Consider the following 57,671-nt stretch of genomic DNA (forward strand, 5'->3'; position numbering starts at 1 on the left):
CGTCACGCTCGACCCCACGTCCGAAACGCCAGCGCCGGCACCGGCGGACATTATGGTCACCGGCACGCGCATCACCCGGCCCAATCTGAAGTCGGCGAGCCCGATCACCAGCATCGGTGCCGCGGAGATCAAGGCGCAGGGCGCGGTCAATCTCGAGGAGGTGACGAACCGGCTGGGTCAGGTGCAGCCCGATGCGCAGCAGAATTATCAGCAGAGCAACGGCCAGCAGCGCGGCGTCAAGCTGCGCGGGCTGGATTTCAACCGCACGCTGTCGCTGATCGACGGCCAGCGGATCGCCGGGACCGAATCCGTCGACACCAACCTGATCCCGGTCTCGCTGGTCGAGCGCATCGACCTGCTGACCGGCGGCGCATCCTCGGTCTATGGCTCCGACGCGATCGCGGGCGTCGTAAACTATGTGATCCGTCGCGATTTCGAAGGACTGCAGCTGTCGGGCAATTACAGCTTCTACAATCATGACAACCGCGCCAACGCCTCGACACCCGTCGCCCAGCGTTACGGGATCGCCACGCCGACGGGGCTGACCAACGATGGCGGCCGCGCGGATCTGAGCGCGACCTACGGCCATAACTTCCTCGACGATCGGCTGAATGTCTCGGTCTACGGCACCTACCGGACCGCGGACGGCATCTTCTTCCGTGACCGCGACGCGTCGGGCTGTCAGCTGCGCCGCGACACGGGCAACCCGCTCAGGGTCAACAACCTGATCTGCGGCGTGACCGCGGCGTCGCCCAACGGGACGCTGACGGCGAACGGCGTAAATTATTCGAACGTCACCGGCAGCCCCGGCGTCTTCGCGCCCGCATCGACGATTCCGGGCTATGCGAACCAGGCGGACCGCCTCGCGGCGCGTGGTTATGAGCGCTTCAACGGCGGCGGCTTCATCAACTTCAAGGCGTCGCCCGCGGCCGAGTTTTCGGCGGGCGTGATGTACCTTCGCGATACATCGGAGAACCTGCTCTACGGCCCCTATGTCCAGGGCAGCTACCGGGTGAACTGCGACAATCCGCTGATGTCCGCATCGCAGGCGCAGACGATCTGCGGCGCGAATGCCGGGTCCGGCGCGTCGGCGCCGCTCGGTGTCCAATACGGCTTTCCGGGGCTGGCCGGCGACCGCGACAAGGAAAGCTTCAGGAACACGCAGACGCGCATCAACGCGTCGGTCCGCGGCGAGATCGCCGAGGGCTGGCGGTATGACGTCGGCGGCGTCTACAGCACGAGCCGGCAATTATGGGAGCCCGGCGGCAACCCGGTCGCCGCCAAGGTCAGCCGCGCGCTCGACGTCGTCAACGTGAACGGCGTGCCGACGTGCCGGTCGGTGGTCAACGGCACCGACCCCGCCTGCGTACCGCTCAACGTGTTCACCGCCAACAATCCCGGCAGCGCCGCGCTCAGCGACTATCTGTTCGATGAGGGGCTCGGCGTGCAGGACCTGCGCGCGAAATTCTATGACGTGACCGCCAATCTGACGGCGGATTTCACGCGCTACGGCATCCGGTCGCCATTCGCCGAACAGGGCCTGGCGGTGGCGGTCGGCGGGGAATATCGCCGGCAGGAAGAGCGGACGACGCGCAACACCCGCTTCATCGAAGTCTATGGCGGCGTACCCGACAGCCTGACCACGCAGGACGTCGTCGAGGGCAATGCCGAAGCCCAGCTGCCGCTGGTGCAGAACGTGCCGTTCTTCAAACTGCTGCAGGTCAATGGCGGCTATCGCCTGTCGAAATACAGCACCAATCCCCAGACCTTCAACACATGGAAGATCGAGGCGGTCTATTCGCCGAGCGAGGACGTCACGTTCCGCGTCGGCCGGAACCGGGCCGCGCGCGCGCCCGGCCTGAGGGAGGCCGATCAGGTCGTCGGCTATCAGAATGCAACGATCGTCGACCCCTGTGCCAGCGTCAACGGCGTCGCACCAAGGGCCAGCATCGAGGCGTGTCGCCTGACCGGATTGCCCGACGCGCAATATGGCAATGGTCTGGCCGCGGGTATTCCCGGCAGCCTGCGCTGCGTCGACGATGTCTGCCGCCAGCGCAACAACGGCACGCCGATCGATCCCGAGGACGCGCAGACGCTGACCTATGGCCTGGTGCTGACGCCCCGGTTCCTGCCGCGGTTCAGCTTCTCGGTCGACCGGTACAAGATCCGCGTCGACAATGTGATCAGCTATCTGGGTGCGAGCTTTGCGGTCGATGGCTGCGTGATCACCGGCGACCCCTATTATTGCAGCCGGCTGGTGCGCGATCCGACGACCTATCAGCTGAACGGCACGGGCACCACGGCGGGCTATATCCAGGGCGGCAATCTGAATGCGTACCGGCTCTATGCGAGCGGCTATGATTTCCAGGCGCAATATTCGGCGCGGCTGGGCGGGACGGCGGGCAAGCTCGACTTCCTGATGAACGGCACGCTGACCACCGACCAGGGCGGCCAGGCCGCGCCCGATCAGCCGCGGACCAATTGCGTCGGCTATTTCGGCGGATCCTGCCCGCAGCCGACGCCGCGCTGGATCCATAATGTCCGCACCACCTATTCGAGCGACGACGGGATCTTCAGCGCGTCGGTCGCGTGGCGCTATATCGGTGGCACGACCGCGGGTCAGAATGGCGGCCCGAACTCGACACCGGCGACCGAGGTCTCCGACTTCACGCGGATTCCCGCCTATCATTATTTCGATCTGTCGCTGGGCGTGAACATCGCCAAGCGGATGACGCTGACCGCGGCGGTCAACAATATCTTCGACCGCCAGCAGCCGATCCTGACGAACACCTATGATTACGCGCTGTCGCGCGGGAACACGATCCCCCAGCGTTACGACACGCTGGGACGCCAGATCTCGATTTCGGCAACGACGCGCTTTTGATGCGCGTGGTCCAAGGGGCGGTCCGCCGGCGGCGCATGGCCCTCGTCATCGCGCCGTGCGTTGCCGCGGCGCTGGTTACTGTCTGCCAGCCCGCGGTCGCTGGCCCCTCCCCGCTGCTTCCGCTGCCCGCGCATGCGACAGCGGGTACGGGCAGCGTCCGCATCGACGACGGTGCGCGGATCGTCGTCCCTGCCGGCGACGCGGGCGCTGCCAGTGCGGCGCGGCGCGCGGTCAAGATCGTTGCACGGACGCGCGGCATCACGCTGAGCGTGGCCGACCGCGGAGCGGGGGCGATCAGTTTCGTGCGGCTGCCCGCCGCAAATGGGGGGGCCAGCGAGCGATACCGGCTCGACGTGACGCCCGCAGGGATCCGCATCGCCGCGGCGACCGATGCCGGGCTGTTCTATGGCGCGATGACGCTGGCGCAGATGCTGTCCCCCGATGCGCGGTTCGGGACGGGCGTCGCGGTTCCCGTCGTGGCGATCGATGATGCCCCGCGCTTTGCGTGGCGCGGGGTGATGCTGGACGTCGCGCGCCACATGCAGCCGATCGCGTCGATCGAGCGCGTCATCGACATGATGGCGCAGCACAAGCTGAACCGCCTGCAACTGCATCTGACCGATGACCAGGGCTGGCGGATCGAGATCAAGCGTCATCCCGAGCTGACGCGGATCGGCGCCTGGCGCGCCTCGTCCACGCCCAACGCGGGTGCGCCGGCGGGCCGCTATGGCGGCTTCTACACGCAGGACCAGCTGCGCGCGCTGGTCGCCTATGCCGCGGCCCGCGCGGTGACGATCGTGCCGGAGATCGACCTGCCCGGCCACGCACAGGCAGCGGTCGCCGCCTATCCGCAGATCGGCGTGACGGGAGACCGGCCGCCGGTGTCGGGCGACTGGGGCATCAACCCCTATCTGTTCAACGTCGACGATCGCAGCATCACGTTCGTCAAGCAGGTGCTCGACGAGGTCATGGCGATCTTCCCGTCGACCTATATCCATATCGGCGGCGACGAGGCGCTGAAGGAGCAGTGGCAGGCATCGGCCGCGGTCCAGGCGAAGATGCGCACGCTCGGCATTGCCGATGAAAAGGGCCTGCAGAGCTGGTTCGTCGGTCAGCTCGGCGCGCACCTCGCCAAGCGCGGGCGCCGCCTGATCGGCTGGGACGAAATCCTCGAGGGTGGGCTTCCGCCGACTGCGTCGGTGATGTCATGGCGCGGCGAGGCGGGCGCGATCGAGGCGGCGAACATGGGGCACGACGTCGTGCTGTCGCCCGGCCCGGTCCTGTATCTCGACAATCTGCAAAGCGGGCGCGACGACGAGCCGCCGGGACGCATGGCGGTACAGACGCTCGCTGACGTCTATGCCTATGACCCCCTGCCCGCCGGGATCGCCGCGGCAAAGGCGCATCACGTGCTGGGGCCGCAGGCCAATCTGTGGGCCGAATATATGGTCACCCCCGCGCAGCGCGAACATGCGCTGTTTCCGCGCATCGCGGCGCTGGCGGAGATGGCCTGGTCGCCGCGCGCCGCGCGCGACTGGCCGGGCTTCCTCGTGCGGCTCGATCCCCAGCTCAACCGCTATCAGCGGCAGGGGATCGCCGCCGCGGACAGCGCCTTCGCGGTCGATTACACCGTGGTCGGCGGGGTCGGTCCGGCGGTGCGCGGCAAGACGGTCACGATCGGCATGGCGAACCAGGCCGGCTATGGCACGATCCGCTACACGACCGATGGCGCGGCGCCGTCATCGACTTCGCGCGCCTATGCCCGACCGCTGAGCGTGGCGCCGGACACGGTCGTCCGCGCAGTGACGTTCGCACCCGACGGCCGCGCGCTCGCCGCCGTGCGCAGCTTCGATACCGCACCCGCCGCGCTGTTGACGCGGGCAAGTGCGAGCCTCGAAACCTGTGCCGGCGCGGGGATCCGGCTGCGCCTGCCGCTGACGCCGGATGCGACGGGCGGCGGGCCGGCGTACAGCATGAACATCTATGACGGCTGCTGGCTGTACCGCGCCGCGCCGCTCGGACAGATCCGGGGCATCACGGTCTCGCTCGGCCGGCTGCCGCGCAACTTCGCGCTGCGCCAGCCGCAGCGCCAGATGGTCGCGTGGCGCTACAACCCGACATATTTCGGGACGCTGATGGTGCATGCGCGGACCTGCGACGGGCCCGCGCTGGCGATGGTGCCGCTGCCCGATCCGGCGACCACGCCGAACCGGTTCACGCTGACCGCGCCGCTGGCGGGCGGCACGACCGACACGGACCTGTGCCTGATCGTCGCGCCGCCGGTCGGTGGACCGCTCTACGGCGTCGACACGGTACGCTTTACGCTGAAGGACATTCGATGACCGATCCCCTGCGCCCATCGCGGCGCGACGCAATCGCCTTCACGGCCGGAACGCTTGGCGCAGCGATGGCCTTTCCCGGCGGCACGTTCGCGACGACCATTGGCGCGGCGACCATTGGCGCGGCGCCCACCGGTGCGGCGCTCGTGCCCTTCGGTGCCACGCCGTCGAAGCGGCAACTGGCGTGGCACCGGCTGGAACAGACCGCGTTCGTCCACTTCACGATCAACACCTTCACCGACCGCGAATGGGGCTATGGCGACGAGGATCCCGCGATCTTCGACCCCAGGCAGTTCGATGCCGACCAGATCGTCGCCGCGGCAAAGGCGGCGAACCTGCGCGGCCTGATCGTCACCGCCAAGCACCACGACGGCTTCTGCCTGTGGCCGAGCAAATTCACGAAACACAGCATCGCGAGCAGCCCCTACAAGAACGGCAAGGGCGATATCGTCGGCGAACTGGCCGCCGCATGCCGGCGGCAGGGGCTGAAGTTCGGGATCTACCTGTCGCCCTGGGATCGCAACCATCCGGACTATGGCCGGCCCGAATACATCACCTTCTTCCGCAACCAGCTGCGCGAGCTGCTGACGCAATACGGACCGATCTACGAGGTATTCTTCGACGGCGCGAACGGCGGCGACGGCTATTATGGTGGTGCGCGCGAAGTGCGGAAGATCGACGCGGTCCCCTATTATGACTGGCCGTCGATCATCGCCTTCGTCCACGCGCTGCAACCGATGGCCTGCACCTTCGATCCGGTCGGCGCGGACCTGCGCTGGGTCGGCAACGAGGAGGGCGAGGCCGGCGACCCGTGCTGGGCGACGATGGACGACAAGGGCTTCACCGAGGAAAAGGGCAATGCCGGCGTTCGCGGCGGCGCGATCTGGTGGCCGGCCGAGGCGGATGTCTCGACCCGCTATGGCTGGTTCTGGCACGCCTATGAGGACGGGCAGAGCCGCAGCCCCGCCAATCTGATGAAGATCTATTTCGAGACGGTCGGGCGCAGCGCCGGGCTGTTGCTCAACCTGGCCCCGGATACGCGCGGGCTGGTGACCGACGAGGATGTCGCGAACCTGACCGCGTTCGGCACGGCGATGCGCGCGATGTACGCCACCGACCTGAGCAAGGGTGCGATCGCCTCTGCGAGCAGCGTGCTCGCCGGGCATGACGCATCGCATGTGCTCGACGGCAATCCCGAAAGCTTCTGGGTCAGCGCCGATCGGACGCCGGTCCCGACGCTGACGCTCGACCTGAAACAGCCAAGGCTGTTCGATGTCGTCAGGCTGGCGGAGCATCTGCCGCTCGGGTTGCGCGTCGACCGGTTCGCGATCGACGCGCAGGGCCCGACCGGCTGGACCGAAATCGCCAGCAAGCAGGGCATCGGATCGCAGCGGCTGATCCGGCTCGACGCGCCGATCACCGCGCGGCTGGTCAGGTTGCGGATCACCGCAGCCGCCGCGGCGCCGGCGATCACCGAATTCGGCGTGTATCTCGCGCCCGTGCTGCTCGATCCGCCGCACATCGTCCGCGACCGCGAGGGCGTGGTCACGCTGACCAGCGATTCTCCCGGGCTGGCGATCGCCTACACCACCGACGGCAGCGCGCCGACGATCGCATCGCCGCGCTACACGGCGCCGTTCGCGATGCGCGATGCGGGGATCGTCCAGGCGATCAGCATCCACGCGGCCAAGGGTGCGGTCAGCAGCGTGGGGCGTCGCAACTTCGACATCCGCAAGAGCGACTGGAAGATCCTGCGGGCCAGCGCGCCGCTGGCCGAGCTGCTGATCGACGAGAAGAACCGCACCGACTGGGTCGCGCCGCTGACCGGTGCGGACGGCAAGCCGTGTTCGGTGACGATCGATCTCGGACGCAGCGTCGAGCTGCGCGGGTTCGTGCTGAAACCCGGCTGGCACGCGCCGCAGGGGGCCGGCGACCCCGCCGCCTGGCGCGTACGCATCGGCGACGACCCGAGGCTGGCCGACGCGCCGCAGGAGCAGGGCGAGTTCTCGAACATCGCTGCCAACCAGGCGCCGCAGCGCCTCGCCTTCGCGCGGCCGCACCGTGGACGCTACATCGAGATCGCCTTCACCCGGACCGCCAAGGGCGAGACGCGGCTGGCCATCGCGGAGCTCGGGGTGCTGACGCAGTAGACCGGTCGCGGCGCGGCGTGTGATGGCGAGTAACCAAAAGCTAAGTCTTTGTTGTTTAACATAGCGCAATGTTCATATCGCTTACTGCGCGGATCGTCGCGATCGGCCTCATCGTGGTCCTGGCACTGGGGTCGCTGGCCGGGCTGCTCGCCGACGCCTCGTACCAGGCCAGCCAGAGCTTCCAATGGGCCGCCCATTCCGCGCAGGTCATCGAGACGACCGAGGCGGCGCTGAACGATCTGCGCGAGGCCGAATCGGGCCAGCGCGGGTTCGTCATCACGCGGGATCCGGCCTATGCCCGGTCCTTCGCCAAACGCCTGGACAGCGCCGCCCGGACCATCGCGCGGGTTGCGGGCCAGACCCGCGACAACCCGCGCCAGCATGCCCGTGCGCGGGAAATGGCATTGCTGATGAAGGAGCGGTCCGCCTTTCTGCGCCAGCCGCTCGACCTTGCCCGCCGGGGCAATTTTGCGGGAGCGGTCACGATCATCGCCAGCGGCCGTGGGCGCGACCTGATGGATGCGATCAGCGTGCGCGGGGAGGCGTTTCTCGAAGAGGAACGCGCGTTGCAGACCACGCGGCAGGATGCGGCGGCGCAGCGCCTGCGCCGCGGCAAGCGGCTCGCCATCTTCGGCGCGATCGCCGTCGCGCTGATCGTCATCGGCGGCTTTACCTTGCTGGTGCAAGGTATCCGCCGCCCGCTGGAAACCATGTTGCGCGCGATGACCGCGCTCGGCAGCGGGGACGAGCAGACGCGGATCGATACCGCGATGGGATCGCGCGAGTTCAACCGGCTCGCGATCGGCTATAATGCGATGGCCGACCGGCTGGAGGGCGCGGTTTCCGATCAGGGCGCGAGCGAGCGCCAGCTGCAGGTCGTCAACGCCGAGCTCGAACGCAATACCAAGACGCTGCGCGAACGCGGCGACGTGATCGAGCTGCTCGGCGGCATGGCGCATCGCATGCAGGCCGCGCGCACCGACGACGAGCTGGCCCAGATCATCCGGGTGTTCGTACCGCAGGTCCTGCCCGACATTCCCGGCGCGCTGTACGCGCACAACAACTCGCGCAATTGCCTGGTCCCGGTCGCCAGCTGGGGAGACATCGTCGTGCCGGACGACGGCTTCGCGCCGGAGCGGTGCTGGGCACTGCGCCGCGGCCAGAGCCATTCGGTCGTGGATCCGCGCCGCGACATCGTCTGCGCGCATGTCGCCGAGGGCGAGGTCTATCACTGCGAACCGCTGCTCGCGGGCGGCGAGGTCATCGGCGTGCTCTATCTGCGCGGCCGGATCGAGGCCGAGAACCGCTTTCGGATGAACGTGCTGACCGAGAACATTGCCTCGGCGCTGGTCAACCATCGCCTGCAGCGGTCGCTGCGCGAACAGACGATCCGCGATCCGCTGACCAGCCTGTTCAATCGCCGCTACATGGAGGAGGCGCTCAAGCTGGAGATCGCCCGCGCCTCGCGGTCGGGCAATCCGCTCAGCCTGGTCATGTGCGACGTCGATCACTTCAAGCGGTTCAACGACGAGTTCGGTCACGACGCGGGGGACGCGGTGCTCCAGCAGGTCGCGGCCGAGATGCGCAGCCGGTTCCGCGACGGCGATGTCGTCTGTCGCTTCGGCGGCGAGGAGTTCACCATCATCGCGCCGGGCACGACCGCCGAGGCGCTGGCCAAGCGCGTCGATATCGTCCGGCAGGCGATCGCCGAGATCGCCGTCCGCCACGGCAACCGCGCGCTGGGATCGACCAGCATGTCGTTCGGCATCGCGACCTGGACGGACATCATGGACCGGGAGGGCGCGACGCTGATCCAGGCGGCGGACATGGCGCTGTATCAATCCAAGCGCGACGGCCGCAACCGCGCGACGATCAGCGCGCTCGCGGCCTGATCCGGGCGCTCCGGAGATCGATATCCTCCGCCGTACCGGGCGGTGTCAGAAGAGCTTGCGCAGGCCCAGCCTGACGGACCGGCCGACCGGATCGATATACGCCGCCTGGAACCGGTTCGACGTCCGCCCGAGCCGATCGCGAACCGCGATACGGTCGTTGAGCAGGTTTTCGACCGTCAGCTGCAGCGTCATGTTGCTTGCCCAGGGACGTTTGATGATCTGGTCGACCTTGAGCGAGCTATAGGGCACCAGCCAGGTCCGACCTGAAAAGCGCAGATCCGACGCCGCCAGGTCGCTGCGGATCCGGGTCGGCCCCTGCAGACGGCCGAACACGCCGATGCTCGCAGCCCCGAGCGATCCGCTGAGGTTCAGCTCGGTTTCCCAGCGCGGTCGTCCGCCGGTGCCGGTCAGCGTATCGCCATCGAGGAGATCGAGTGCCGGCCCCCCGCTCCGCAACAACAGGCGATCGTCGAGCCGCCACGTCGTGGTCATCGACATGTTGAGGTGCGGCCGGGGCCGGGGTGGCGCCGGCGGTGGCACATCCTTCGCGGCAATGCCGACGGGCGGCGTCAGCGGCGCAGGCGCACGCCCGATCGGCGTCGACAGGCTGATCGTCGCCTGCACCTTCGTTTCGCGTTCGCGGGCGATGTTGACCGGCCGCAGATCGGCGCTGACGAGCTGTCCTGTTGCATCACGCTGGAACGCCCCGGCAAATGCGGTCTGGAAGGCCGGGGTGGCGCTGCCCAGCGTCGCGGTCTGATTGTCGATGCGCGTCTGGAGATAGTTGAGCGTGAGCCGCAGATCGCGGGCCTTGATCGGCGACACGGCGACACCCAGCGTGACGAGCCGCCGGCGTTCCGGGTCGAGCGCGGGATTCCCGCCGGCGATCGTCGTGACGAGCACGCTGGTGCCGGTGGTGAAATCGAAAAACGGCGTGTTCGGGGTGGTCACCGTCGGGTTGGTCAGCAGCGCGATCGCCGGCGGGGTCTGCGCGGCATTGACCGAGGCGATCAGCTGGACCGGCCGCACCGGCGACCATGTCAGGCCGTAGTTGGAACTGAGCAGCCGGCCGTAATCGGACACGTCCGAGACGCCGATCATGCCGTTGACCGACAGCTGTCCGAGAAACGCGAGAACGTCCTGATTGGCAGAGGCGATCGGCAGATCCGCGTTGACGCTGGCCCCCCCGGTGGTGCGCGTCAAATCGAGCGTCGTGTCGCGCAAGCCCGGCAGGCTGCCCGAACTGCTCGACCGGGCATAATCCCCCGAGAGCGTGATCTGCGCGTCGCCGGCCGGCAACCGGACCAGCGGGCCGTTCGCGACCGCCTTTGTCAGCAATGTGCCGGTAACGGTCCGGCTGCGATCGGCCAGCCGAAGCGCCGCCGCCTCGGGACTTACGCGCGCCAACGGATCGCCCCCCGCATCGATCGCGGCCTGCAGATCGTCGATCGGCACGCCGCGTTCGGACCGCGCCACCCCCTGCACCCGGTCATAGCTGGTCGTGACGTTCCACCCCCAGCGCCGGATACTGCCCTGGACCATGCCAGATCCATGCAGCGTCAGGCTGGTGCTCCGCTGCTGGAGCACCGCATCGGGCAGGTAGCGATAAAGCAGGACATCGTCCGCAAAGGGCAGCGCGCCGCGTCCCCCCGGCACACTCAACAGCGCGGGCGCCAGACCGTTCACGCCGATGTTACGCTGCGCTTCCATCGACAGGTTGAGCGATCCGCTCATCGTCCGCCCGATCGGTGCCGCGAGCGTTCCGTCGACCGAAATCCTGTCGCTGCGCTGCTGGAGCGAGCGATAACGCCCGATATCGGTGACCGCGGGTGCGCCGGCGCCGGCGGCATAGCCCGCCAGAGTGTCGCGCCCCGCCGGGTCGTCCGGCACGGCGGCGATCGTGACCGGGGCCCCGACGAGCGCATCGAGCGCGGGATCGATACTGGCCCCGCCTATTCCCGTAACGGTGCCGCCAAGCGCATAGAGCGTGTCCGGATCGGGCAGGATCGCGCGTTCGCTCTGCAGGATCGGGTTGAGGCGAAGATGCGACAGCGTCAGCGTCGCGCGGCGCGGCCCGTCGATCCGCGCGGCGGTCACCTCGGCATAGCTTGTCTCGCCCCCGCCTTCGGTCGTGACACCCGTGGCCTGCTGGTAGGTGACCGCGCGAAACCGCTTCTTGGTGATGAAGTTCATCACCCGGATGGTGGACGGAAACCCGAAGCGTGCGGCCTCGGACTCGGGCAGGACCTCGATCTTCTCCATCGCCTCCTGCGGCAGGCTGTAGAGTTCGTTCATGCTCGACATGCGTCGACCGTTGAGCAGATAGACCGGATCGCCGCCGCTCGCCGACGTCGTCAGTGGCTTCAGGCGTTCGAGCAGCGTCTTGAGATCGGTCGCACCCAGCGACTGGATCCCGGCCTGATCGAGGGTCGCGGTCGGATCGATCGCCCCGACCGCGCTGCCCGCGCTCCGCTGGCCCGTGATGACGATGTCGTCGCCCGACGCCGATGCCGGCATGGGGATCGCCTGCGTCGATCCGGCCGCGGGACAGACCACGCCGCCCCCAAGGCAGACGAGCATCGACGGGTACAGGCGGACCGGCGCGTGAACCCTCACGAACGGCGGATCGGGATGGCGGGGGGATCGATCATCGTCACACTCTCACGCAGCGGGCGAGATCGAGTGGAGCGGTATTATATGTCGGGAATAGGGCGGCTTGTGAAAGCAGGCAGGGCAGTATGCCTGAAGGCAGCGCGGTCACGCCACGGATCGGGGCGTCGGGACGCGATCCGGCGCATCGCCGGCATGGGATGCCGCAAGACTATTGCCTATCGTCCGGGCCGGATTACGCTTCGTCATCGTAGCGCGAGACTGCGAGTCGGAGATCGATGGTCGCGCGCTGCTGCAGGTCTATCCGAGGTGATCCGCTATGGCCGTCAGGGACAAGGCTTCGATCGATACCCAGCATGCCGTGATCGTCGTGATCCGGGGCGATCCGGTCCCCGACGCCGCGATCCCGACGATCGAACTGGATCTCGCGAAATTTCAGAGCGGTCGCTGGGCGTTGCAGCTCGACGCGGCATTTGCCCGGCGCGAGGAGCCGGCGGTGATCCTGGCGCAGGGGGTCGCCTGTCTGGCCGTCGCGTGGTGGGCGCAATTGTCGCCGCGCAGCTATCTGGAGGCGATCGAGGGCGCGGTCCTGCTGTCGCCGCTGTCAGTCGGTTTCGGTCAGGAGGCGATCGCGGCGGCGGCGCGTCCCGGGCCCGCCACCCGCCTGCCCTTCCCGTCGGTCGTCGCCTGTGCCCCGGGCCCGTTCATCGACCGGGTGCTGGCGCTGGCCGATCGCTGGGGCAGTCATTTCGTCGAGCGCGGATCGATCGCCGCACCGGCGCCGACGACGCGCACCGCCACCCCGACCGAGGACGAGGCCCGGCTGATCGCGCTGCTCCCGCTGCTCGAGCACCGGGTGCCGGGCGAGGCCTTCGCGCCCGGACCCCGCCCCGCGCGGCGCCCGCGCCGACCCGCCGCGATCGACTGAGCGCGCCTGCCGTCGGCGCTGCGCCGCGAGGCCCGCCCCTCCCCACCCCCCGGTCGGCATCGTCGCCACGCTGACGAGCGCGCCGCAAGCGTGCCTCGTCGAGATCGCGCAGGTCGATCCCGCGGATTGATTGAAGCGACGGTCGGCGCCGGCGCCGTTCGCTAAACCCAGGCTTGATCGGGCCAAAGCCGCTATCGATGGCGGTCCGCGCGTCGGCGTGGCAGAGGGCGCGCTCAATTCATCCGAGGCTTCATGACCGATCTCGCCGTCCTTTACGAACATCCCGCCTGGTTCGTGCCGCTGTTCGCGGCGCTCGACGCGCGCGGCGTCGACTTTTCGCGCGCCACGCCCGACGGCTTCTGGAACCCAGCAGACCAGACCGGCCCCGGCCGCGTCGTGTTCAACCGGATCGCGATGTCGAGCTTCCTGCGCAACGACGAGCATCCGATCTTCGACACGATGGCGATGCTCGATCACTGGCGCCGCACCGGTGCGCGCGTGATCAACGGCGCCGACGTGCTCGCGATCGACGCCTCCAAGGCACGGCAATTGTCGCTGATCGCGTCGCTCGGCCTCGCGATCCCCGAGACGCGTATCGTCCACCGCGCCGCCGACGTCGTCGCCGCGGCGCAAACGCTGCGCTTCCCGCTGGTCGTGAAGGCCAATATCGGTGGATCGGGCGCGGGGATCATCCGCTTCGACAGTCTCGACGAACTCCGCGCCGCGGTCACCGACGATGGCCTGCCGAGCAGCGTCGACGGCGTGTTGCTGGTGCAGGAATATGTCCCCGTCCGGGGTGGCGCGATCACCCGGATCGAGACGCTCGACCGCAAGTTCCTCTACGCGATCGAGGTCGCGGGCGGCGGCGCGTTCGATCTCTGCCCTGCGGATGCGTGCGTCGTCCCCGGATCGGGGATCAAGATGGCCGCGGTCGAGCCGTCGCAGGTGCTGAAGGATGCCGCCGAGGCGATCGCGCGCGCGGTCGATCTCGATGTCGGCGGGGTCGAGGTGATGATCGACGACCGCGACGGCGTCGCGCGCTTCTACGACATCAACGCGCTGTCCAATTTCGTCGCCAGGCCGCTCGACGTCCTCGGCTGGGATCCGCATGACCGGCTCGTCGATTACCTGATCGAACAGATTGGGAAGACTCGTTGATGCGCTATGGATACTGGACTCCGGTTTTCGGCGGCTGGCTTCGCAACGTCCCCGACGAGGGGATGGAGGCGAGCTGGGCCTATACCAAGGCGCTGACGCAGAATGCGGAGCGCTGGGGCTATGACCTGACGCTGATCGCCGAGCTGAACCTCAACGACATTAAAGGCGTAGAACAGCCCGCGCTCGATGCGTGGTCGACCGCGGCGGCGCTGGCGGCGGTGACCGACAGCATCGAGCTGATGGTCGCGGTGCGCCCGAACTTCCACCACCCGGCGCTGTTCGCCAAGGCGGCGGCCAATATCGACCGGATCTCGGGCGGACGCCTCGCGCTCAACGTCGTGTCGTCCTGGTGGGCGGACGAGGCGAAGCAATATGGCCTGCAGTTCGACCAGCATGACGATCGCTATGCGCGGACCGACGAATGGCTCTCCGTCGTCGACGGGTTGTGGACGCAGGAGCGGTTCGACTTTGCCGGGCAGTTCTACACCACCGAGCAGGCGATCTGTTCGCCCAAGCCCGTCAAGCGCCCCACCGTCTATGCCGGCGGCGAGAGCGAGAAGGCCAAGGCCATGATCGCCGCGCAGTGCGACGCCTATGTCATGCACGGCGACCCGGCCGACGCGATCGCGCCGAAGATCGCCGACATGGCGGCGCGACGTGCAGCCGCCAATGAAAAAAGGGGGGGCGGCGCACCGATGCAATACGGCATGGCCGCCTATGCGATCGTCCGCGACAGCGAGGCGGAGGCGAAGCGCGAGCTCGAGCGCATCACCAGCGTCACCGAACTGCCCGCGGGCTATGCCAATTTCGACCAGTGGCTGTCGGGCACGCAGCTCGAACGCGAACTGAAGATCCAGGAATATTCGGTCTCCAACCGCGGGCTGCGCCCCAATCTGGTCGGCACGCCCGAACAGCTGAAGGAGCGGATCGCGGAATATGAGGCCGCCGGACTAAACCTGCTGCTGCTCCAGATGAGCCCGCAGGCCGAGGAAATGGAGCGGTTCGCGGTGCAGGTCATGGGGTCCGCATGATCCGCCTGCGCGACGTTTCCAAAACCTACCCGGCAAGCGAAGCGGCGGCGCTCGACGGCGTGTCGCTGGAGATCCCGGCGCGCGGCGTGTTCGGGGTGATCGGTCAATCCGGCGCGGGCAAGTCGACGCTGATCCGGCTGATCAATGCGCTCGAACGGCCGACGTCCGGGCGCGTCGAGGTCGACGGGATCGACGTCGCAGGCCTGTCGGCGGCGGAGCTGCGCGCGCTCCGGCGGCGGATCGGCATGATCTTCCAGAATTTCGGGCTGCTCTCCTCGCGGACGGTCGCGGCGAACGTCGCCTTCCCGCTGGTGCTCGCCGGCGTCGCGAAAGCGACGCGCGAGAGCAAGGTCGCCGCCTTGCTGGACCGAGTCGGCCTGTCCGATCACGCCGCCAAATACCCCGCCCAGCTGTCGGGCGGGCAGAAGCAGCGCGTCGGTATCGCGCGCGCGCTCGCCACCGACCCCGACATCCTGCTGTGCGACGAGGCGACGAGCGCGCTCGACCCCGAAACCACGCGCTCGGTGCTCACGCTGCTCCGCGACCTCAACCACGACCTCGGGCTGACGATCGTCCTGATCACGCACGAGATGGACGTCGTCCGCTACGTCTGCGACCGCGTCGCGGTGCTGGAACGCGGCCGGGTCGTCGAGACCGGCACCGTCACCGACATCTTCGCCAACGCCGCGCATCCGGCGACCCGGCGCATGCTCCAATCCCTCTCTCATCAGGAACGGGACGGCGCCGCGTCTTTTGCGGACGAAGAGCAGATGCGATGATCACAACCAGCCCCGCCCTTCAGGTCCTGAGATCCACCCCAAGCCCGTCATCGCCGCGCAGGCGGGGATCCAGACCCGCAACCTCGGCGATCCGATCGAAGCGTCTGCCAGTCTGGGTTCCCGCCTCCGCGGGAATGACGGCCAGGATGCGTCGTGTCGCGCGCCTGCCGCTCACTGGCCTGCCGATCCCCCCAACAGGTAACGGCTGATGACCTTCTTCGAAAATGTCGACTGGTCCGATATCGGCCAGGCGTGCCTCGACACGCTCATCATGCTCGGCGGGTCGCTGGTGCTGACGATCCTGCTCGGCCTGCCGCTCGGCGTGCTGCTGTATCTGACCGGCAAGGGGCGGCTGATCGAGAACCGGCTTGCCAATGGCGCGCTCGGGATCGCCGTCAACATCCTGCGCTCGGTGCCGTTCATCATCCTGCTGATCGTGATGATCCCGCTGACCGTGCTGCTGGTCGGCACGTCGCTGGGCGTCGCGGGCGCGATCCCGCCGCTCGTCGTGGGGGCCGCGCCCTTCTACGCACGCCTTGTCGAGGGATCGCTGAAGGAGATCGACCGGACGACGATCGAGGCGGTGCAGGCGATGGGCGCGACGACCCGCCAGATCGTCACGCGGGCGCTGATCCCCGAGGCGATGCCGGGGCTGATCTCGGGCGCCACCGTCACCGCGGTCGCGCTCGTCTCGTTCACCGCGATGGCCGGCGTGGTCGGCGCGGGCGGGCTCGGCGATCTCGCGATCCGTTTCGGCTATCAGCGCTTCCAGACCGACGTGATGGTCGTCACCGTTGTCCTGCTGGTCGTCCTCGTCCAGATCATCCAATATGCCGGCGACGCGCTCGCCCGCCACTTTACCCGCCGCTGATCCAACGATTTTGGGAAATGCCATGAACCGCCGCACTCTGCTCGCCTCGCTCTCGCTGCTCGCGCTCGCCGCATGCGGTGGCGCCAAGACGGATGATGGCACGGCGCTGACCGTCGCCGCGACCGCGGTGCCGCATGCCGAAATCCTCGAATCGATCAAGCCCGCCCTCGCCAAGCAGGGCGTCGATCTCAAGATCCGCGTCTTCAACGATTATGTGCAGCCCAATCTGCAGGTCGAGCAGAAGCAGATCGACGTCAGCTATTTCGAGACCAAGCCCTATCTCGACGAGTTCAACGCGTCGCGCGGCACGCATCTGGTTCCCTATGCGGGTGTCCATGTCGAGCCGCTGGGCGCCTATTCGCGCAAGTGGAAGACGATCGCGCAGGTCCCGAACGGCGCGACCGTCGCGATCCCGAACGAGCCGAGCAACGGCGGCCGCGCGCTGCTGCTGCTGCAAAAGGCCGGGCTGATCACGCTGAAGAACCCGACCAACCCGCTGTCGAGCCTCAACGACATCGCGACCAACCCGAAGACCCTCAAGTTCAAGGAGCTGGAGGGCGCGACCCTGCCCCGCACGCTCGGCGAGGTCGATCTGGCGCTGATCAACACAAACTATGCGCTCGACGCGAAGCTCAACCCGGTGCGCGACGCGCTCGCGATCGAGGACAAGAACAGCCCCTATGTCAATTTCGTCGTCGGCCTGCCCGGTGGCGACAAGGATCCGCGCGTCGTCAAGCTGATCGCCGCGCTGCGCAGCCCCGAGACGCGGCGCTTCATCGCGGACCGTTATGCGGGCGCGGTGCTGCCCGCGTTTTGAGCCGCGGTGACGAACGGATCGCTGCACGTCATCCGCCCGGGCGCGTCGACCCGCCCCGAGACGCGGCGCCGATAGGTCGGCGCGGTCGCCGCCGTGATCGTGACGTCGTACCAGCCATGGCTGTTGCGGAGCGGCCAGCGGTAGCGCGCGTCGACCAGCCCAGTCACGAGCGCCGCCGCCCCGACGCGTTCGACCTGCGCGACCAGTCCGTGCGCGCGGTGTCCGGCGGGTAGCACTAACGCCAGCTCGGTCGGTGTCATGCGCCAGACGAGCTGCGATACCAACGCGGCATCGTCACGATGCCCCGTGAAATGCCGGTGAAACCCGTTGGGGCCGAGCACCCAGAGATCATAGCGACCCTCCGCGTCGAATCCCCATTGCCCGTCCAGCGTGCGCCCGGGCTCGACCGTGAAGCGGCGGGGCGGCTGGTCCAGGCCCCTACGGTCATAGACGTGGAACACCGCGGCCTGCGTACCGTCGGTGGTGAAGTCCAGCCGGATCGCGTCACCCGTGATCGTCTCGCCGACGCGCAGCGCATAGGGCAACGGGCGGGACCGGCGGATGCCGGGTTCCTGCCACGGGAGTGACGCGTCGATTGGTGCCTGCGGGCTCGGCTGCCGGGGGATCGCCGCGGCGCGTGCGGCATCGGCGCGGGGATCGGGCATCGCGGCGAAGGGCGCGACGTCGGCGGCGGTGAAGTCGAACGCCGAGGTCAGGTCGCCGCAGACCGCGCGGCGCCACGGCGCGATGTTGGGCTCGTGAAAATCGAACCGCCGTTCAAGGAAGCGGATCACCGAACTGTGGTCGAACACCTGCGAATTGACCCACCCGCCCCGGCTCCACGGCGAGACGACGTACATCGGCACGCGCGGCCCCAGGCCATAGGCGCGGCCGCGATAGGCGGGGAGGTCGAGCGCCGCATCGCCCTTGCTCGGGTGGCGGTGATAGCTGCCGGTCAGATCGACCGTTGATCCGCCGAGCAGCGTGCCGTCGGCAGCGCGCGACGGCGGCGCGGGCGGCGGGACATGATCGAAAAAGCCGTCATTCTCGTCGAACATGACGAACAAGGCGGTCCGCGCCCAGATCTTCGGGTCTGCGGTGAGCGCGTCGAGAACCTCGGCGGTATAGGCCGCACCCTGTGCCGGGCTCGACGGGCCGGGATGCTCGGATCCCTTCGCGGTGGCGATGACGTACGACACCTGCGGAAGTCGCCCGGCCAGCACGTCGGCGCGCAGCGCGTCGAGCCCGCGCGTCGTCAGCGCCCGGTCGCGCAGTTCCGCGTCGCCAGCCGCATGATGCGCCGCGCGGAAGGCGGCGAACCCGACCAGCGGGTTGTCGGTGAAATTGTCCGCCATGTCCTGATAGATGCGCCAGTCGACCCCCTTGGCCTGCAACCGCTCGACCACCGTGGTCCAGCGATAGGGGTCGGGATCGCCGCCATCCGCCGGGAAACTGTCATGCGAATTGCCGATCGCCGGACCGCCCTGCGTGCCGCCGGGATCGTTGGTGCCGCTCCACAGGAACAGCCGGTTCGTGTTGGTCCCCGTCTGCACCGAGCAATGATAGGCGTCGCACAGCGTGAACGCCTCGGCGAGCGCGAACTGGAACGGCAGATCCTCGCGCCGGTAATGGCCCATCGCGCGCTGGCTCTTCGCCTCGGGCCAGTGCGCCATCCGCCCCTCGTCCCAGCCGCGCTGCGCATCGGGCCAGCTGTGCGGCGTCCCCTCCATCCGCATCAGGTCGAAATTGGTGCGGGTGGCGAGATGGAAGGGCAGCACGGTCCGCGCGCCGCCCGGTGCGGTCCGGTCGCGCTGATACCAGACCGGCGCCGCCGCCCCGCCCGCAGACGGTGCGGGCACGGGGATCGGCAACCGGTCGGCAAAGCCGCGGACGCCGCGCAACGTGCCGAAATAATGATCGAACCCGCGATTTTCCTGCATCAGGATGACGACATGCTCGACATCCATGATCGAGCCCGTCTTCACATCGGGCGCGATCGCCGCGGCGCGCGCGATCGCCGCGGGAAACGCGGACAGCGCGGCACCGGTGGCGCCTGCACCGAGCAGTGTACGACGCGAGACATCGGTCATCGGGGCAACCCACAGGAGGAGCGCATGGTCCGCAAACGCCCGCGGACCATGCCCGGTTCAGATCAGACGTCGAGCGACAGCGGCGACGGCGTGTTCATCCAGGATCGCTAAAGCCGACAGGTTGCACGAGCGTGACATGCGATCGTCGACGATGTCCGTAACAGGTCCTCTGCTGGTCAGCGGCCGAAGCCATCGCGGCCCTGTCCGCGCCGACGTCTGCGCGCGGCATGGACGGCGTCGACTGTGTGGCTGTGCCCGCGGCGTTCCGCCCGGACCATCTGCCCGACGCGTTTGCCGTGGATCATCAGCGGCAACCCGAGCAGCGCGAGCGGGAAGAAGAGGAGCATCAGCGGCGATCCGTCGACCGCCATGCACAGCGCACAGGAGACGGCCATCAGCGCGAAGCCGCCCGCTTTCCATTGCAAGTCGCGCCGCGTCATGCCGCCTGCCTCCGCACGCGCGTCGCGACGGGATCGGCGATCACTAGGGTGCCCGCGGCCGCCAGCAGCCGCGCGATGCCGCCGTCCTGGTCGTGGCACAGCACGATGTCGGCGGGGAAATCGGCTTCGCGGGCGAGCGCCTGCGCCAGACCGCCAACCTCGAAGTCGAGCCCGATCGCGGGATCGTGCAGCCGCGCTGCAGCGGCGCGGGCGCGGCCGATCAGCGCCGGCGCATCGGCGACGCCCTGCCCCTCGATCGCGGTGAAGCCGAGCGCGCGGGCGTAACGCACGGTCTCGATCAGCAGCGTCCCGCATGCACAGTCGGCATCGACGATCCGGACCGCGTGGCGATGCCGTTCGCGCAGATCGGCGAGCGCCGCCGCGATATGTGGCCAGCGCGGATCGCGCGTCGCGCGGCGTGCGCAGGCTCGGGTCATGGTGGCGGGCATGTCCGCCTTCGCTTCAGCCGTGGCGCCGAGTGCCGGGGTCACACTCCCGTGGCCCGCCTTGTTCTGGCCGAGAGGAATGACGCGCCCGCGTGCGCGGGGCTCCGGCGTGGGTTCAGACGACATGTTCGCGTTTTTGCCTGTGTGATCGGGCGTCCAGGCGCCCGCAAACCCGAATTACGAACCGCGGCATAGGGATTCGAGAGCGATTCCCCGAAACCCAATAGTGGCGCCATAGTGGCCGCAACAGCTCGTCGCATTTCAGTGCGTGGTCGCTGCCGTGGCGCGGACGCGGGGCCGCCAGCGCTCGCTGACCGCGATACCGTCGAACAGGTGATGCCCGAGTAGCACCATGACACTGCCCGCGCTCGCCCCCAGAAAGCCGATCGCGGCGAGCGCGAAGGCCAACGCACCCGAGCCGTGAGGGGAAAGCGCGAGGGCGGACAGGCGCCACACCGCGATGTACGCCATTGCGCAGAGGAGAAGTCCCACCGCGCGCAGACCAAGATCCGCGCGCCGCGAACGATGCCACGCTGCCATGCCACTCTCCTTGTCGTGGCCCTCCAGCTATCGGCCGCGGCATAGCAATTCGAGAGCGATCCCGGCCTTTTGCGTAGCGGGGGCATAGGGTTGGGCAGTTTTCTCGCATGCGGCGGCCGCCGCGGGGGCCCCGGAAGGGGGTGTCTGCCCGCGCGGTTTGTGCGTAAACCCCCGGCATGAACCGACCCGAAATCCTGATCCCCGCCCCCATGCTGCCGAGCGTCCTCGACGCGCTGGGCGAGCGGTTCGTCGTGCACCGGCTATGGGAGCAGGAAGACCCCGACGCGTTCCTCGCGACGGTGGCGCCGCGCGTCCGCGGGCTTGCGGCGAGTTCGCTCGCGGGGCGGATCGACGCGTCGTGGTACGACCGGCTGTCCGCGCTCGAAATCGTCGCCAATTTCGGCGTGGGCTATGACGGGATCGACGCGGACGCCGCCGCGACGCGCGGGATCGTCGTGACCAATACGCCCGGCGTGCTGGACGAGGAGGTCGCCGATCTGACCATCGGGCTGCTGCTCGCGACGCTGCGCGGGATCCCGCAGGCCGACCGCCATGTCCGCGACGGTGCCTGGGCGGAAAAATCGTTTCCGCTGTCGCCGAGCCTGCGCGGACGGCGGATCGGGATCATGGGGCTCGGCGCGATCGGCAAGGCGGTGGCGCGGCGGCTCGAGGCGTTCGACGTGCCGATCGCCTATCATGGCCGGTCGCGGCAGGCGGATATCGGCTATGACTATCACGACACGCCGGTCGCGCTGGCCGCGGCGTGCGACGTGCTGATCACGATCGTGCCCGGCGGTCAGGGGACGCAGCATCTGGTCGACGCCGCGGTGCTCGAGGCGCTGGGCGCGCAGGGCGTGTTCATCAACGTCGCTCGCGGCAGCGTCGTCGATCAGGACGCGCTGATCGCAGCGTTGCAGCAGGGCACGATCCTCGCCGCCGGGCTCGACGTCTATGAAGACGAGCCCAATGTCCCCGCCAGCCTGCGCGCGCTGCCGAACACGGTGCTGCTGCCGCATATCGGCTCGGCGTCGAAGCGGACGCGCGCGGCGATGGGCGGGCTGGTCGTCGACAATCTGCGCGCGTGGTTCGAGACCGGTCGCGCGCTCACCCCCGTCGCGGAAACGCCCAACCCCGGCTGAGCCCGGTCACCGCCGCACGTCGGCGGGCGCGCCGGTGAAGTCCGCGAGATCGGTCAGCGTCGTCCGGCTGTGATCGCCCGCGGTGCCGTGCTTGAGCGCGGCGAGCGCGAGGCCGCGGCGCGCCGCCGCCTCGCACCCGTCGTCGAGGCAGGAGAGCACGCCCGCGGCGAACGCGTCGCCAGTGCCGATCCGGTCGACGATCTGCGTGACGAGGATCGTCTCGGTCTCGAACGAGTCGTCGCGGCGATCGACGCGCGCGGACAGGGCGTGCGTATCGGCATCGATCACGCGGCGTGCAGTCGAGGCGATGCAGGCGAGCGTCGGAAACCGCGCAAACGCGGCCTCGCATGCGCGACGCCGCGCGTCCGGCGTGTCACCGGCATGGTCCTCGCCGAGCAGCAGCGAGATGTCGCGGTGACTGCCGAACAGCAGGTCCGCACCGTCGACGTGATCGACCAGCACGCCTTGCGGATCGGCGCACCAGCGCGCCCACATGCTCGCGCGGAAATTGCCGTCGAACGAGACCCTGACCCCCGCCGCCCGCGCCGCCGCGATCGCATCGAGCGATAGTTGCGCGGCACCCGGACCGATTGCGGGAATGATCCCCGACAGATGCAGCCAGTCGATGCCGTCCAGCATCGCGGGCCAGTCATAGGCGCTCGACGGGGTGGCGGCGAAGCTGCTGTCGAGGCGGTCGTAGACGATCTGCGCGCCGCGCGCCCCGCTCGGCGGCGACAGGAAATACAGGCCGAGCCGACCGTCCGCGCGCATCACCCGCGAGACGTCGACGCCGGCGGCGCGGACCGAGTCGAGCGCCGCATTGCCGATCAGGCCATGCGGCAGCGTCGTAACGACCGCGGCGGGCACGTCGATCCGCGCGAGCGCGACCGCGACGTTCGCCTCCGCGCCGCCGAAATGCGCGTCGAGCCGGGCGTCCTGGAACAGATGCCCGCGATCGGGCGCGGCGAGCCGCAACAGCATCTCGCCGAAACACACTATCGTACCGGTCATGCGACGGGCTCTCCGATGGCGCCGCGCAGCGCGGCCTCTGGCCCCTGCGCCTGCCACGTTACCACCGCATCGCCCAGCGCCGCGTGGTCGAAATCGGCGGGGAATATGCCGAGTTCGTCGACGAACCGCGCGACGACCTGCCGCGCGTCGCCCGCCGTGTCCGCCCATATCGCGGCGTAGCGATTCCGCAGCGGATCGTCGGCCATGGCGGGCGCGTGGGCGGTGTAGGCGATCCACGCGGCGAGGCTGAGGCGATGCTTCGGGCTGTCGAGCCCCTGCGCCTGCCGCTCGGCGACGGTCGCGATCCAGCGTTGCGGGAGCTTCTGCGATCCGTCCATCGCGATCTGATCGAGCCGGTGGTGAAGATCGGCATTGGCGAAGCGGTCGAGGATCGCGTCGATATATGCCGCGGGATCGAGCCCCGCCGCCGCGGTCAGGCTCGGCACCGCCTCCTCCTGCATCTGCGCGATCACGAACGCGCGCAGTGCCGGGTCGGCGATCGCCTCATGGACAAAGGCGTGGCCCCGTTGCAGTCCGACATAGGCGAGCGTCGAATGGCTGGCGTTCAACAGCCGCAGCTTGGCGAGTTCGAACGGCGCGACGTCGTCGACGATCTGCGCCCCCGCCGCCTCCCAGCGCGGGCGCGGGCCGGCGAAGCGGTCCTCGATCACCCATTGCCGGAACGGTTCGGTGACAAGGGCGGCGGCGTCGTCGACCCCGATCGCGGTCGCGACGCCCGCACGGTCGGCCTCGGTCGAGGCGGGCACGATCCGGTCGACCATCGTGTCGGGCGCGGTCACGTGCGCGCGCACCCAGGCGGCCAGATCCGCGTCGCGGTGCTCGACGAACGCGAGCAGCAGGCGCATCAGCAGCGCGCCATTGCCCGACAGATTGTCGCACGACACCAGCGTCAGCCCGCCTGCCCCCGCGCCGCGCCGCCGATCGAGCGCCGCCGCCAGAAAGCCGAAGATTGTCCGCGGCACGCCGCCGCTCAGATCGTGCGCGATCGCCGGATCGTCGACGAGCAGCGCACCGGTCGCCGGATGCCGGTAATAGCCCTTTTCGGTGACGGTCAGCGTCACGACCTGGGTCGCAGGGTCGGCGAGCGCGGCGATCACCGCCTCGGGATCCTCCGCGGCGACCAGCAGCGTGTCGATCACGTCGATCAGCCGGGTCGCGCTGACGCCGTTCGACCGTTCGGTCACGGTGTAGAGCCCGTCCTGCGGGGCGAGCGTATCGCGCACCTGCGGCGAGCGCAGCGACACGCCGGTGATCCGCCAGCCCGCGTCCGGCGTCGACGCATCCTGCGTATAGACCGCCTGATGCGCGCGGTGGAACGCGCCGATCCCGAGATGGACGATCCGCCCGACGGTGACGGCGGAGGATGCGGGCTGCGTCACGTCGGCGGCGAGCGCGGATCGCGTGGCCCTGGACAGCCTCACAGCCGGTATGCCTTGCGGACAAGATCGCTCGTCAGTTCGCGCGCGAGCTCCGCTGCCTCCCAGTCCTCCAGCCGGTGCTCGGCGACCAGCCGCGCGAGATAGCCGCAGTCGATGCGGCGCGCGACGTCGTGCCGCGCCGGGATCGACAGGAACGCGCGCGTGTCGTCGTTGAAGCCGACGGTGTTGTAGAAGCCCGCAGTCTCGGTGGTCATCTCGCGGAACCGCCACATCCCCTCGGGACTGTCGTGGAACCACCAGGCGGGGCCGAGCTTCAGGCAGGGATAATGCCCCGCTAGCGGTGCCAGCTCGCGCGCATAGACTGTCTCGTCGAGCGTGAAGAGGATGATCGACAGCGCGGTCGAGGTCCCGAACCGATCGAGCAGCGGTTTGAGGGCGTGGACATAGTCGGTGCGTCCGGGAATGTCCGCGCCCTTGTCACGGCCATGACTGGCGAACAGCCCGGCATTGTGGTTGCGCACCGAGCCCGGATGGATCTGCATGACCATGCCGTCCTCGACGCTCATCGCGGCCATCTCGGTCAGCATCTGCGCGCGAAAGAGCTCGGCGTCGGCGGCGGTCCAGTGATCGCCGGTGATACGCGCGAACAGCGCCTCGCATTCGGGCGTCGACAGGTTCGCGGTCGCGGCGGTCGGATGGCCGTGATCGGTCGCGGTGGCGCCCGCCGCGCGGAAATCGGCGCGGCGCTTGCGGTGCGCGGCGAGATAGCCCTGCCAGCCATAGACGTCCTCGCCGGTCAGCTCGCCGAAGCGGCGCAGCGCACCGGCGAATTGCTCGTGCTCGACATCGATCACGCCGTCGGGGCGATAGGTGGTGACGACACGGCCGTTCCAGCCGCTCTCGCGGATCCGGTGATGCGCGTCGAGGCTGTCATGCGCGCCTTCGGTGGTGGCAAGGAAATCGATCCGGAACCGGTCGAACAGCGCGCGCGGGCGGAACGCTGCGGTCGCGAGCTTTTCGCCGATCGTGTCGAAATACAGGTCCGCGGTCGCCGGCTCGAACGCGACGTCGAACCCGAACACCTCGGCGAAGACATGGTCGAGCCACATTCGCGACGGCGTGCCGCGGAACAGCGCATAATGGTCGGCGAGCAGCCGCCACGCCGCGCGCGGGTCGGCGCTCCGCGTACCATCGCGGCGCGCGATCGTCAGCGCGTCCAGATCGACGCCCTGGCTGTAGAGCATGCGGAACAGATAATGGTCGGGCGCGAGCAACAGCGACGTCGCGTCGGTCCAGTTGGCGTTGTCGGCGAACCAGGTCGGATCGGTATGGCCGTGCGGGCTGACGATCGGCAGGTCGGCGATCTCCGCATAGAGCGTGCGGGCGATCGCGCGGGTCGTCGGATCGGCGGGAAACAGCCGGTCGGGATGAAGCTCGAGAGGACGGGTCATGCAAGGGCTCCTGCCGCAAAGGCGATACCGCGTTCAAGTCCGCGGAGTTCGGCGAGCCCGCGCATCCGGCCGAGCAGCGAATATCCGGGATTTGTCGTGCGCGTCAGGTCGTCGAGCATCTGATGACCATGATCGGGGCGCATCGGGATGCTGCGCCCTTCGCGGACCGACAGCCGGTGGACCGCCGCCATGACCGCCGCCATGCCCGCATCGCCCTCCAGATGATCGGCTTCGTGGAACGCCCCATCGGCCTCGCGCTGGACCGAACGCAGGTGCAGGAAGCCGATCCGTGAGCCGAGCCGGTCGACCATACCGGGCAGGTCGTTGTCGGCGCGCACGCCGAACGATCCGGTACACAGGCACAGCCCGTTCGAGACGTTGGGCACGCGGGTGAAGAGATCGGTCACGTCGGCCTCGGTGCTGACGACGCGCGGCAGGCCGAAGATCGGAAAGGGCGGATCGTCGGGATGGACGACCAACGCGATGCCGAGCTCGTCGGCCAGCGGGCACACCGCCTCGAGAAACGCGACATGGTTGTCGCGCAGCCGTGCCGCGTCGATGGCGTCGTAGCGGCCGATCGCCTCGAGGAACGCGGCCGAGGTGAAGCCCTCCTCGCTGCCCGGCAGGCCCGCAAGGATCGTCCGTTCGAGATCCGCGCGCGCCGCCGTGTCCATGCCGGCAAAGCGCGCCGCCGCCGCGTCGCGCACCGCTGGCGCATAGCTCTGCTCGGCACCCGGCCGCTGCAGCATGAACAGGTCATAGGCGGCCACCACGATCGCCTCATACCGCAGCGCACGCGATCCGTCGGGCAGTTCCCAGGCGAGATCGGTCCGCGTCCAGTCGAGCAACGGCATGAAGTTATAGGTGACGACGCGGATGCCGCACGCCGCGAGATTGCGCAGGCTCTCGCGGTAAGCGTCGATCAACCGGTCCCATTCGCCCGAGCGGGTCTTGATGCCCTCATCGACCGGCAGGCTTTCGACCACCGTCCAGTCGAGCCCGGCGTCGCGCACCATCTGCTTGCGCGCGGCGATCGCCTCGCGCGTCCAGACCTCGCCGTTCGGGACCTCGTGCAGCGCGGTCACCACCTCGGTCGCGCCGGATTGCCGGATGCTGTCCAGCCGCACCGGATCGTTCGGCCCGAACCAGCGCATCGTCTGCGTCATCAACACACTCGTCATCCTCTTAAACCCTCAACCCCGTGCGCGGCGTAGCGCGCAGCAAACTCCACAAGACGACCGCCGCGAGCAGATCGAGCGCCGCCAACGCCGCGAACAGCGGGTCATATCCCCACGCATCCGCGCTCTGCCCGATCAGCAGCGTGAACAGCATCCCGCCGACCCAGGCCGACGTCCCCGCCATCCCGGTCGCGGTGCCGACCGTCCGGCTGTCGAACATGTCGGAACACAGCGTCACCAGCGCGCCGCTCAGCATCTGGTGCGCGAAGCCACCGATGCAGAACAGGATGATCGCGACACCGGGCGAGTGCGCAAGACCGATGCACGCCGGCCCGATCATGCACATCGCGCCGATCGTCATCGTGATCTTGCGCGACGCGACCAGCGGCACGCCGCGCTTCATCAGCCAGCTCGGCAGCACGCCCGCGGCCAGGCTGCCGAAATCGGCGGCGAGGAACGGCATCCAGGCCCATAAGGCGATACTCTTCAGATCGAGCTTCCACACCGACACCAGATAGAGCGGGATGAAGAAGTTGAACGTCTGCCACGCCGGTTCGGCCAGGAATTTGGGGACCGCGATCCCCCAGAAGCTGCGGCTGCGCAACAGGTCGCCGCGCGTCGCGGGCTTGGCGGTGACGTCCTCGCCGCGGGTCTCGATGATCGCGGCGCGCTCGTCCTCGCTCAGCGCGGGATGGTCGGCGGGGCTGCGATAGCCCCAATACCACAGGAACGCCCAGACGAGGCTGAGCCCGCCGGTGACGATGAACGCCGCCTGCCAGTTCCAGGCGAGGATACAGAAGGCGACGAGCGGCGGCGCGATCATGTTGCCGACGCTGGTGCCCATCTGGAACACGCTGGTCGCCAGCGACCGCTCGCGCGGGGGAAACCATTCGGACACCGTCTTGGCGCCCGCGGGGATCGCCGCCGCTTCGCTCGCGCCGAGCAGCGCGCGGAACAGCGCGAGGCTCGGCCAGCCGGTCGCCAGCGCATGCGCCATGTTGGCGAGCGCCCAGCCGACCGCGAACAGGAAGAAGCCGAGCCGCGTGCCGAGCAGGTCGAGCACGCTGCCGGCGACGGTCTGCATCACCGTGTAGCTGGCCTGGAACGCCAGCACGACCCAGCTGTAATCCTCGGTCGACATGCCGAATTCGGTCTTCAGCTGCGGTGCGGCCACCGACAGGGTCGAGCGCGCGAGATAGTTGAGGATCGTCCCCAGCGTCACCAGCGCGATCAGCCGCCAGCGCAGCGGCACGCTGCGCCAGCCGCGCCGCGGGGTGCCCGGCGCGCTCATCGCGTGATCTCGATGCCGGACACGATCGCGTCGCCCTTGATCGGCACGAATTTCAGGTCAAGCATGCCGTCGGTGACGCCCACGACGATCCGCCGCGTGACGCGCGTGAGCGGCGCGCCCGCGACCGCAGCGATGTCCAGCGCGGCGATCGCGCGCTTGCCGTTGGCGACGACGTCGAACTGTCGGGCGCCGGCTGCGAGCGAGGGTTCGACGAAGCTCAGCTCGACCGTGTAGCGCCCGTTGGCGAGCGGCACGCGGTAGCCGAACCGGCCTTCGCGGTAGGTTTCGGCGACCGCGCCTTCGGGTGTCCCCGCGACGACCTTCTTCTCGGGGCGCGGACCATAGCCCGAATAGGCGTTGATATCGCCGAAACTGCCGCCGTCGAAGAACGCGTCCGAGCCATAATGCTTGCCCGCGATCTCCGGTGCGACCAGCGCGCCGCTGTCGATCCGGATCGAGCGCGCGGCCTCCGGCGCGACCCGCCATTCGATCGCGTCGTCGACCGCCCCGGTCGGGAAGACGCCGCGCGCGACGACGCGGTTCGCGCCCGCCGCCAGCGCGACGTTCGACCAGGCGCAGATCATCTGCGGACAGGCGCTCAGCGTGCCGACGACGCGGTCGTTGACCAGCAGGTCGGTGCGCGGCGCGTTGCTGTACACGCGGACGTCGGCGACCGGATAGGCGCGGTCGACATAGCGCCGCCCGGCGACGTGCACCGTCGGCGTCGCGGTCCAGTTCGCCTTGTAGAAATAATAGGCGTCCTTGCGGATCTTCCGGTCGTAGGTGACGAGCCCCTTGGTATTGATGTCGATCGCATCGCCCTCGCGCCGGACGGTCGTCGCGAAGTCGAACGAGTTCCACAGCCATGTCCCCCAGAGATAGGGTTTGGCGGACAGCGTCGCCCAGGCGGTTTCGTGGATGTAGCTCTCATATTCCTCGGGCTGATTGCGACCGCGCTGGTCGACCTTGCCGCCGAGCGGATTGTCGGTGTGGATCGTCGTCGCGCCGCCCGCGCCATATTCGGTCACCGACACGGGCTGGTTCGGGCGCAGCGCGCGGAGCGAGTCGAGATGCTTGCCGAGATCGCCGGGCTGTCCGTAATACCAGCCGAAATAGCGGTTGGCCCCGCCGAGATCGGCGGCCTCCGCGGTGATCGGAATGTCCGCGGAGCCGAGCAGCCGGCCTTCGCAACAGGTCGCCAGCGCGGTCGCGCGGGACGGATCCTCGCTTTTCGCCAGCGCGTTCAATTCGCGCAGCAGCGGCAGCGGATCGGGCGCGGGCGTGTCCTTGCTGGTGGTGATGAACGCCGGCAGCGACTTGCCGAAATCGACCTCGTTCGCGATCCCCCAGTTGAACACCGACGCGTGGTTGCCGTTCTGCCGGATCAGCTCGCGCAGCTGCTGGCGCGCATCGTCGCGCAGCCCGGCACTCGCGACCGCATCGTCGCCCCAGGTCCAGCGCGACACGAGCGGGATCTCGTCCCACAGCACCATGCCGTAGCGGTCGGCGAGGTCGTGGATCACCTGGCCGTGCTGGTAATGCGTCAGGCGGATGCTGTTCACGCCCATTTCGCGCATGATCGCGAAATCCTGCTCGATATCCGCAGGCGCGGTCGCCCAGCCCTTGCCCTCGCGATCCTGGTGATAGCCGACGCCCTGGAGCCGCAGCGGCTTGCCGTTGAGCATGAAGCCGCGGGCCGGGTCGGCGCGCATCTCGCGGATGCCGAACGCCTGCTCGACCCGGTCGAGCACCGCGCCCGACGGCGTCGCGATCTCGACCACCAGACGGTGCAGATACGGATCGGCGACCCCGTTCCACAGATGCGGCGTCGCGACCGACAGCGACTGGACGCTCTCGGACGCGGTGTCGGCGCGCAGGGGGATGCGGCGGGTCGCGGTGGCGACCGTCTTGCCGCCCGCGTCGATCAGCCTGACCACCGCGTTGACCGCCTGGGTCTTGGTCCCGTCATTCCGGATCCGCACGCGGACGTCGACATTCGCCATCGCCGCGTCGATCGACTTGGTCGTCGCGAAGATCCCGCTGCCACCGGCATCGAGCATGTCGACATGGACCGCGTTGGTGACGATCAGACTGACCGGCCGATACAGCCCGCCATGGACGAAGAAATCGCCCGCGAGCGGCAGGATGTCCGCGGTCGACGACCCCTGCGCCGGTTGCGTATTGTCGACCTTGACGAGCAGCGTGTTCGCCTGCCCGGCGCGGAGCGCGCGCGTGGCATCGAGCCGGAAGCGTGAAAACCCGCCCTTGTGCCCGTCGATCCGCTGGCCGTTGAGCCAGACCTCGGCAGTGCGGCTCGCCGCGTCGAACTGGAGCCAGGCGCGCTGACCTGCGTCCATGGCGGGCGGGGTGAAGGTCATGCGGTACCAGCCGACGCCCTGATATTTGTCGACCGACTCGGCATTGTTCAGATGGGTCTGGGGGTCGGGCATGTAATAGCCGACGCGGTTCCAGGTGTGCGGTACGCTGACCCGCTCCCAAGAGCCGGGGGCCTGTGCCGCCTGCGCCGGATCGACGTCGCCGCCGCGCTGGAACTCCCAGCCCTGCGCCAGGGGGACGACCGATCGCTCGCTCTGTGCGGCAGCGGGCGCGGCCATGACGACGATGACGGCCGCCGCGACATATCTGGTCTGCATAACCCTCTCCCTGATCTTTTTTTGGCAGCTTAATTCCTGACAATTGGCCTGACCAGTTAATTTTTGATTTTGGCTTGGATTTTGGACGGTTTTTGGAAGAGCGAGTCACGTGGTGCCACGTCTCTGACGCCCCCGGCCCTCTGCGTGTCAGGACAATAAGGCTGTCGCGGCTTGGCATGTGATCGGGTTTGCCGCCGTCCGGTAAGGCAGGTCGCGCGCCCAGCATCAGCCGGTGCGCGAACCTATTTTTTGATTCAGATCAAGAACAGAGATCAACGTTAAGAGAACGGTAACGGAATCGGGGTATATTTTAGTTGTATTCGAAGGACTAAGCCACCGCGGCCGTTCGTTTTATACAACGATCGACCTTCTTCTCATCAAGACCTTCGCCACCGACATTGCCGCATTCAGCGGCTCTTCCGACGCCTTGCTACTACGACTCCCGCTGCTGCGGATGGGAGGTTCGTAGCGTCCATCCGCGGTGACTTTCGAGGTATATCCAATGACGTCGATCCTTCGGGCAGCCGCGTGTGCGGCGGTGAGTATGGCTGCGCTCGTGGCAGGCGGCGGGGCCGCGCAGGCACAGGTGCCGGTCGGCGCCGGTGGCCAGCTGCAGCAGATCCCGCCCGTGCCGCTGACCGATACGCCCGATCCCGAGCTCGGCCTGACGCGCAAGACGCCGGTCGCGATCCCGGCCGCGGGCGGACCCTCGGCCCGTGTGGATGCGATCCGCGTCACCGGCGCGACGTTGTTCCCCGAAGCGACGCTAGTCGCCGCGACGGGGTTCGCGCCGGGTGCGAACCTCGATCTCGCGGGTCTGAAGACGCTCGCGGCGCGGATCACCGACTATTATACCAGCCGCGGCTATTTCGTCGCGCAGGCCTATCTGCCCGCGCAGGACGTGCAGAGCGGGACGGTGACGATCGCGGTCGTCGAGGGTCGCCTCGGCGCGGTCGGGCTGCGCAACGAATCCCGCCTCGCTGACAGCGTCGCGAACGGCATGCTCGACGGGCTCGAGGTCGGTGATGCGGTCGCGGTCGCGCCGATCGAACGCCGGCTGCTGATGCTGTCCGACCTGCCCGGCGTGCGCGTGCGCTCGACGCTGAGCCCCGGCACCGCGGTCGGCACGTCGGACCTGCTGGTCGACATCACCCCGGGCCGCAGCATCACGGGCAGCGTCGAGGCCGACAATGCGGGCAACCGCTACACCGGCGCCTACCGCGTCGGCGGGTCGGTCAACTGGAACAACCCGACCGGCTCGGGCGACGTGCTCGGCTTTCGCGCGCTGACGTCCTTCTCGGGGCTCGCTTATGGCCGCGCCTTCTATCAGGCACCGATCGGCAAGGTCACGCTCGGCGTCGCCTATGCGCATCTCGACTATGAACTCGGCAAGGAATTCGACAGCCTCGACGGCAGCGGCAATGCCGAGATCGCCAGCGTCTATGCCAGCTACCCGCTGATCCGGTCGCGCGACAGCAACCTGTACGTGACGGTGGCGGGCGATGCAAAATGGTTCGACGACCGGTTCGGGATCGTCGACACGGTCACCTATCGCCGTGCGCAGGTCGTCATGGGCGGGCTGAGCGGCGACTCGCACGACACGCTGCTCGGCGGCGGCTGGAACGCCTATTCGCTGAGCGTCTCGGTCGGCACGCTCGATATTCGCGGCGCCTATGAGCGGTCGGTCGACGCGCTGACCGCGCGCACCGATGGTCGCTACGGCAAGATGCAGTTCAGCCTGGCGCGGCTGCAGACGATCAGCGGGCCGGTCTCGGTGTTCGGCTCGGTCCGCGGGCAGGTCGCGTTCAACAATCTCGACATCTCCGAGAAGATGGAGCTGGGCGGCGCCTATGCGGTGCGCGCCTATCCCGAGGGCGAGGCCTATGGCGATCAAGGCTATGTCGCGACCGCCGAGGCGCGGCTCGCGCTGCCGCGGGTCATCCCGGGCGCGCTGCAGCTGTTCGCCTTCGTCGATGTCGGCGAGGTCGATTATGTGAAGCGGCGCTATTTCGACGGGTCGAACCATGCGGTCCACAGCGCCTATGGCGCGGGCGCGACCTGGACCGCGCCATACGACATCGTGCTGCGCGCGACCTATGCGCGCAAGCTGGGCAGCGCCGACGCGACTGCCGCCCCCGACCGGTCCGGGCGCGCCTGGTTCCAGATCGCCAAGAGCTTCTGACGCCTGCGCGCACGACCGCGACCAGCACCGACATTTCGCGGCCATCCGCCGCCACCCGAGGATACCGCCCATGACCCCGATCCCCGCATCGATCCGCCATCGCCCCGCCGCCGCCGCTCCCTCCACCTCCACCGCACCGACGCGCCAGCGCCGCGGCGGCCTGTTCGGTACGACCGGGCTCGCGCGGTTCGCGTGGCTGATCGGTATCAGCCTTGCCGGCACGGTCGCCGCGCGCCCCGCCACGGCGCAGACGCTGCCGACCGGGGGCGAGGTGGCCGCGGGCCAGGCGAGCATCGCGACGCGCGGGCCGGCGATGACGGTCACCCAGACCAGCGATCGCGCGGTGCTGAATTGGCAGTCCTTCTCGATCGGCAAGGGCGCCAGCGTGACCTTCGACCAGCCGGGCACAAGCTCGGTCGCGCTCAATCGCGTGGTCGGGTCGGATCCGTCGTCGATCCTCGGCAACCTCTCGTCCAACGGCAAGGTCTTCCTGGTCAACGGCAACGGCATCGTGTTCGGCAAGACCGCGAGCGTGAACGTCGGCGGGCTGGTCGCATCGACGCTGAACATCAGCGATGCGGATTTCATGGCCGGCCAGTCGCGCTTTGCCGGGACCAGCAGTGCCGGCGTCCAGAATGACGGCACGATCACCGCCAAGGGCGGCTATGTCGCGCTGCTCGGCGCGCAGGTCGGCAACAGCGGCGTGATCCGCGCCAATTTCGGCACGGTCGTGCTGGCGGCGGGCGAGGCGATCACGCTCGACGTCGCGGGCGACGGGCTGCTCAACGTCGCGGTCGACAAGGGCGCGGTGGGCGCGCTAGTCCGCAATGGCGGGCTGATCCGCGCGGATGGCGGCAAGGTCGTGATGACCGCGCAGGGTGCGGGCGACCTGCTCCACACCGCGGTTAACAACAGCGGCATCATCGAGGCGCGGACGCTGCAGAACCGCAGCGGCACGATCCTGCTGCTCGGAGACATGCAGACCGGCACCACCAATCTCAGCGGCACGCTCGACGCGAGCGCGCCGGTCGGCGGCAATGGCGGCTTCGTCGAGACGTCGGCGGCGACCGTCAACATCGCCGATGGGGCCAAGGTCTCGACGCTGGCGCGGTCGGGCATGACCGGCACCTGGCTGATCGATCCGCAGGATTATGTGATCGGCGCGGGCGGCAATATCTCGGGCTCGACGCTGTCGGCGCAGCTCGTGACGACCAGCATCACGATCAGCACGCTGCCCGCGGCGGGCGACACGACGACGGGCAATGGCGACATCTTCGTCAACGACGCGGTCGCGTGGACCGCGTCGGGCGTGCCGACGACGCTGACCTTGAACGCGTTTCGCGACGTCGTCATCAACGCGCCGATCAGCGCGACCAACGGCAACATCGTCGCATGCTGCGGGCGCGACGTGAACGTCAACGCCGACCTGACGACGGTCAATGGCAGCATCCTGCTCAACGCCGGGCGCAACGTGAACGTCTATCATGCGATCACGACGACCGACGGCAACATCGCGCTGTGCGCGGGGCATGACGTGATGATCGACGCCGCCGTCACGCTGACGCGCGGCACGACGATCCCGGCGCAGAGCCTGGGCCTGCCGGTCGGGTTGACGCTGATCGCGGGCGCGGACGGCACCGGGCCGGGCGTCAACGGCGGCACGATCGTGTTCTCCGCGCTGTCGCCGCCAACGACGGTGACCGCAGCGCCGGTGTCGATCACCTACAACCCGGTTTCGTATACCACGCCGACCGACTTCTCGAGCGAGTTCGTGCTGACCGAGGGTGCGGCGATCGCGCAGCGGATGCTGGTCTTCCCGTCCGCGCAGAAGGTCGCGGACGGCACCAATGCGGCGGTGCTGAGCGGGTTCAACGCGTCGGACACTTCGGGGCTGCCGAGCGGCGTCGCCCTGGTCGCGGGGACGGACGCGACGGCGGCGTTCGACAGCGCGGACGCCGGGGCGGGGATCGGCGTCAGCTACAGCGGCTATACGTTGACCGGCGCGAATGCGGACCAATATGCGCTGGCCGGGTCCTGCTGCACCGCGGGCTTCCGGACCACCGGGACGATCACCGCAGCACCGGCGCCCGCGCCGGCGCCTGCACCGGCCCCAGCGCCTGCCCCGGCACCGTCACCGGCCCCGTCGCCTTCGCCGGCCCCGTCGCCTGCGCCTTCACCGTCGCCAGCACCGGCCCCAGCGCCCGCACCGTCGCCATCACCCGCGCCTGCTCCGGCGCCTGCCCCTTCGCCCTCGCCAGCGCCTTCGCCAGCCCCGTCGCCAGCACCCGCACCCGCGCCGTCGCCAGCACCCTCGCCTTCGCCAACGCCGATATTGACGCCGACGCCGACGCCGACACCGACACCGACGCCGGTGATCGTGACCGTCCTGCCGACCGCGACGCGGCCGTTCCTCGAGGTGCCACCAGCCCAGATCCGGCGGCCGAACGTGCCGGTCGGGACGGTGGTCGATGGCGGCGTGAGCGTGCCGCCGGAAGGCCCGGGACCGTTCCCGATCCCCCCGGCCCCCGTGACGCCGGTCCCCGTGACGCCGCCGACCCAGTCGTCGCTGGGGGAACTGACGCAGCCCGTGCCGCGCACCCCCGTGGTCCCGGTCTATCCGCGCAAGCAGGCGCGCCACTGATATGGCAGGCTTCGGGTCGCGAACAGCGCGGCGCGCGGTGCTGGTCGCGGTCGCCCTGGCGGCTGGGGTCGCGTCCGTCGCCGGCGCGCAGCCAGTCGCGGCCGGCACATCGGCGACCGCGCGGTTCGGGACTGCCGCCGCGTCCCGCGATGCCCGCGACACGGTCGACTGGGTGATGCGGTCGCGCGACAACCAGACGTTGCCGTTCGTCGTGATCGACAAGGTGAACGCGGTAGTCTTCGCGTTCGATGGTACGGGTGTGCTGCGCGGCACGGCGCCCGCGCTGCTCGGGCTCGCCCGCGGCGACGACAGCGTGCCGGGGATCGGCCAGCGCAAGCTCGCGACGATCACGCCCGCCGAGCGGACCACGCCCGCCGGACGGTTCCAGGCGTCGATCGGCGCCGATTTCGAGCAGGATATCCTGTGGATCGACTATGCCGCTGCGCTGTCGCTCCACCGCGTCATCGCCGGCCGCCGGGTCGACGACCGCGCCGGACGATTGGCCTCGGCGACGCCGGGCGACAACCGGATCTCCTATGGCTGCGTCAATGTGCCCGCGCGCTTCTACGACGGGGTGATCAAGCCGTTGTTCACGGGTACGGTCGGGATCGTCTATATCCTGCCCGAGACCCGGCCGTTGCGCAGCGTGTTTGCAATGACGGCCTCAGCGCCGGACGCCGTGCCTCACTGACCCCAGGGGCGCTCGCGATACCATTTGGTCAGCACGTATTTGACCCCCTGCTCGACCGGCATGCCCTGATGCACCGACCCCGGGTTGGGCGCGCCATAGTCGTCCATGTTGTTCCAGATCACCAGATTGCCCGCCTTGGGCGCGATGATCACGTCCGCTGTCGGGAAATTGGTCCGGCCTCCCGCCACGGGCTCGTTGAGGAAGGTCATCGCCGACCAGGTCCGCTGTCCGCCGACCGCGACCTGATCCTGCCAGTAAAGCTGGCCGGTATCGAAGAAGTCGTGATGCGGCTTGAACTCCTGCCCGACCGCATAACGCTGGCCCTGCAGCGCCTCGCCGTAGCGCGGTTCAAGCCCGGTCAGCGCGTCGAGCCGGGTCTCGACCGCGGTGACCGCGTCGGGCCCCGCATAGAGGTAACAGGTCTCGCTGGTCCGGTAGGCGGGACGCGGATCGTCGGCGACGACCGGCGACGGCACGCGATCGGCGTCGATCAGCGCGATCAGCGCCGCGCATATGTCGAGCGGCAGGAAATCGCGGACGACGTACAGCTCGATCCCGGGTGCCGGAATGCGAACGGCGCCGGGATAGCACAGGATCTGCTCGCGGACCTGTGCCGCGGACTCCGCGCGCGCGAGCGCTTCGACCGGGCCGTCGCGTCGGTCGGTGGCGGATAAGGGCGATGCGGCGGACGGAACGGCGACCATGGGCACTCCAGACTGTCGGGCGCGTCGGTGGCGGACCGGCGGTCCGGCCCCGTGGCCAGACCATCACATAGATCAAGCCGTACAGGCGCAAAAGCCGTTTCACCGCCGAATTCGGCCGCAATGCTCGATACTTGTCCGCGCAGACGGCAAAATCCGGGTGCGACTTAATCGCGTGACGATCGTTGAGCCGCCATTCCCAAAGGAGACGAATGATGAGCAACGACACCGACGTGTCCGTCCTGAACGGCCTGATCAAGACGACCCTCGACAGCATGAAGGGCTATGAGGACGCGGCCAAGGACGCGGAGAGCACGCAGTATGCGACGATGTTCGCCGACTTCGCACGCGATCGTGCCCAGGTCGCGACGAACCTGCAGGCGCAGGTCCGCGCACTCGGCAGCGAGCCCGAGATGGATTCGAGCATGCTCGCCGCAGCGCACCGCACCTTCATGGATCTGAAGCAGGCGCTGACCGGCAAGGACGACAAGGCGATCATCCTTGAGGTCGAGCGCGGCGAGGACCACATCAAGGCCAAGTATGAGGACGCGATGAAGGACGGACAGCTGTCGCCCGCATCGCTCGACGCGGTCACCAAGGGCTATGCCTCGGTCCGCGAAGGCCATGACAAGATGAGCGCGCTCAAGCACAGCCTCACCTGATCCGAAGGGGCGACCGGTTTCGGCCGGTCGCCCTTTTTTCTGCGCGCTATCCTGCCGCCTTGCGCAGGATGCGCGACAGGTCCTCGACCGAATAGGGTTTATGCAGCAGCTCGAACCCGTCGGTACCATCCTGCGCCAGCACGTTGCTGTAGCCCGACGTCAGCACCACCGGCAGTCCGGGATGCGACGCACGGATTACCTTGGCTAGGTCGATGCCGTTCATGCCCGGCATCACGACATCCGAAAACACGATGTCGAAGCGCGCCGCGTCCTCGCCCAGCACCGCCAGCGCCTCCTGCGCATCCGCCGCCCAGACCGTCACATAACCGAGCTCGGCAAGCGACTGGGTCGTGAACGTGCCGACATCCTTATTGTCCTCGACCACCAGCACACAGGTGCCATGGCCGTCCGCCAGCCCCTCCGGGACCGCCCCCGGCAGATTCGCGGTGCGCTCCTCCGCGCGCGGCAGATAGAGCGTGAACACCGTGCCGCAGCCGACTTCGCTCTCGACGATGATGTCGCCATCGGACTGTTTGGCAAAGCCGAACACCTGGCTGAGCCCGAGGCCGGTGCCCTGCCCGACACCCTTGGTCGTGAAGAACGGCTCGAAGATCCGCTCGAGCTTTTCGGGCGGGATGCCCGACCCGGTGTCGCGCATCGAGATCGCGACGAACTGCCCCTCGACCGCCGGATGCGAGCGCACCGCCGGGATCATCGTGGCGGTCCGCAGCGCGATGTCGATCCGCCCCGCGCCGTCCATCGCATCGCGCGCATTGACCGCCATGTTGACCAAAGCGGTGTCGAGCTGGCTCGGGTCGACATTGGTGAAGCAGGGCGTGTCGGGCACGTCGATCGCGATCGTGATCCGCGATCCGGTCAGCGTGCCGAGCATGTCGGCGATGCTGCCCAGACTCTGGCCGACATCGATCACCTCGGGCTGGAGCGCCTGCCGCCGTGCGAAGGCGAGCAACTGTCCGGTCAGCTTTGCCGCGCGATCGGCGGTGTCCGAGATCGCGTCGATGTAACGCTCTCGCCGTTCGGGCGGGAGGTCGGGGCGCTTGAGCAGGTCGGTCGCCGACCGGATCACGGTGAGCAGGTTGTTGAAGTCGTGCGCGACACCACCGGTCAGCTGGCCCACCGCCTCCATCTTCTGCGACTGGCGCAGCGCGTCCTCGGCGGTCTGCAACTCGCTCGTCCGCGCGATGACCTGCTGTTCGAGCGAGGCAGCAAGGGCGGCGAGCGCCTGTTCGGTGCGGCGGCGCTCGGTGGCGATGCGGGTCCGGTCCGCGACCTCGCGCGCGAACGCGACCTCGTCAGCGCGCCAGTGCCGCGCCCAGCCGCTGGCGAGATACAGCATCGCCACGATCCGGCCGTTTTCGGTGATCGGCATGTTGATGATCGCGCGGGCCTGCAACGCCTCGAGCGCGGCGCTCGTCGCGTAGGTCCGCGGGTCGGCGCGCGCATCGGTCACGCAGACTTCCTCGCCGCGCTTGAGGTCGTCGATATAGGTGCCGAAGTCGCGCAGCCTGAACGTGCCCGAAAGCTGGTCGACCCCCGGCGCGGTCCAGTCGCTGTGCACCGTCACGGTCTCGGCGTCCGGATCGATCTCGCCATAGCCGGTCCGGCTGAGGTCGATCGTCCGGCCGATGATCTGGACGGCCTGGTAGGAGATGTCGTCGGGACAGTCAGTGTCGCGGAACATGTCGCCCAGCTCGACCAGCGCCGCGCGCATCATCTCGCCGCGGCGCTGGTCGGTGATGTCGGTCGACACGCCCGCGATCCGCAACGCCTCGCCGGTGGCTGAATAGAAGGGCTGTCCGCGCGATCCGATCCACCGCAGTTCGCCGTCCTGGCGGTAGATGCGGTAGACGACCTCGTAATCGGTCCCCTCCTCGACGCAGCGCCGGACCTCGGCGACGCTCAGCGCGCGATCGTCGGGATGGATCGCGGCCAGCCGGTCGTCATAGGAAAACGGCGCGTCCGTCGGACGGCCGAAGATCTCCTTGCAGGTATCCGATGCGGTCAGCCGCTTCGTCGCGATCTCGAGGCTCCAGGTCCCGAACCGCGCCGCCTTGAGCGTGAAGGCGAGCTCGCGCTCATGCTCCTGCTGCTGCCGCAACCGGTCGGTCAGTTCCGCCATCAGCGAGGCGTTGCTGCTCTCGAGTCCCTTCAGCCGCTCACGCTCGAGCGTCACGTCGACCTGGCTGGCGAAGAAATAGGCGAGCACGCCGTGCGTGTCGAAGACCGGCGCCATCAGCAGCCGGTTCCAGAACGTCTCACCGTCCCTGCGGTGGTTCTGGATCTCGATCTCGATCGATTCGACCCGGCGAACCGCGTCGCGGATCCGGTCGATCGTCGCGGGATCGGTTTCCGGCCCCTGGAGGAACCGGCAGTTGCGCCCGAGTATGTCCTCGCGCGGATAGCCGGTGAGCCGGCAGAACGCGTCGTTGGTGAACACGATCGGATTGTCGGGCAGGCGCGGATCGGTGATGATCATCGGCATCCGCGTCGCCCGCACCGCGGCGACGAACGGGTCGGTGCCGAGGTCCTGCCCGATCAGCTCGGCGGCGATTCGCTCGGCGTCGGCCGTCAACGGACGAGCGCCGGGGTCGGCGCGGTCGGGTGTATCGTTCAAGACCGTCTACTCGCCCTTTGCACTAAGTCGCTGATATCTAGGCTACGCGCAAAGACACCGCAACGCCGGGCTGGCGTGACGAATAATCGAGATCAATATGCGACGAAGGGCGGCCGCGTGATGCGGCCGCCCCTCCCCTCATCAGCGCACCGAACCGCGGCGCACCATGTTGACGATCGCGAGCAGGATCACCGCACCGACCAGCGAGATCAGGATCGACTGGATGTTGAGCGCGCCGTCCATGATCGAGGCGCCACCAATGAGCGGCGTGATCAGGAAGCCTGCGAGCAACGCGCCGACAATGCCGACGACGATGTTGAGGAAAACGCCCTGCTGTGCGTCGGTCCGCATGATCATGCTGGCGACCCAGCCGATGAGTCCGCCGACGACGAGAAGGATGATGAGGTTCATGATGAGGCTCCTGTTGATACTGGTACAGGCTGCTCAACGGACCGGGTGCGGCGAACGTTCAGTTCCGCCGCGTATAGTGCTTTGCGACATTGGTGCAGGGATACTAGTCCGGTTGGTAGGTCGGGTCTGACCGTGACGGAACCGGTCGTGCGCTCCAGCGCTGAGGAGGCATGACCAGTACCCCCGGCAAGCCGCTGCATGCGCCCACCCTGCACCATCTCGAACAGCTCATGGCCGGATTGCTCGAAGGGGTGATCCTGATCGACCCGACCGGCGTGATCCTGAGCGCCAACCCCGCTGCGCTCAAGATGCACGGCGTCCGCGGCGTCGGCGAGCTGGGTGCGACCGCGGACGATTATGCCGCGCGGTTCGCCCTGCGCTACCGCGACGGGCGCAAGGTACCGCGGCGCGAATATCCGCTGCTCCGGCTGCTCGCGGGCGAGAGCTTTCCCGACCTGATCGTCGAGGTCACGCCGCGCGACGCGGACGAACCATGCTGGGTCCATCAGGTCCGTGACATCGTCATGGACGAGGATGGCGGCGAGCCCGACTGCCTCGCGCTGGTGATCAGCGACGTGTCCGAGCGGTTCGACGCGGAGGACCGGTTCGAGGCGATGTTCCATGCCAATCCCGCCCCCGCGCTGATCATCCGCATCGCCGACCAGCGTTTCGTCCTGGTCAATCAGGGGTTTCTCGACCTGTCGGGCTATGACCGCGACGCGATCATCGGCAAGACGCTGTTCGATTTCGACTTTCTCGCCGATGTCGAGCGCAAGGCGTTCGTCAAGGCGTGCGTCGCGCGCGGCGAGGTCGTGCCACAGCTCGAGGCGGAGCTGCCGCTCGCGGGCGGCGACACCACGCTGGTCATCCTTGCCGGGCAGCCGATCGAGGTCGGCAACCGCGACTGCCTGTTGTTCACCTTCGCCGACCTCGAGCCGCGCCGGCGCGCGGAGCATGCGCTGAAGGCGAGCGAGCGGCATTTCGCCGCGGTGTTCGAGATGGCGCCGGTGGCGATGGTCGTGACCCAGACCGACGACAATCGCATCCTGCAGGTGAACGCGGCGTTCAAGACGCTGACCGGCTATGACGATCGCGCGGTGATCGGCCGGGTCGCCGACGACCTGCAATTGTGGAACGATGCGGGCCAGCGCGAACAGCTGGAAACCGAGATCCGCGCGCAGGGCGGGTTCCGCGGACAGGACGTCCGCCTGCTCCACAAGAATGGCGAGGCGCTCGACTGTCTCGCCTCCGCCGAAAACATGCGGATCGACGGCGATGCCTGCGTGCTCTGGCTCTATCAGGATATTACCGCGCGGCGGCGCGGCGAGCTCGAGCTGGTCGAGGCGATCGAGGCGGTGATGAAGGACGCCAACTGGCTCGGCCGCTCAATCATGGACAAGCTGGCGACGCTGCGGAACCCGCGCCCCGGTGCCGCCTCGGACGCGCCGTTGCTCGATCTCAGCAAGCGCGAGCGCGAGGTGCTCGAGCTGATCTGCCAGGATCTCGACGATGCCGCGATCGCCGAGCGGCTCGAATTGTCACGCAACACCGTGCGCAACCATGTCGCGCGACTTTATGCCAAGATCGGCGTCAACCGGCGCAGCGCCGCGGTGGTCTGGGCGCATGAACGCGGGGTCGGCGCCTGAGACTGCGTGCGCCGCCCCGAAGGGCGGCGCACGCCGGTGGTCAGGCGGACTGCGGAATGATGCTGATCATCGCGTCCTCGCTCGGCTCCTTGGCGGGCTTGAGCTTGAGCGCCTGATCCGCGGTCACGTGCCGCGTGCGCGTCGCGGGCTCGAGCGTTACGGTCTCGCCCGTTTCGAGCGACCGCTCGACCGCTGCCAGCACGCGCATGTCGAACAGGCCCTCCTGCCCGTCGGCTTCGGGATGACGGTCGTTGAGGATGCAGTTGGAGAAATACTGCGTCTCGTTGCCGAACTGCTCGACGGGATCGAAGGCGTGCGTCTTCTCCTTGCCGTCCGCGGTGCGCTCGACATAGGTGATGCTCGTCGTCGGGCCGAACATGAAGGCGGGCGCGGCGTGGATGCTCGCCTTGGTGCCGACCAGTTCGAACCCCTCGGACGAGGCGGTCGCATAGCTGACGGTGAACTGCGCGATGCGGTCGTCGGCAAACTTCAGCGTCACCGCGACGGTGTCGTGGAAGTTGAAGCGGCGACCCGACGTCTTCGTCCCGACCGCATGGACCGCGATCGGCTCCTGCCCGAACAGGTTGCGCACCGCGTTCAGCGGATAGGTGCCCATGTCGGGGACGGGCCCGCCCCAATAGCCGTTATGCCCGCGCGAATTCTCCTCGCGGACATTCTGCATGAAGGTCGACGAGAAGGCGCGCAGGTCGCCGAATTCGCCCGCCCGTGCGCGTGTGATCATCTCGACCGTGCCGGGTTCGTGATGCAGCCGATAGGCGATCATCAGCTTGGCGCCGCCCTTCTTCTCGGCGGCGATGATCTGCTCGGCCTCCGCGACGCTCGACGCCATCGGCTTTTCGAGCAGGACATGGATGCCCGCCTCGAGCGCGGGGACGGCATATTGCATGTGCAGGAAATTGGGCGTCGCGATATAGACCGCGTCGATCTCGCCCGAGGCCAGCAGCTCGCCATATTGCTCATAGGAATAGGCCTTGAGCTTGTAGAGCTTGGCCAGCTTGTCCGCCTTGACCGGGTCGCCGGTGACCAGTGCGGTCATTTCCGAATTATTGGTCCGCGCGATCCCCGGCATGAACGCCTGCTGCGAAATCTGCCCGCCGCCGACGACGGCGTAGCGCACCTTCTTGGTAAGTCCGAACATGACAGTCTCCGTGGTTCAGGAAGGATGGAATGAGGCTGGCAACTCCGCGCGACGGGGTTTTGTTGCACTGCACCCTGCGCAACGAAGCTGGCGAGCGGGGTCGTTACGCAAGCGCGCGGATTATCTGGCGGCGGTCTTGGGCGAACCGCCAGCGCGCGCGTTATCCTGTCGGCCATTTGCGGTCAGAGGACTGATAGTGCTGAAGTTTCTAGTGGCCGAAAGCGAAACACCCGAACAGCGCGACGCCCGCCGCGAGCATGCGGGAAAGAGTTCGGGCGAGACCTATGCGGCGACGCTCGAACAGCTCCGGCCCGATGCGCAGATCACGATCGTCGCACCCGCGGACGATGACGCGCGCGTGCTCGCGGCGGCCGAGATCGGCGATTTCGACGCGGTGTTCGTCACCGGCTCGCCGCTCCACGTCTATGACGACTCGCCCGAGGTGCAGCGCCAGCTCGCCTTCATGCGCGCGGTGTTCGCTTCGGGCACGCCGTCGTTCGGCTCGTGCGCGGGACTGCAGCTGGCGGTTGCCGCAGCAGGCGGCACCGTCCGCAAGATGCCGCAGACGATGGAGGCCGGGATCGCGCGCCGGATCACGCGCACGCAGGCGGGGCGCGATCACCCGCTGCTCGCCGGCCGCACCGACAGCTGGGATGCGCCCGCGATCCACGGCGACGAGGTCGAGCGGCTGCCGGACGACGCGACATTGCTCGCGAGCAACGCGGTCACCGCGATCCAGGCGGCCGAGATCCGGCATGACGGCGGGATTTTCTGGGGCGTGCAATATCACCCCGAACTGGCCCCGCGCGAGATCGCGATCGCGCTCCGCCGCCAGGCCGGCAGCCTGATCGAGGCGGGGCTCGCCGAGCGCGAGGCCGATGTCGAACAGCGCGCGGCGCAGCTCGATGCGCTGCACGACGATCCTAACCGCCGGTCGCTGCTCTGGCTGCTCGGCGTCGGCGACGATTTCGCGCAGGAGGCGGGTCGGCGGCTCGAACTCACCAATTTCCTGACGCATCTGGTCGAGCGGAGCGACTGACCCCTGCCCTTGCATTCTCACGCCGCGCCCACATCTGCCGTAGCGTAAGCAGCGCGATCTCCGGGGGGATCGCGCGCCGAACGGGGAATGGGGCGGATGTACGATCAACTGGCCGAGAGCGTCATGCTCGAGAGCGACAATGGCGACGTGCGGGCGATCCTTGAAAAGGTCGCGGCATTGACCGGCATGGGGTTCGTCGCGGTCGCGCGCGTCACCGATACGCGCTGGATCGCCTGCCAGGTCCTCGACCAGATCGATTTCGGCATGTCGCCCGGCGACGAGCTGCGGATCTCGACGACAATCTGCGACGACATCCGCCAGTCGGGCAAGGCCGTCGTCATCGACGACGTGTCGACGAACGACCGCTGGCTGACGCATCCCGCGCCGTCGCTCTATGGCTTCAAGAGCTATGTCTCCTTCCCGATCACGCTAGCCGACGGGTCGTTCTACGGTACGCTGTGCGCGATCGATCCGCGCCCGCGTCAGTTGAGCGGGCGCGAGACCGCCGCGGCGCTGGCGGGGTTCGCGGCGGAAGTCGGCGCGGTGCTGTCGAGGAACGTGCCCGCGGGCTGAGCAGGCCGGATCACCGAAGACCGAGCCAGCGTCGCGCCGCCGTCCAGTCGCGCAGCACCAGCCGCTCGACGAGCAGCACCAGCAGCATCGACACGCCGAACAGCGGCAGTGCGAGACCCAGCAGGATCAGCAGCGCCACGAACCCCGCCGCAACGCGCGGTCGCGGCCGCGCGGGTGGTGCGCCCAGCGTGTCGGCGGGCCGACGCCGCCACCACAGCACGACGCTGCTCACCGACACCAGGGCCAGCCCGATCGCGGTCAGCAGCCCGAGCAGCTGGTTCGCCCAGCCGAACAACTGTCCCTCATGCGCGGCGACGCCGTAACCGACGATCCGGTCGATCAGCCGGCGCTGCGCGAAATCCTTGCGCGTCAGGATCGCACCGGTAGCGCCGTCGAGCGTCAGGTCGGTGCGCAGCGGCCGGTTCGCGGTATCGGACTTGGCGGTCCAGGGCTGGCCTGCGCCCGCCGGCGGCGCGATCAGGACCGGCGGCGCCAGCGCGAGCGGGCGCAGCGTCGCGATCAGCCGGTCGAGCGGCACGTCCGAGACCGCGGGATGCGCCATCGTCATCCCGCCATGTTCGGCATGCGCGCCCACCATCGCGCGGGTGCCGGCATCGGCGGCACCGCGCGCGCGCAGCTCCGCGGCCTGCCCCGCCGACCAGTCCTGCCTCACCACCCGCCCCTCGGCGACCGTCCGGATCGCCTTCAGGTAACTCCCCCAGCTCGCGGCCCAGGGCAGGCCCGATATGAGCAATGCGAGCGCGAAGACCGATACCCAGAGCCCGGTGACGCCGTGCAGGTCGCGCCAGAACCGCCGCCCGCCCGCGCGCAGCCGCGGATAGACCACTCCCGCCAGCCCGCTGCCACGCGGCCACCACAGCACCAGCCCCGACAGGATCATGACGATCGCCCAGGAGGCGGCGAGCTCGACCAGATAAGAGCCGGGCGTGCCGATCAGCAATTCGCCGTGGAGCCGGAAGATGATCCGCATCAGCCGGCTGTCCTCGTCGACCGTGTGGAGGATCGCCAATGTGTTCGGATGAACATAGACGCGCGTCTCGGTGTTGCCGGCGCCGACGATCACCTGCACCGCCTCGTCGGGACGCTCGGGCAGCTGATAACGGTGCAGCACCGATCCCGGCACCGCGCGCACGGCCGCCTCGGCCTGACGCGCCGCCGAAGCGCGCGCGCCGTCCAGCTGGAGATGCGTATAGGGCCGATCGATCAGCGCCTCGATCTGCGGGCGGAACAGGTAGATCGAGCCGGTGATCGACAGCCACAGCACGAACGGAAGGCAGAACAGCCCGGCATAGAAATGCCAGCGCCAGATCGTCGGATAGCCCGGCCAGTCACGGCCGGGACCGGGTCCGCCCGAACGTGCGGCGGCGGCGGAATGTGGAGTGGTCGCACGCATCAGAACCGCGCCTTCACGCCGGCATAGACGGTGCGCGGGACACCGGCATAGATCGATCCGGTTGCGGCGCTGAGCACGGCCGCCGGATTCTGCTGCCCGGTCGCCGCGTTCAGGCTGTTCGCAATTACCGAGGCCGAGCCGACATAGGTCGTGTCGAACAGATTCTGCACCGACGCGAACAGCCGCAGCCGCGACCACACCCCCTCCCCCCTTGGTGGATCGTAATGAAGGTTGAGATTGGCGAGCGTATAGCCCGCCACGCTCAGCAAATTGCCGTTGTCGATCGCATAGCGATCGCGGTGGGTCAGCTCGACGAACCCGCCCAGCCCCGCCACCGCGCCGCCCGGCTGGTCATAGCCGAGCCGGACGTTGACGAAGGTCGGGATGACCCCGGGGATGCGGTTGCCCGCGCGGTCGAACGTCGCCGAAACCGCGCCCGACGTCAGCCGCTCGACGAACTCGGTATAGTGGTGGTCGTTATAGCTGTAGCTCGCATCGATCCGCGCACCCGGCAGCAGCGCTGGCAGCGGCGTCCAGCTGAGGCCGAGCTCGACGCCGCGGTGGACCGAGCGCGGCGCGTTGGTGGTATAGGCGAGCAGGTTGACGCCCGCCGACTGGCTGACCTGTTCGTTGCGGAACCATTCGTAATAGCCCGTCACCTCCGCCTTCAGATTGGTCCCGAGCGCGACTTCGGCGCCGAGGTCGATCCCGGTATTGCGCTGGGTCTTGAGCGTCACGTTGTTGCCCGGCACCCCCGCCGCGGTCACGAACAGCGCGCCAGCCTGCGGGATGCCATAGCCGGTGCCGACGCGCGCGTGCAGGCGGACCGCGTCGATCGCCTGCCAGACGAGCGAGGCCTCGGGCGCGACGTTCCAGAAATGGCGCTCGGCGGGGATCACGCTCAGCACCGGGTTCGCGCCGAGCGGATAGGCATAGCCGGTCTGCGTCACGCCGATGATCGACCGCTCCGCGCCGATGCCCGCGATGAACTGGAGCCGCGACGTCAGGCTCAACTCCTCGCGAGCGCGGGCGCCCAGATTGCGGACGTCGCCGAACACCGTCTGGGTCGGCGCGCCGATGCCGTCGCGACCCGCGGGCGTCTTGTTGAAGCTGTAGCTCTGGTTATCGAGGTAATTGTAGAACACGCCGACAAAGCTGGTCGCCGCCATCCCGAACAGCGTGCCGCGGTGCGTGACGTCGCTGGTGATGTTGTAGCTGTCGAGCGTCCCCTTGAACGGCGTCGCGCTGGTCGGCTGGTTGACGACGCGGCTGTCGAACGTCGCCTGCGTCCGCCACGTCGCGGTCGTGCTCAGGTCATGCTCGTAGCGGGTGCCGATGATCGTCCGGCGATCGTTGCGCGCGAGGTCGGCCTCGGCCGCGGTCTGCGCGATCCGAGCGCCGTTGACGCCGTTGGCGAGCACCGAGATCGTCCCGCAACCCGGCGCCGCGCCGACCCGCGTCGCGCAGCCGCGCTGATAGGGATTGGCGCGATACTGGTCGAGCGAGAGCCGCGTCGAGAGCGCGAATTCGCCCTCGTTGTAGATGACCTTCGCGGTCAGCCGGTCGCGGTCCGAAATGGCATAGGTCGCCAGCGCGTTGATCGTGCCGGTCTCATACCCCGTATGCCCGGTCGACCCGTTCGCGCGGACGAAGCTGCCGAACAGCGCATAGTCGAAATCCGTGCCGGCATCGCCGATCGTCGCATAGACATTGGCATAGCCGTCGCTGCCCGTGTCGATGCCGATCTCCGCCCCGTCGATGTCGCGGCCGCGTCGGGTGCGGAAATTGACCGCGCCGCCGATCGCGTAATTGCCATAGCGGGCGGAGGACGGCCCGCGGACCACGTCGACCGCGCCGTAAGCATGCGGATCGGTCAGGTCGAACCGCGCCAACCCGTCGGGCTGGGTAACCGGGAAGTCATCCTCGAACACCTGGATGTTGCGCGCGCCGAAGCTGTTGCGCGCGTTCGAGCCGCGGATCGACACGCCGACGTCGCGCGGGCCGTTGCCCTGGATGACGACGACGCCGGGCGACAGCTTGACGATGTCGGCGATCGTCGTCGCGGGGGTGTTGCGAAACGCGGCGTCGTCGATCGTCGTGACGGTCTGCCCGGTCACGCGCGTCGTCAGCGACAATGCGTTGCCGGTGACGATGATGTCGTCGCCGTCGATCGCCACAGCGGCGGTACGACGCGGCGCCTCCGCCGGGCCGCTCGGTTCGTCGAGGCGGCGCAGCTCGGCGTCGATCGCGGCACGATCGCGCAGCAGCGCCGCGCGCCGGGCTGCGATATCGGCATTCTGGGCGGCAGGGAGAGGCGCAGCCGCGATCGGCGCGGCACAGGCGATCGCGGAGATCGCCGCCATGAGATGGCATCGGGACATGAAGAGTTCCTGGTCGGACGCGGCCGGGTCCCGTCGGGACCGGGTCGTATAGGGGTCGCGGGCAGCCGCCACCGGCCCGCGCTTCGGCGGACAGGGTCGGCATCGCATCGAGTCACCGCGCGGCCCGTTCGGGGCATCGCGCCGGCAACCGCTCAACCGCGGACCGGGGGACCTCGCAAGGGGGGACGCAGAAACTCGGGTGCGCGGGCGACGACGGGGGTCGCGGCGCGGAAGACGGTGGCGACGACGAACGCGATTGCCAGCGCGAGCAGCACCGGATCGGCCGCGGCCAGCCCCGCCGTCGTCAGGCCGGAAAAGGCGCAGGGCATCTCGCGGCCCGCATGCTGCGTTTTGTCGGGGTCATGCGTCATGCCCGGCATCGCCGCATGGACAGGTACCGGCGTCGCGGCCGAGACGGGCCCCGCCCCGGCACATAACTGGATCGTGAGAACGCCGTTCGCCACCACCGGCATAAACCCGCCGGGGACGAGGATCTTCATCGCCAGCGCGACCACGACCAGCCATGCGGCAAGCGCAGGATGATCGCGGAGCAGGCGGCGAAGCGGTGTCACGCGCCTGTCCTAGCGAGTCGGCACGGATCTGTCGCCGGTCGTCGCGCGGGTCGGGCCATCCGCCTGTCCCGCCGCTGGACTCCCTGCTTCCCGCGGCTCGGCGATCCGCGCGCAGACGCCGCCGGGCGGCGCGGCGCCTGTCCAGCTGAGCCGGTAGCGGACGAGCAGCCCGTCGTGATCGGACAGCTTCGGGCTGCCCGGCGCGCCGTCGAACATCGCGCGAACCGCGACCGGCACGATCCGCACGCGCGTACCCTGCGCGAAGAACTGGAGATCCTGCGTGTCGAGCCACGGCGCGTCGCCGTCCCAGGACAGTGACACCGCACAGGCCGCGCGCGCCTGGCAATATTCGTGCACCAGCCCGAACGGGTGATGCAGGCGGAAATCGTCGAACCGCGCGGGCGAGCGGCGCATGTTGAAATCGCCGCCCAGGATCATCGGCCGCGACGGGGTGCGGCGCGCGGCGAGAAACGCCTCGAGCTCGCGGGTCTGCGCGCGGTGCGCGGCGCGGTGCCGCGCGGGCGCGACCTTCGACGCCTTGCGCGCATTCATGTGCGTGTTGGTGATGTCGATTCCTTCGGGAACGCCGGGCACCGCGAGTGTCGCCAGCACCACGCCCTTGTTCGACAGACAGTCGAACCCCGCACAGGCCCGCCGCGAATAAGGATCGCGCGCGACGCCGGTGATCGCGAAGCGGCTGGCGATGACCAGTCCCGAGCTCATCAGCCGCACGCCGAGCTCCCCCTTGGCCAGCTTGGCACGCCCGGGCAGCCGGTCATCCTGCGAATAGACGCTGCGCCGCGTCCGTGACGGTCCGCTCGCGAGCGACGGATAGCCCGTGGCGACCACCCCGCGCACCGCCGCGCGCGAGAAGACCTCCTGGAACAGCACGACGTCGGGCGCGGTCCCGGCCGCGCGCAGATCGCGCAGGATCCGCCCGATCCCCACGAGATCGCGCCCGCGCCCCGACCGCGCGGGCCATTGCAGCCCCTCGATATTATAGGTCAGCACGTCGATCGTGGTGCTGCGTTCGCCCGACGCCGAGACCTGGGTCGCAGGCGGCCCGTCGCCATCTCCGGCGTCGACGCCGCCACAGGGCAGCGTCCGAAACTGCGGCAATGTAGCGCATCCTGCGAGGCCAAGCGTGAGCGCGACCCCCAGCAGGATGCGGCCTGGAATCACCTACCAGCTCAGCCCGGCGCGGGCGTAGAGATAGCGGCCGTTGAAGCCGAACGGCGAGTAATAGGGGAAGCCGATCACGCCGGTCGTGTTGTTCGCCGTGACGGTCGCATCGGGATAGACGTCGAACAGGTTGCTGACGCCCAGCCCGAGCTGCGCGCCCTTGGTCGCCTGATAGCGGAGCTCGACATCGGTGATGACGTGCTTGCCGCTGTGCACGTCCGCGGCGGGCGTCGTCCCCGGCTGGTTGACGTCGCCATAATAGGTGACGCGGGCGAGCGCGCCGAGCTGGTCGAGCGACCAGTCGATCGAGCCGGTGACCTTCTCGCCCGGCGTGCCGTCCTCGAGCGTCAGGATCCGGCTGCGCGCGAACAGCGTTGGCGCGGGATCGAGCGTCGAGGTCGAGGTCGGGACGCGGGTAACCTTGCCGTCGTTGATGTTGCCCGCCACCGTCAGGTCGAAATTGCCCGCCGCCACGGTTCGCACGCGGTAATGCGCGACCGCGTCGATACCCTTGGTGGTCGAGGCGAGACCGTTGATGAAGAACCGCGCCGCGGTCGCGCCCGATCCGGCGAGCAGCGTGGCGATCTGCGCGTTGACCTCGGGGGACTGGCTCGCCGCGGTGGTGATGTTCTCCGACAGGCCGATCTGGTTGCGGATGTGGATGCGATAGGCGTCGACGGTCAGGTCGAACCCGCCGAACCGCAGCACCGTGCCGAGCGACAGGTTGGTCGATTTCTCGGGCTCGAGCGGCAGTCCGCCGAGCCGCGCCGCGACCGGGCTGACCGAGGGGAAGGTGCCGGTCTGGATCGGCGCACCGTTCTGGATCACGGTCGAGATCGAGGTGAAATATTGCTGCTGCAACGCCGGCGCGCGGAAGCCGGTCGAGGCCGTTCCGCGCACCGCGATCCACGGTGCGACGTCATAGCGTGCGGAGATCTTGCCGGTCCCGGTCGAGCCGAAGTCCGAATAATCCTCGCCGCGCCCCGCCAGCCCGATCAGCAGCGCGTCGGTAACCTGCGCCTCGAGATCGAGATAGGCGCTGAAGTTGCGGCGATTGCGGTCGACGACATTGTCGGTCGAGAAGCCGCCAAAGCCCTGCGCCCCCACCGCCGCGCCCGCGACCGCGCCCGTCACGGGCGTGGTGTAGGAGGCGCGTTCGCCCGCCTGAATCTCGAAACTCTCGCGCCGCGCCTCGAGCCCGAAGGCGACGTTGAGCCCCTGCAGCACGTCGAGCTTGCGGTTGACGTCGAGCCCGGCGACCAGCTGGCCATAGATCAGCGCGCCGTCGGAAAAGTCCTGCGGCGTCGCGGCGCCATAGGCATAGTTGGCGGAGTTGAGCGTGCGGAAACCGATCTTGTTGCGGCCATAGCTGACGTTCAGGTCGACGCTCCAGTCCGCGACCTCGCCCTTGATCCCGACCGCCGAATTGATGTCGCGCGACTTGGTGTTGATCAGCGGCAGGAAGCCGTCGGGATAGCCGGCCAGCGCGGTCGTCGCGCTCGCCAGCCGCGGGAAGGCCGCGCTGCGCGTGTCGCGGTCCTGATAGCCGAACCAGCCATAGAGGCCCCAGCTGCCCGTCAGCGTCGTGCCGGCATTGGCGAAGATGCTATATTGCTCGACCTGCGGATCGCCGAACCGTCCGGTGACGCGGGTCGGGGTGACGCGCGGATCGAAATCGGCGCGGTTGGTCGCCTGGCGGTTCAGATATTCGCCCGACAGCGTCAGGAACCCGTCCTCGCCAAAGCCCAGCCCCTGCCAGCCCGAGACCGTCACGGCATGCTCGCCGGTCGTGCTGCGGCTGCCGCGCGCGGTATCGATGTCGGTGTTGTAGAAGCCGTAATTGACCGTCGCGCCGCCGCCAGAGCGCGCTTCGCGCAGCCGCAGGTTGACGACGCCCGCGATCGCATCCGACCCATATTGCGCCGATGCACCGTCGCGCAGCACCTCGATCCGGTCGAGCGCGACGGTCGGGATGGTGTTTAGATCGACCGCCGCCGAGCCGCGGCCGACCGAACCGCCGATGTTGAGCAGCGCCGCGGTATGCCCGCGCACGCCGTTGATCAGCACCAGCGTCTGGTCGGGCGACAGGCCACGCAGCGTCGCGGGACGGATCGCATCGGTGCCGTCGACCGCCGACGCCCGCGGGAAGTCGATCGACGGGGCGATCGCCGACAGCGCGGCACCGAGCTCGGTCGTGCCCTGGCGCTGGAGCGACGCGCCGCTCAGCACGTCGACCGGCGACACGCTGTCGAGCCGCGACCGGCCGACCGCGCGCGTCCCCGTGACGATGATCTCGTCCTGCGCGACCGGCGCTGCGCCGTCAGGCTCCGCGGCGGCGGGCGCATCCTGCACGGTTTCCGCAGGCGCGGGCGCGACCTGCGCGTCGGCCTGCGCCGCGGCGAAGGCGAGGGTAGAGGCGGCCAGCGCCAGCGCGGTACGATAGGCAGTCATGTCGAAGTCCCTTTTGGCGATCGTTCTGTGACGATCTTTCGCGTGCACGAAGATGCACAACGCATTCACCCGGCCCGATAGGTCCCAAGCGACTGTGCGATAAGTGAAAAGAATGCGAGACCGGATGCGCGGGCTGCAACGGCGCATCGCGGCCGCGACATCGAACCGTCACCGTAACGACGCGGGGGCGTCACGGATCTGGTTAATGGATCCCCCCGAGGCTGCGCGGTCGCGGCCAAGGGGACGCTTCATGACCTATCTCTCCACCTTGCTCACGGGCGTCGCCACGGTCGCCATCGCGATCTCGTCACCCGCCGCCGCGCAGACCGCGGGCGACCCTGCATCGCTGCCGGTCGCGACGCCCGCCGCCGACGCGCCGCCGGGTGACGAGATCGTCGTGCTCGGCTTTGGCGAGAGCCGTCAGGTGCAGAGCGTGACCGCCGCCGATCTCTCGCGGCTGACGCCGGGGTCGAGCCCCTTGAAGGCGATCGAGAAGCTGCCGGGCGTCAATTTCCAGGCCGCCGATCCGTTCGGCGCCTATGAATGGGCGGTCCGGATCTCGCTGCGCGGGTTCAACCAGAACCAGCTCGGCTTCACGCTCGACGGCGTGCCGCTCGGCGACATGAGCTATGGCAACGTCAACGGCCTGCACATCAGCCGTGCGATCATTTCGGAAAACGTCGCGCGGACCGACGTGGCGCAGGGCGCAGGCGCGCTCGGCACTGCCTCGACCAGCAATCTTGGCGGTACGATCGAGTTCTTCAGCGACAAACCGCGCGACACGCTGAACGTCACCGGCGGCGGCACCTATGGCTCGAACGACACCTATCGCGGCTTCGCACGGATCGACAGCGGCGATCTCGGCGGCGGGCTGAAGGGCTATCTGAGCTACGGGTTCCTCACCACCGACAAGTGGAAGGGCGCGGGCGTCCAGCGCCAGCACCAGGCGAACGGCAAGATCGTCAAGGATCTGGGCAGCCTCGGCAGCCTGTCGGCGTTCCTCAACTTCTCCGACCGGCGCGAGCAGGATTACCAGGATCTGAGCTACGACATCATCCGCCGCCGCGGGCTGGGCAACGACAACATCGCCGACAATTATCCGCTCGCGCTGCAGATCGCGAAGGTCGCGCAGAACCAGGCGGCAGCAGCGGCCGGCGCGGCACAGCCCTGGGCGGGCGTCGGCACCGCGTTTCCGGCCGGGATCGGCACGGTCGACGACGTCTATTTCGACGCTGCGGGCGTCCGTCGCGATTATCTGGGCGGGGTGACGTTCGACGCCAACCTCACCCCCGGCCTGACGCTCAGGACCACCGGCTATTATCACGACAACAAGGGCCAGGGATCGTGGATCACGCCCTATTCGCCGACCCCGGCCGGCGCCGCCAATGCCGATGGCACGCCGATCGCCGCCGCCAGCCCGCTCGGCTTCCGCACCACCGAATATGCGATCAAGCGCGGCGGAGCGCTCAGCAACCTGGCCTATGAAACGGGCGCGAACACGCTCGAACTCGGCGGCTGGTATGAAAGCAACACTTTCACCCAGGCACGCCGCTTCTACAGCATGACCGATACCGCGACGCCGAACCGCGACGTGCTGAAGTTCCAGGACAATCCCTATGCGACGCAGTGGGACGGCAAATACACCACCGACACGATCCAGTATCATGTCGGCGACACGATCCGCCTCGCCGACGACCGGCTGACGCTCAATGCCGGGTGGAAGGGCTTCACCGTCACCAACCGTGCGATCATGCTGCCCGCGACGACCTCGCCGCTCGCGGTCGGGCGGATCTCCGCCAAGGACTGGTTCCAGCCCCAGGCCGGGCTGCTCTTCAAGCTCGCGCCCGGCACCGAGCTGTTCGCGGACTATAAGGAAAACGTCCGCGCCTATGTCTCGTCGGCGACGACCGGGCCGTTCTCGACCACGCAGGCCGGGTTCAACGCGATCCGCGACCGGCTGAAGCCCGAACGGTCGAAGACCGCGGAAGGCGGGCTGCGTTTCCGCAATGGCCCGGTCCAGGCCTCGGCGGTCGGCTATTATATCGACTTCTCGAACCGGCTGCTCGGCTTTGCCAATGGCGCGGGGATCATTGGCAACCCGGCGACGCTCAACAATGTCGGCAGCGTCCGGACCTATGGCGCGGAGGTCGCGCTGACCTACCGCGTGTTCACGCCGCTGTCGCTGTTCGCGAGCTACTCGTACAACAACTCGCAATATGCCGACGACGTGCTCGACGCGCGCGGCGCCGTGCTGGTCGCGACCGACGGCAAGACCGCGGTCGACAGCCCCGAGCACATGGTCAAGGGCGAGATCGTGTTCGAACAGTCAGGCGTCACCGCACGCGTCGGCGCGGACTATATGAGCAAGCGCTACTTCACCTATCTGAACGACCAGTCGGTGCCGGGCCGCGTGCTCGTCGATGCCAGCATCGGCTACCGCTTCGAGGGGGACGGCCCGCTCCACGGCGTCTCGATCGAGGGCAGCGTCACCAACCTGACCGACAAGGGCTATATCTCGACGATCGGCTCGAACGGCTTCACCGCCAGCGGCGACAACCAGACGCTGCTGGCCGGTGCCCCGCGCCAGGTGTTCGTGTCGCTGAAGAAGGGGTTCTGACGCACGGGCCGGATCGGGACGCTGACGCCCCGGTCCGGCACGCCCGCGTTCAGAACGCCGCAGACAGCCCGGCGAAGGCGGTCACGCTGTCGCGGTCGTCGCGCAGCGCATAGCCCGCGACGCCCGCGCGCAGCGACAATGCGCCGGCGACCTGTCCGTCGACCCCCATTGCATAGCTCATGTAATTGCGATCGGCGCGTTCGACGCTGCTGGTGAAGCGGATCGGCGCGCCGGTCGGGGTCATCGTCAGCGTGCGGGCATCGTCGTCGAACTCGCGCTCATAGCCCGCCCGCACGAACACGCGGACCGGCTCGCCCGGCAGCGACCGCACGACCGCGCCGAACCGACCGGTCAGGCTCTCGATCTGCTGGCGACCGAACGCCGCCGCGGTCGACAGCCCGCCCGCCTCGGCATAGCCCGCCAGCCGGACGCGGTCATATTGCACCGCCAGATCGGGCCCGAAGGCGAGACCGCCGGTGCGGACCAGGTCGAGCGCGCCCGTGATCCGGCCCGCGACGTAATTGCCGTCGGTCTCGCCGTCATGCGTGCGGATCGTCGGCCCGAGCTGCACGCTGCGCTGGATCTGGCGATAGTCGATCTCGCCATAGCTGCCGTCCGCCAGCAGCCGGACCGGCCCCAGCTCGCCGCGTGCATAGCCGCTCGCGGACCAGGCGCGCGGCTTGTAGCGTCCCGCGCCGTTCTGGAAATCGCCCGTCCCGTCCGAATAGGCGCCGGCGATCCCGACGCCCGAGGCCGCGCCGATCGCGAGGTCCGCACCCAGCGTCCCGCTGAAGCCCCGCTCGGTGATGCCGACGCGCTGCGCCGAATTGCCGCTGGCGTAATAATGATAGGCCGCACCGCCGAACACCGACAGCGCGCGACCGTCACGCTGCGACCCGCCGCGTTCGGGCCCCTCGAGCAGGTCGCGTTGCGCGCGGAACATCGCCTGCGCCGCATAGCCGAGCCCGGCGATCTGCTCGGGCGCCTGGACGAGGCTGGCGATCGCCTGCCCCTGGATCCGCTGGGTGATGCCCGCGGGGTGGACGCTGTCGGCGAGGATATAGGTCTCGTTCGCATTGGGCGTGACCAGGGTCGCGCGCGTGCAGGCGAGCGACGAGGGCACGGTGCAGGCGACCCCGGTGATGTTGGTGTAGCCATAGGTCGCCGGGCTCGTCACCAGTTCGTTGAACAGCCGGTCGGTATCGAAATACAGCGCGTTGACGTTCGCCGCCGCGAGCGCTGCCGCATAGGTCCGGTTGAACAGCGCGAGCCCCGCCGCGCCGCCGGTCTGCACCGCGAGCGTCACGATCCGCTGCGCGCCTGCGCTTTGCAGCCGGCTGACCTGCGTGGCGAGCTCGGTCGCGGCGGTGGTCAGGATCGCATTGTTGGTGCTGCCGCCGGCCTGGAACGCGAAATAGTCGTTGCCGCCGCCCTGCACATAGACGAGGTCGCGCGGCCCGAACGTGCCACCCGCGCCGAGGAAGTTGGTGATCTGCGTCGTGATCGGGATCGATAGCGCGTTCGCCGCGGTCACGCGCGCGCCACCGACCGCATAATTGGTCCCGCCCTGGCCATAGACCGGGGTCAGCGGCAGCCCGAGCCGCGCCGCGAGCAC

The 57,671-nt window shown here is 68.6% G+C and carries 40 protein-coding genes (1 of these 40 only partly in view); 19 read left to right on the plus strand and 21 right to left on the minus strand.

Going from position 1 to position 57,671, the window contains the following annotated elements; translation table 11 throughout:
• From GV027_RS03505 to GV027_RS03520, 4 genes are all read left to right on the plus strand, one after another.
• On the plus strand, positions 1-2,884 hold a 2,884-nt coding region (locus tag GV027_RS03505; RefSeq protein WP_159511007.1), incomplete at its 5' end, for a TonB-dependent receptor domain-containing protein.
• A gap of 35 nt (positions 2,885-2,919) precedes the next feature.
• A complete protein-coding gene (locus GV027_RS03510; RefSeq protein WP_159511008.1) occupies positions 2,920-5,226 on the plus strand; it encodes a beta-N-acetylhexosaminidase in 2,307 nt (768 codons plus the stop codon).
• Positions 5,223-7,373, plus strand: a complete 2,151-nt coding sequence (locus tag GV027_RS03515) for an alpha-L-fucosidase (protein WP_201302568.1) — start codon at positions 5,223-5,225, stop codon at positions 7,371-7,373. Before GV027_RS03510 ends, GV027_RS03515 begins: the two co-directional genes overlap by 4 nt.
• Positions 7,374-7,441: 68 nt before the next feature.
• The gene (locus GV027_RS03520; protein ID WP_201302569.1) at positions 7,442-9,265 is read left to right on the plus strand and encodes a diguanylate cyclase; all 1,824 of its coding nucleotides are present in this window, start codon (positions 7,442-7,444) and stop codon (positions 9,263-9,265) included.
• A 45-nt stretch (positions 9,266-9,310) separates the two neighbouring features.
• Here the strand turns inward: GV027_RS03520 and GV027_RS03525 are convergent, their stop codons facing one another.
• Positions 9,311-11,782, minus strand: coding sequence for a TonB-dependent receptor (locus GV027_RS03525; protein WP_159512713.1), 2,472 nt, complete (start codon positions 11,780-11,782; stop codon positions 9,311-9,313).
• A 412-nt stretch (positions 11,783-12,194) separates the two neighbouring features.
• Here GV027_RS03525 and GV027_RS03530 point away from each other — a divergent pair, with 412 nt between their 5' ends.
• The 6 genes from GV027_RS03530 (at position 12,195) to GV027_RS03555 (ending at position 17,459) form a co-directional block, all read left to right on the plus strand.
• Positions 12,195-12,803 (plus strand): alpha/beta hydrolase, encoded by a 609-nt coding sequence (locus tag GV027_RS03530; protein WP_159511009.1) that lies wholly within the window; start codon positions 12,195-12,197, stop codon positions 12,801-12,803.
• Between the two features lie 252 nt (positions 12,804-13,055).
• Positions 13,056-13,961: an ATP-grasp domain-containing protein gene (locus tag GV027_RS03535; RefSeq protein WP_159511010.1), complete on the plus strand. Its 906-nt coding sequence runs from the start codon at positions 13,056-13,058 to the stop codon at positions 13,959-13,961.
• A complete protein-coding gene (locus tag GV027_RS03540) occupies positions 13,961-14,992 on the plus strand; it encodes an LLM class flavin-dependent oxidoreductase (protein ID WP_159511011.1) in 1,032 nt (343 codons plus the stop codon). Before GV027_RS03535 ends, GV027_RS03540 begins: the two co-directional genes overlap by 1 nt.
• Positions 14,989-15,771 (plus strand): methionine ABC transporter ATP-binding protein, encoded by a 783-nt coding sequence (locus tag GV027_RS03545; RefSeq protein ID WP_159511012.1) that lies wholly within the window; start codon positions 14,989-14,991, stop codon positions 15,769-15,771. Before GV027_RS03540 ends, GV027_RS03545 begins: the two co-directional genes overlap by 4 nt.
• A gap of 208 nt (positions 15,772-15,979) precedes the next feature.
• Complete coding sequence (locus tag GV027_RS03550) at positions 15,980-16,642, plus strand: methionine ABC transporter permease (protein WP_107932587.1); 663 nt, start codon at positions 15,980-15,982, stop codon at positions 16,640-16,642.
• Between the two features lie 22 nt (positions 16,643-16,664).
• Complete coding sequence (locus tag GV027_RS03555) at positions 16,665-17,459, plus strand: MetQ/NlpA family ABC transporter substrate-binding protein (protein WP_159511013.1); 795 nt, start codon at positions 16,665-16,667, stop codon at positions 17,457-17,459.
• Here GV027_RS03555 and GV027_RS03560 read toward each other — a convergent pair.
• From GV027_RS03560 to GV027_RS03575, 4 genes are all read right to left on the minus strand, one after another.
• The gene (locus GV027_RS03560) at positions 17,429-19,549 is read right to left on the minus strand and encodes a phosphocholine-specific phospholipase C (RefSeq protein ID WP_159511014.1); all 2,121 of its coding nucleotides are present in this window, start codon (positions 19,547-19,549) and stop codon (positions 17,429-17,431) included. The genes GV027_RS03555 and GV027_RS03560 overlap by 31 nt on opposite strands.
• A 176-nt stretch (positions 19,550-19,725) precedes the next feature.
• Positions 19,726-19,989, minus strand: coding sequence for a hypothetical protein (locus GV027_RS03565; RefSeq protein WP_031394926.1), 264 nt, complete (start codon positions 19,987-19,989; stop codon positions 19,726-19,728).
• Positions 19,986-20,480, minus strand: a complete 495-nt coding sequence (locus GV027_RS03570; RefSeq protein WP_236559037.1) for an SAM-dependent methyltransferase — start codon at positions 20,478-20,480, stop codon at positions 19,986-19,988. The genes GV027_RS03565 and GV027_RS03570 overlap by 4 nt, the downstream gene beginning before the upstream one ends.
• Positions 20,481-20,696: 216 nt before the next feature.
• Positions 20,697-20,975: a hypothetical protein gene (locus tag GV027_RS03575; RefSeq protein ID WP_159511015.1), complete on the minus strand. Its 279-nt coding sequence runs from the start codon at positions 20,973-20,975 to the stop codon at positions 20,697-20,699.
• Between the two features lie 176 nt (positions 20,976-21,151).
• On the opposite strand from GV027_RS03575, the gene GV027_RS03580 reads away from it, so the two are divergent.
• Positions 21,152-22,114, plus strand: a complete 963-nt coding sequence (locus GV027_RS03580) for a 2-hydroxyacid dehydrogenase (RefSeq protein ID WP_159511016.1) — start codon at positions 21,152-21,154, stop codon at positions 22,112-22,114.
• A gap of 6 nt (positions 22,115-22,120) precedes the next feature.
• Here GV027_RS03580 and GV027_RS03585 read toward each other — a convergent pair whose 3' ends face one another.
• Genes GV027_RS03585 through GV027_RS03610 form a run of 6 tightly spaced genes read right to left on the minus strand, consistent with a single transcriptional unit; the run spans position 22,121 to position 31,099 of the window.
• Positions 22,121-23,125: a sugar kinase gene (locus tag GV027_RS03585; RefSeq protein WP_159511017.1), complete on the minus strand. Its 1,005-nt coding sequence runs from the start codon at positions 23,123-23,125 to the stop codon at positions 22,121-22,123.
• Positions 23,122-24,567, minus strand: coding sequence for a mannitol dehydrogenase family protein (locus GV027_RS03590; protein WP_236559038.1), 1,446 nt, complete (start codon positions 24,565-24,567; stop codon positions 23,122-23,124). Before GV027_RS03590 ends, GV027_RS03585 begins: the two co-directional genes overlap by 4 nt.
• On the minus strand, positions 24,564-25,976 hold the full coding sequence (uxaC, locus tag GV027_RS03595) for a glucuronate isomerase (RefSeq protein WP_159511018.1): 1,413 nt from the start codon (positions 25,974-25,976) through the stop codon (positions 24,564-24,566). Before uxaC ends, GV027_RS03590 begins: the two co-directional genes overlap by 4 nt.
• The gene (gene uxuA, locus GV027_RS03600) at positions 25,973-27,142 is read right to left on the minus strand and encodes a mannonate dehydratase (protein ID WP_236559039.1); all 1,170 of its coding nucleotides are present in this window, start codon (positions 27,140-27,142) and stop codon (positions 25,973-25,975) included. Before uxuA ends, uxaC begins: the two co-directional genes overlap by 4 nt.
• Before the next feature lie 19 nt (positions 27,143-27,161).
• Positions 27,162-28,445: an MFS transporter gene (locus GV027_RS03605; protein ID WP_107045161.1), complete on the minus strand. Its 1,284-nt coding sequence runs from the start codon at positions 28,443-28,445 to the stop codon at positions 27,162-27,164.
• The gene (locus GV027_RS03610; protein WP_159511019.1) at positions 28,442-31,099 is read right to left on the minus strand and encodes a glycoside hydrolase family 2 TIM barrel-domain containing protein; all 2,658 of its coding nucleotides are present in this window, start codon (positions 31,097-31,099) and stop codon (positions 28,442-28,444) included. The genes GV027_RS03605 and GV027_RS03610 overlap by 4 nt, the downstream gene beginning before the upstream one ends.
• A 544-nt stretch (positions 31,100-31,643) precedes the next feature.
• Here GV027_RS03610 and GV027_RS03615 point away from each other — a divergent pair.
• The 3 genes from GV027_RS03615 (at position 31,644) to GV027_RS03625 (ending at position 36,613) form a co-directional block, all read left to right on the plus strand.
• Positions 31,644-33,281: a ShlB/FhaC/HecB family hemolysin secretion/activation protein gene (locus GV027_RS03615; protein ID WP_236559040.1), complete on the plus strand. Its 1,638-nt coding sequence runs from the start codon at positions 31,644-31,646 to the stop codon at positions 33,279-33,281.
• 70 nt (positions 33,282-33,351) lie between these two features.
• Entirely contained in the window at positions 33,352-35,922 is a 2,571-nt protein-coding gene (locus tag GV027_RS03620; RefSeq protein ID WP_159511021.1) for a two-partner secretion domain-containing protein, read from the plus strand.
• A 1-nt stretch (position 35,923) separates the two neighbouring features.
• Complete coding sequence (locus GV027_RS03625; RefSeq protein WP_201302571.1) at positions 35,924-36,613, plus strand: L,D-transpeptidase; 690 nt, start codon at positions 35,924-35,926, stop codon at positions 36,611-36,613.
• Here the strand turns inward: GV027_RS03625 and GV027_RS03630 are convergent.
• Positions 36,607-37,317: a prolyl hydroxylase family protein gene (locus tag GV027_RS03630; RefSeq protein ID WP_159511022.1), complete on the minus strand. Its 711-nt coding sequence runs from the start codon at positions 37,315-37,317 to the stop codon at positions 36,607-36,609. The two genes, GV027_RS03625 and GV027_RS03630, sit on opposite strands and share 7 nt — an antisense overlap.
• A gap of 212 nt (positions 37,318-37,529) precedes the next feature.
• Here GV027_RS03630 and GV027_RS03635 point away from each other — a divergent pair, with 212 nt between their 5' ends.
• Positions 37,530-37,976 (plus strand): PA2169 family four-helix-bundle protein, encoded by a 447-nt coding sequence (locus GV027_RS03635; protein ID WP_234387285.1) that lies wholly within the window; start codon positions 37,530-37,532, stop codon positions 37,974-37,976.
• 46 nt (positions 37,977-38,022) lie between these two features.
• Here the strand turns inward: GV027_RS03635 and GV027_RS03640 are convergent, their stop codons facing one another.
• Both GV027_RS03640 and GV027_RS03645 read right to left on the minus strand, forming a co-directional pair.
• Entirely contained in the window at positions 38,023-40,611 is a 2,589-nt protein-coding gene (locus tag GV027_RS03640) for a PAS domain-containing protein (protein ID WP_236559041.1), read from the minus strand.
• 141 nt (positions 40,612-40,752) lie between these two features.
• Entirely contained in the window at positions 40,753-41,022 is a 270-nt protein-coding gene (locus GV027_RS03645) for a GlsB/YeaQ/YmgE family stress response membrane protein (protein WP_031393553.1), read from the minus strand.
• A gap of 170 nt (positions 41,023-41,192) precedes the next feature.
• Between GV027_RS03645 and GV027_RS03650 the strand changes: the two genes are divergently transcribed.
• Complete coding sequence (locus GV027_RS03650) at positions 41,193-42,668, plus strand: helix-turn-helix transcriptional regulator (RefSeq protein WP_056680612.1); 1,476 nt, start codon at positions 41,193-41,195, stop codon at positions 42,666-42,668.
• A 40-nt stretch (positions 42,669-42,708) separates the two neighbouring features.
• Here the strand turns inward: GV027_RS03650 and GV027_RS03655 are convergent, their stop codons facing one another.
• Positions 42,709-43,827: a Gfo/Idh/MocA family protein gene (locus GV027_RS03655; RefSeq protein WP_159511023.1), complete on the minus strand. Its 1,119-nt coding sequence runs from the start codon at positions 43,825-43,827 to the stop codon at positions 42,709-42,711.
• A 196-nt stretch (positions 43,828-44,023) separates the two neighbouring features.
• On the opposite strand from GV027_RS03655, the gene GV027_RS03660 reads away from it, so the two are divergent.
• Together GV027_RS03660 and GV027_RS03665 are read left to right on the plus strand one after the other, a co-directional pair.
• Positions 44,024-44,866 (plus strand): type 1 glutamine amidotransferase, encoded by an 843-nt coding sequence (locus tag GV027_RS03660; protein WP_159511024.1) that lies wholly within the window; start codon positions 44,024-44,026, stop codon positions 44,864-44,866.
• Positions 44,867-44,962: 96 nt separating this feature from the next.
• On the plus strand, positions 44,963-45,439 hold the full coding sequence (locus GV027_RS03665) for a GAF domain-containing protein (protein WP_107045184.1): 477 nt from the start codon (positions 44,963-44,965) through the stop codon (positions 45,437-45,439).
• 10 nt (positions 45,440-45,449) lie between these two features.
• On the opposite strand, the gene GV027_RS03670 is transcribed toward GV027_RS03665, so the two are convergent.
• The 5 genes from GV027_RS03670 to GV027_RS03690 all read right to left on the minus strand — a co-directional run bounded on the left by GV027_RS03670 (position 45,450) and on the right by GV027_RS03690 (position 53,439).
• Positions 45,450-46,853 (minus strand): PepSY-associated TM helix domain-containing protein, encoded by a 1,404-nt coding sequence (locus tag GV027_RS03670; protein WP_159511025.1) that lies wholly within the window; start codon positions 46,851-46,853, stop codon positions 45,450-45,452.
• Entirely contained in the window at positions 46,853-49,234 is a 2,382-nt protein-coding gene (locus GV027_RS03675) for a TonB-dependent receptor family protein (protein ID WP_159511026.1), read from the minus strand. Before GV027_RS03675 ends, GV027_RS03670 begins: the two co-directional genes overlap by 1 nt.
• Positions 49,235-49,386: 152 nt before the next feature.
• A complete protein-coding gene (locus GV027_RS03680) occupies positions 49,387-49,806 on the minus strand; it encodes a DUF2946 family protein (protein ID WP_159511027.1) in 420 nt (139 codons plus the stop codon).
• Positions 49,807-49,815: 9 nt separating this feature from the next.
• Positions 49,816-50,988, minus strand: a complete 1,173-nt coding sequence (locus GV027_RS03685; protein WP_159511028.1) for an endonuclease/exonuclease/phosphatase family protein — start codon at positions 50,986-50,988, stop codon at positions 49,816-49,818.
• Complete coding sequence (locus GV027_RS03690) at positions 50,989-53,439, minus strand: TonB-dependent receptor plug domain-containing protein (protein WP_159511029.1); 2,451 nt, start codon at positions 53,437-53,439, stop codon at positions 50,989-50,991.
• A gap of 250 nt (positions 53,440-53,689) precedes the next feature.
• On the opposite strand from GV027_RS03690, the gene GV027_RS03695 reads away from it, so the two are divergent.
• Complete coding sequence (locus GV027_RS03695) at positions 53,690-56,056, plus strand: TonB-dependent receptor (protein WP_201302572.1); 2,367 nt, start codon at positions 53,690-53,692, stop codon at positions 56,054-56,056.
• A gap of 49 nt (positions 56,057-56,105) precedes the next feature.
• Here the strand turns inward: GV027_RS03695 and GV027_RS03700 are convergent, their stop codons facing one another.
• Positions 56,106-57,671, minus strand: partial view of an autotransporter domain-containing protein gene (locus tag GV027_RS03700; protein ID WP_159511030.1) — the 3' portion only. It continues 228 nt past the right edge of the window; 1,566 of the gene's 1,794 nt are visible here — the last part of the coding sequence; the start codon falls outside the window, past its right edge; its stop codon occupies positions 56,106-56,108.

It is taken from the genome of Sphingomonas sp. T1 (assembly GCF_902506585.1).
In the GTDB taxonomy this organism is placed as follows: domain Bacteria; phylum Pseudomonadota; class Alphaproteobacteria; order Sphingomonadales; family Sphingomonadaceae; genus Sphingomonas; species Sphingomonas aerolata.

Bases quoted from the DNA above. Each gene is read 5' to 3' on its own strand.
- GV027_RS03520 (WP_201302569.1), top strand. From the start codon at position 7,442: ATGTTCATATCGCTTACTGCGCGGATCGTCGCGATCGGCCTCATCGTG.
- uxaC (WP_159511018.1), bottom strand. From the start codon at position 25,976: ATGACCCGTCCTCTCGAGCTTCATCCCGACCGGCTGTTTCCCGCCGAT.
- GV027_RS03670 (WP_159511025.1), bottom strand. From the start codon at position 46,853: ATGCGTGCGACCACTCCACATTCCGCCGCCGCCGCACGTTCGGGCGGA.
- GV027_RS03610 (WP_159511019.1), bottom strand. From the start codon at position 31,099: ATGCAGACCAGATATGTCGCGGCGGCCGTCATCGTCGTCATGGCCGCG.
- GV027_RS03565 (WP_031394926.1), bottom strand. From the start codon at position 19,989: ATGACGCGGCGCGACTTGCAATGGAAAGCGGGCGGCTTCGCGCTGATG.
- GV027_RS03550 (WP_107932587.1), top strand. From the start codon at position 15,980: ATGACCTTCTTCGAAAATGTCGACTGGTCCGATATCGGCCAGGCGTGC.
- GV027_RS03625 (WP_201302571.1), top strand. From the start codon at position 35,924: ATGGCAGGCTTCGGGTCGCGAACAGCGCGGCGCGCGGTGCTGGTCGCG.
- GV027_RS03620 (WP_159511021.1), top strand. From the start codon at position 33,352: ATGACCCCGATCCCCGCATCGATCCGCCATCGCCCCGCCGCCGCCGCT.
- GV027_RS03540 (WP_159511011.1), top strand. From the start codon at position 13,961: ATGCGCTATGGATACTGGACTCCGGTTTTCGGCGGCTGGCTTCGCAAC.
- GV027_RS03645 (WP_031393553.1), bottom strand. From the start codon at position 41,022: ATGAACCTCATCATCCTTCTCGTCGTCGGCGGACTCATCGGCTGGGTC.
- uxuA (WP_236559039.1), bottom strand. From the start codon at position 27,142: ATGACGCAGACGATGCGCTGGTTCGGGCCGAACGATCCGGTGCGGCTG.
- GV027_RS03695 (WP_201302572.1), top strand. From the start codon at position 53,690: ATGACCTATCTCTCCACCTTGCTCACGGGCGTCGCCACGGTCGCCATC.
- GV027_RS03605 (WP_107045161.1), bottom strand. From the start codon at position 28,445: ATGAGCGCGCCGGGCACCCCGCGGCGCGGCTGGCGCAGCGTGCCGCTG.
- GV027_RS03515 (WP_201302568.1), top strand. From the start codon at position 5,223: ATGACCGATCCCCTGCGCCCATCGCGGCGCGACGCAATCGCCTTCACG.
- GV027_RS03675 (WP_159511026.1), bottom strand. From the start codon at position 49,234: ATGTCCCGATGCCATCTCATGGCGGCGATCTCCGCGATCGCCTGTGCC.
- GV027_RS03580 (WP_159511016.1), top strand. From the start codon at position 21,152: ATGAACCGACCCGAAATCCTGATCCCCGCCCCCATGCTGCCGAGCGTC.
- GV027_RS03630 (WP_159511022.1), bottom strand. From the start codon at position 37,317: ATGGTCGCCGTTCCGTCCGCCGCATCGCCCTTATCCGCCACCGACCGA.
- GV027_RS03535 (WP_159511010.1), top strand. From the start codon at position 13,056: ATGACCGATCTCGCCGTCCTTTACGAACATCCCGCCTGGTTCGTGCCG.
- GV027_RS03690 (WP_159511029.1), bottom strand. From the start codon at position 53,439: ATGACTGCCTATCGTACCGCGCTGGCGCTGGCCGCCTCTACCCTCGCC.
- GV027_RS03635 (WP_234387285.1), top strand. From the start codon at position 37,530: ATGAGCAACGACACCGACGTGTCCGTCCTGAACGGCCTGATCAAGACG.
- GV027_RS03650 (WP_056680612.1), top strand. From the start codon at position 41,193: ATGACCAGTACCCCCGGCAAGCCGCTGCATGCGCCCACCCTGCACCAT.
- GV027_RS03665 (WP_107045184.1), top strand. From the start codon at position 44,963: ATGTACGATCAACTGGCCGAGAGCGTCATGCTCGAGAGCGACAATGGC.
- GV027_RS03585 (WP_159511017.1), bottom strand. From the start codon at position 23,125: ATGACCGGTACGATAGTGTGTTTCGGCGAGATGCTGTTGCGGCTCGCC.
- GV027_RS03575 (WP_159511015.1), bottom strand. From the start codon at position 20,975: ATGGCAGCGTGGCATCGTTCGCGGCGCGCGGATCTTGGTCTGCGCGCG.
- GV027_RS03655 (WP_159511023.1), bottom strand. From the start codon at position 43,827: ATGTTCGGACTTACCAAGAAGGTGCGCTACGCCGTCGTCGGCGGCGGG.
- GV027_RS03545 (WP_159511012.1), top strand. From the start codon at position 14,989: ATGATCCGCCTGCGCGACGTTTCCAAAACCTACCCGGCAAGCGAAGCG.
- GV027_RS03530 (WP_159511009.1), top strand. From the start codon at position 12,195: ATGGCCGTCAGGGACAAGGCTTCGATCGATACCCAGCATGCCGTGATC.
- GV027_RS03525 (WP_159512713.1), bottom strand. From the start codon at position 11,782: ATGCCGGCATCGGCGTCGGGCGACGACATCGTCATCACGGGCCAGCGG.
- GV027_RS03615 (WP_236559040.1), top strand. From the start codon at position 31,644: ATGGCTGCGCTCGTGGCAGGCGGCGGGGCCGCGCAGGCACAGGTGCCG.
- GV027_RS03510 (WP_159511008.1), top strand. From the start codon at position 2,920: ATGGCCCTCGTCATCGCGCCGTGCGTTGCCGCGGCGCTGGTTACTGTC.
- GV027_RS03560 (WP_159511014.1), bottom strand. From the start codon at position 19,549: ATGACCGATGTCTCGCGTCGTACACTGCTCGGTGCAGGCGCCACCGGT.
- GV027_RS03555 (WP_159511013.1), top strand. From the start codon at position 16,665: ATGAACCGCCGCACTCTGCTCGCCTCGCTCTCGCTGCTCGCGCTCGCC.